Here is a 57,080-nt window from a genome sequence, read left to right as displayed (position 1 = left end):
CCCGCGTTGTTCACTGCTACGTCGAGGGCGCCGAAGTGATCCACCGCGGCGGCCACCAGGGCGTCCACGTCGGCGGGCCGGGCGACGTCGGCGGTGACGGCCAGCGCCTTGCCGCCCGCCTCCTCGACCAGGGCCGCCGTCTCGTCGAGCGGCCCGCGCGCCCGCCCGGCGACGACGACGTGCGCGCCCTCGGCGGCCAGGGTCAGGGCGACGGCCCGTCCGATGCCGGAGCCCGCGCCGGTGACGAGGGCGGTCTTGCCGGTGAAGCGCTGGGTGGTCATGAATCTCCCCTTTTCTCGACCGAGCTTCTTGGTCGAGCTTCTCTATCGATTTTCTTGACCGATCGGTTCAGTATGTGGCCGTGAAAACACCCCTCCGCAGAGGGGTGCGTCCGGGTCTCAGTCGAGCAGCGCGAGCGCCTGTTCCGCCGCGTCCCGCATCCTGGCCGGGTCCGGCGAGGCCTTGCCGACCACCCGCATGCCCTGGAGCAGTACCAGCAGCATCCGGGCGAGGGCCAGCGGATCGCGCCCGGCGGGCAGTTCGCCCTCGGCGCGGGCCCGGGCCAGCGTGGTGTGCAGCACGGTCTCCAGCTGGTCCCAGTTCCGCTCGACCCGCCGGGCGGCGTCCGTGTCGTGCGGGGCCAGCTCGGCGGCGGTGTTGGTGACGAAACAGCCGTGCAGGCGCGAGTCGTCGGCGCTCGCCTCGGCGGCGTAGCGCCGCACCAGGGCCCGTACGCCCGGCAGGGCCGGGCCCGGCCGGGACAGGTCCGCCAGCAGGTCCGGCAGCAGCCCCTGCTCGTAGTGGGCCAGCGCCTTCAGGTACAGCTCGCGCTTGTTGCCGAAGGTCGCGTAGATGCTGGCGCGCCCGACGCCGAGGTGCTCGACGAGGTCGGACATCGACGTCGCCTCGTAGCCGCGCCGCCAGAACAGCTCCAGGGCTGCCCGCAGCGCGGCGTCCGGATCGAACTCCTTGGTCCTGGCCACGGTCCGCAGCCTAGGCTTATCTGAAACGATCAGTCAAGAAGGGTGGATCAGGCGGCCTTCACCTCGTACGTCTCCACCCGCACCGCCGCGTCGTCCAGGCACTCGCCGGTCGTGAGGTCGAAGCGCTGCTTGAGCAGCGGGGAGGCGACGAACGGGCGGCCCCGGTGGGTGCCGGTCAGACCGCGGGAGAGAACCGCCGCGCCGGTGAACGGGTCCCGGTTGTCGATGGCGTACAGCCCGCCGTCCCGGTCGCGGAACAGGGCGACCTGGCCGCCGTCCGGGAGCAGGGCCGCCACGCCCCGGCCCGGGAGCAGGGCGCCGAGGTCGCAGGCCGTGAACCAGTCGTCGGTCAGCCGGAGCCGCACCTTCAGGTCGGTCGTCTCGGGTGCCAGGGTCTCGGGTGCCAGGGTCATCGCCGGGTGCTTCCTTCCAGGAGGTCGTCTTGCGAGGGGCGCCGCAGGCCGATGTCCAGCAGCGGCAGGTCGGGCTTCATCTGGTCGCGCTCGGGCACGAAGCCCACGACCGGGTCCGGGGTGCCGGGCGCGTTCACGAACGAGACGAACCGGGCCAGCTTCTCCGGGTCGTTGACGGTCTCGGCCCACTCGTCGCGGTAGTGCGCGACGTGGGCCCGCATCAGGGACTCCAGCTCGTCGCAGATGCCGAGCGAGTCGTGCACCACCACGTCCCGTACGTGGTCCAGGCCGCCGGGGATGCGCTCCAGCCAGGTGGAGGTGCGCTCCAGCTTGTCGGCGGTGCGGATGTAGAACATCAGGAACCGGTCGATCAGGCGGACCAGTTCGGCGTCGGAGAGGTCCTGCGCGAGCAGGTCCGCGTGGCGCGGGGTGGCGCCGCCGTTGCCGCCGACGTACAGGTTCCAGCCGTTGGAGGTGGCGATCACGCCGAAGTCCTTCGACTGGGCCTCGGCGCACTCGCGGGCGCACCCGGAGACCGCCGACTTCAGCTTGTGCGGGGAGCGCAGGCCCCGGTAGCGCAGCTCCAGGTCGATCGCCATCCGCACCGAGTCCTGGACGCCGTAGCGGCACCAGGTCTGCCCCACGCAGGACTTCACCGTGCGCAGCGACTTGCCGTAGGCGTGCCCGGACTCGAAGCCGGCGTCCACCAGCCGGGCCCAGATCAGCGGCAGCTGCTCGACGCGGGCGCCGAACATGTCGATGCGCTGGCCGCCGGTGATCTTCGTGTAGAGCCCGAAGTCCCGGGCGATCTCGCCGATGACGATGAGCTTCTCCGGCGCGATCTCGCCGCCCGGGATGCGCGGGACGACGGAGTAGGAGCCGTTGCGCTGGAGGTTGGCGAGGAAGTGGTCGTTGGTGTCCTGGAGCGCGGCCTGCTCGCCGTCGAGGACGTAGCCGCTGGCGCCGATCGCCGGGGCGAGGGAGGCGATGATCGAGCCGACCGCCGGCTTGCAGACCTCGCAGCCCTCACCGCCCCGGGCGCCCTCGCGGCCGTGCCGGTCGAGCAGCTCGCGGAAGGAGGTGATCCGCAGGGCGCGGACGATCTCGTACAGCTCCTCGCGGGTCTGCGCGAAGCAGCCGCACAGGCCCTTGTCGACCTCGACGCCGCTCGCCTCCAGCTCGGCGGTGACCAGCTGGCCGAGCACCTTGACGCAGGAACCGCAGCCGGTGCCCGCCTTGGTGCACTTCTTCACCTCGGGCACGGTGGTGCAGGAGTGCTCCGTCACAGCGCCGCGGATGGTGCCCTTGGTGACGTTGTGGCAGGAGCAGATCACCGCCTCGTCGGGCAGCGCGGACGGGCCCAGCTGGGCCGGGGCACCGGCACCGGCGGGCAGCACCAGGGACTCGGGGGAGACCGGCGGGACCGAGCCGGTGAAGGCGCGCAGGGTGCCGTACGCCTCCGCGTCGCCGACCAGGATGCCGCCGAGCAGCGTGCCGTCGCGGCCGACGACCAGCTTCTTGTACAGGCCCGCGCGGGAGTCGGAGTAGACGACGTCCAGGCAGTCGGCGGTGGTGCCGTGCGCGTCGCCGAAGGAGGCCACGTCCACGCCGAGCAGCTTCAGCTTGGTGGACAGGTCGGCGCCGGTGAACGCCGCCTCGTCCCGGGCGATGGTCGCGGCGGCCGTCTCGGCCTGCTCGTACCCGGGAGCCACCAGCCCGTACACCCGCCCGTCGGCCGCCAGCGCGCACTCGCCGATCGCGAACACGTGCGGGTCGGTGACGGTGCGGCACTGCTCGTCGACGCTGATGCCGCCGCGCTCGCCGACCGCGAGTCCGCAGTCCCGGGCCAGCTGGTCGCGGGGGCGGACACCGGCGCTGAACACCACCAGGTCGGTGGCGAGTTCGGAGCCGTCGGACAGCTTCATGCCGGTGACGGCGCCGTCGTCGCCGACCACCACCTCCTGCGTGCCCACGCCCGTGTGGACCGACAGGCCCATCTCCTCGATGGTGCGCAGCAGCGCCGCGCCGCCGCCCTCGTCGACCTGCACCGGCATCAGGCGGGGCGCGAACTCCACGATGTGCGAGGTGAGTCCGAGGCCCTTGAGCGCGCCCGCGGCCTCCAGGCCGAGCAGCCCGCCGCCGACCACCGCGCCGGTCGTCATGTTCTTCGCGTACTCCTCGATGGCGAGGAGGTCCTCGATCGTCCGGTAGACGAAGCAGCCCTCGGCGTCCTTGCCGGGCACCGGCGGCACGAAGGGGTACGAACCGGTCGCCAGCACCAGCACGTCGTACTCGACGACCAGCCCGGAGCGGGCGGTCACCGTGCGGGCCTGCCGGTCGATCGTCTCCGCCGGGTCCCCGACGCGCAGCTCGATGCCGTGCTCGGCGAGGAAGGCCGGGTCGGTCATCGACAGGTCCTCGGGGGACTTCCCCGCGAAGTACGAGGTGAGGTGGACGCGGTCGTAGGCGGGGCGCGGCTCCTCGCACAGGACGACCACGCGGTGCGTGCCGGTCAGGCCGCGCTCGGCGAGGGCCTCCAGGAAGCGCTGGCCGACCATGCCGTGGCCGACCAGCACGATCGTCGGGGTGTGCCCCGGGGTGGCGGTCATCAGGAGCCTCCGTCTTGGGTGAGCAGGTGGAGCAGGGGGCCGCCGTCGGAGGGGAGCGGCTCTGCTCCCTCCCAGGCGCGCGCCAGCGCGCCGACGGTGCCGAGTTCGCCGACCAGGACCCCGCCGACCAGCCGGTCGTCACGGACGACGACCTTGCGGTAGGTGCCCCGGGTGGCGTCGGCGAGCTGCACGACGTCGTCGCCGGGGCGGGGGTCGGTCTCGCCGAACGCGGCGAGGTCGAAGGGACTGTCCGGCCCGTCGAAGGGACCGGCGGGTCCGGTGAGGGTGAGCCGGGTCAGCGAGCGGGTGCCCAAGTAGCGGGCGGCGCCGTCGCGGGCGAGCAGTTCCGCCAGCACCTCCGCCTGTTCGAGGGCGGGCGCGGCCAGTCCGTACACGCGTCCCGCGTGCTCGGCGCAGTCGCCGACGGCGCGGATGTGCGGGTCCGAGGTGCGCAGCTCGTCGTCGACGAGGACGCCCTTGCCGACGTCGAGGCCCGCCTCCCGCGCGAGGGCGACCCGGGGCCGGACCCCGCACGCGAGCACGACCAGGTCGGCGCCCAGGGCGTACCCGTCGCCCAGCTCCACGGACCGCACCGCCCCGCCGACGACGCGCACGTCCCGTACCCGGCACTCCGTGTGCACCTCGACGCCGAGGCCCTCCAGGTGCCGCCGTACCAGCGCGGAGGCCGCGGGGTCGAGCTGGCGCTCCATCAGCCGCTCGGACTGCTGGGCGAGGACGACCTGGGCGCCGCGCACGGCCAGCGCACGGGCGGCGGACACCCCGAGCAGCCCGCCGCCGACGACGACCGCCCGAGCCCCCGCCCGCACCGCCTTCGACAGTCCGAGGCAGTCGTCCATCGTCCGAAACGCGTGCACGCCCTCGGGCAGCTCGTGGTCCGGGGTGAACAGGCCGCGCAGGGGCGGCAGCACGGCGTTGGAGCCGGTGGCCAGGACCAGCGTGTCGTAGGCGATCACCGACCCGTCGGCGCAGCGCACGGTCCGCCCGGCCCGGTCGACGCCGGTGACCCGGCCGCGCAGCAGCCCGGCGGGCGCCGGCAGGGCGATCACCTCCGGGCCGTACCGTCCGGCCAGCACCTCGGCGAGCAGCACCCGGTTGTACGGGCGGTGCTCCTCGTCGCCGACCAGCAGCGCGGGCGTGCCCAGCTCACCGAGCCGCCGGGCGAGCGTCACGCCCGCGAGTCCGGCGCCGATCACCACCACACGCGTTTTCGAGGTCATGGCACCGAGCGTGCGGTGCGGGTGTTACCCGGTGGCATCCCTTCTGTTTCCCACGGGGAACGCTGCCCTCAGCGGGGGCGGGCGGTCCGTGTGAGGGGCGCGCGGTCCGGGTGAGGGGCGGCCGGTCCGGCTGAGCGGCGGGCGGGAACCTCAGAAGTCCCTCATCTCGATGGACGGCACATCCATCCCGTCCATAAGGTCATGATCATGCCCGACATATCGCTGACCACGGTCGTCCTGCTCTGCCTCGCCGCGCTCGCGGCCGGCTGGATCGACGCCGTGGTCGGCGGCGGCGGCCTCCTGCTGCTGCCCGCGCTGCTGCTCGGCCTGCCCGCCGGCACCCCCGCCGCACACGCGCTGGGCACCAACAAGGCGGTCGCCATCGTCGGCACCACGGGCGCGGCGGTGACGTACGCCCGCAAGGCGCCGGTGGACGTGCGCACCGCCGTCCGCATCGGCCTGGCGGCGCTGGCCGGATCGTCCGGCGGGGCGTTCTTCGCGGCCGGGATGAGCACCGAGGTGCTCAAGCCGGTGATCATGGTGGTGCTGCTCGCGGTCGCGGCCTTCGTGATCCTGCGCCCCGCCTTCGGCACCGCGCCCGCCACCGGCCCGGCCACCCGCCGCCAGATCCTCGCCGCGATCGGCCTCGCCGGTCTCGGCATCGGCTTCTACGACGGCCTGATCGGCCCCGGCACGGGAACCTTCCTGGTCCTGGCCCTCACCGCCCTGCTCCACCTGGACCTGGTGACGGCGTCCGCCACCGCCAAGATCGTCAACTGCTGCACCAACGCGGGCGCCCTCGCCACGTTCGCCTGGCAGGGCGCGGTCCTGTGGCAGCTGGCCGTCCTGATGGCCGCCTTCAACCTGGCCGGCGGCATGTTCGGCGCCCACACCGCCCTCAAGAAGGGCAGCGGCTTCGTCCGCGTCGTCCTGCTGACGGTGGTCTTCGCCCTGGTGGCGAACCTGGCGTACGAGCAGTGGGTGGCGTAGCCGTTGCGGGCGGGGACGGCGCCTCGGTGTCACCGGCTTCCGGTCAGGTGGGCGAAGACGACCACGTTGCCCTGGTAGCCGGTGCTGCGTGAGTAGGGGCCGCCGCAGGTGATGACCCGCAGTTCGGGGCGGTCGGCGGCGCCGTAGACCTTCGCGTCGGGGAAGGCGTCGGCGGCGTAGACCTCCACCGCGTCCACCGTGAACACCGCGACGCCGCCGTCGCGCCGGTCGACCTCGATCGTCGCGCCCTTGGCCAGGGCGCCGAGCCGGTAGAAGACGGCGGGGCCCTCGGCGTTGTCCACGTGACCGGCGACGATCGCGGTGCCCGTCTCGCCGGGGGTGGTGCCGGCCTCGTACCAGCCGGCGAGGTTCTTCTTCTCGGCGGGCGGCACGTCCAGGCTGCCCGTCCCGGTCAGGCCCAGGCCCGTCAGCGGGGCGTCCACGCCGATCGCCGGGATGCGGACGCGGTCGGGCGGGGAGGGCGGCAGCGCCGGTGCGGCGGCGCCCCGGTCGGCCCGGTCGGCGGTGCCGGACTGCGCGGCCGACGGTTGCGGCGGAGCGTCGGTACCGGCACCGCCGAGCAGCAGCCACCCGCCCGAGCAGAGGGCGACCGCGGTGACGGCCGCTATCGCGGTGTCCTTGACCCTGCGCATGACGTCCCCTTTCCCTCGCGTCCCTGGGAAACCCCGGCCCCCTCCGGGCCGCGAGGGGCGTCGGACCCGGAGGGGGTGGGGAAGTGCGGTACCGGCGGACGGGCAGCGGAGGGTGCCCGTCAGATCCCGTCGCCTCTCGCCCGGCGATGCAGGAGCCAGGTACCGCCCGCGGCGGCGACGGCGAGAGCCGCCACACCGGCCGCGGTCTGCACGGGATCGGGGCCAAGAGCGCCGCCGACCCCCGTCTTCACGCTTCCTCTGGGGTACACCTGCTCGGCGGCCGAGGTCAGCGTGACCACCAGGTCGCCCGTCACCCGCCGCTCGTCGTCCCCACAGGTCGCGACGATCTCGTACGTCCCCGGCTGCGCGCTCGGCGGCACCTCGAAGTGCCCCGTCGCCCCGCCCCCGCCCTCGCCCGTGTCCGGCGCCAGCGGGAACGCGCCCGCGCCGACCGCGCTGGCGTCGCCCGCCGCCGCGCCGCCCTCCCCGCACACCGCGGTCGTCACCACGGCCCGGTCGCCCGGCACGACCGAGGACGGATACACCGTCAGGCCGCCGGTGACGACGGTCTCCCCGGCGTACCCCGGGGCCGCGGTGGTCAGACCGACGGCCGCGGCGGCGAGCGCGGTACCGGTCAGCAGACGGGCGGGACGTCGCATCGGTGCTCCTTGAGCTGTTCGGTGGCCCCTGCCCTACCGAGGAAAGTGGCACCGGGCCCGGCCCGCTCCCCGAGCGGGTGTGAACGGGTGACCGGTGCCTCCGAACGAGCCCGGGAGCGAGGCGGCTTGACCTCGAGCAAACTTGAGGTACCAGGCTCTCCCGCATGAACACCACGACCACCGTGAACGCGACGACCACGGTGAACACCACGACCGCACCGCTCCGCGTCACCCTGCTCGTCGGCAGCAACCGCCACGGCCGCTTCGGCCCCGTCGTCGCCGACTGGCTCCTGGACCGCCTCCGGGCCCACGACGACCTGGTCCCCGAGGTGGTGGACGTCGCCGGGGCCGAGCTGCCCACGACCCTCGCCCCGACCCCGGAAGCGACCGCCGCGCTGGCGGGGATCACCCCGAAACTGGCGGACGCCGACGCGTTCGTCGTGCTGACCCCCGAGTACAACCACTCGTTCCCGGCGGGCCTGAAGAACGTCATCGACTGGCACTTCACCGAGTGGCGGGCCAAGCCCGTCGGCCTGGTCTCCTACGGCGGCCTGGCCGGTGGCCTGCGGGCCGCGGAGCACCTGCGCCAGGTCTTCGCCGAACTGCACGCCGTCACCGTCCGCGACACCGTCTCCTTCCACAACGCGGGCGCGTCCTTCGACGGCGCGGGCCGGCTCAGGGACCCGTCCGGTCCGGACGCGGCGGCCAAGACGATGCTCGACCATCTGGTGTGGTGGGGGCGGGCGCTGCGGGAGGCGAAGGAGAAGCGGCCCTACGACGGCTTCTGAGGCGCCGCGGGAACGGCATAGGAACTTCCTATGGCACCCGCTGCAATTTCGTCTTTGCCCGCCTTCGATTTCCGGATCTACCGTGTGGAGGTCATCATGCGGAGCTGAAAAGGAACAAGGCCATGACTGTTGAGGAAAACGTGTCGGAGAACAGGGAATTCGCGGGAAAGCGCGCCCTGGTCACCGGCGGAACGCGCGGAATCGGCGCGGCGATCGTCCGCCGGCTCCTGGACGCCGGTGCCGAGGTGGTCACGACCGCGAGGTCGGCGACGGGCCGGGCGCCGGAGGGGGCGGGCTTCGTGCAGGCGGACGTGCGGACCCTCGCCGGGGCGAAGGCCCTCGCCGCGGCCGCGCAGGAGCGGCTCGGCGGGGTGGACGTCCTGGTCCACAACGCGGGCGGGGCGCGGCCCCACAAGGACGGCCTGGTCATCCCCGACGAGGAGTGGCTGGACACGCTGAACCTGAACCTCCTCGCGTCGGTCCGGCTTAACTCCCTCCTGGTGCCGGGCATGCGGGAACGGCGCTCCGGAGCGATCGTGCACATCTCCACGGCCGCGGTCGCGCCCCCGGCGCCCCCGTTCCTGCACTACCAGGCGGCGAAGGCGGCGCTGGACAACTACAGCGCCGGACTGGCCGCGACGCTGGCCCCTTCCGGCATCCGGGTCAACACCGTCAGCCCCGGCCGGACCGCCACCCCCGGCGGCGAGGAGACCCGGGAGCACTGGGCGAGCCTCGACGCCGGACCGGCCGCGACGGGCACCGCCCCGCTCGGGCGCGACGGCCTGCCCGACGACATCGCCCACGCGGTGCTGTTCCTCGCGTCCGACCGGGCCGGCTGGGTGACCGGGACCAGCCTCGCCGTGGACGGCGGCGAATATCCCAGGGGTTGAAATCAGAAAGACGTGGAGCCGGGAAATCGCGCGAAAAAAGGGATTCGGGAAATGGGTAGGTACAGCAACAAGAATGCCGTGATCACGGGTGGCGGCAGTGGAATGGGTCTCGCGATGGCGGAACTCCTGGTGGCCGACGGAGCCCGCGTCGTGATCACCGGCCGTTCGCAGGCCACGCTCGACGCCGCGCTGGAGCGGCTGGGCGAGAACGCGGTGGCCGTCCGGGGCGACGTGGCCTCACTGCCGGACCTGGACGCTCTCGCCGACCGGGTGAAGACCGAACTCGGCACGGTCGACGCCCTGTTCGTCAACGCCGGGGTCGCGACCCTCACGCCGCTCGAATCGACGACCGAGGAGGCGTACGACGAGCTGTTCGCGATCAACGTCAAGGGCGCCTGGTTCACCGTGCAGAAGCTCGCCCCGCTGCTGAGCACGGGCGCCGGCGTGGTCCTCACCACCTCGGTCGCCAACGTCATCGGGTTGGCGGACACCAGCGTCTACGCGGCCGGGAAGGCGGCGCTGCGCTCGATGGCCCGCAGCTTCTCCCGTGAGCTGCTGCCCCGCGGCATCCGGGTCAACGCGGTCAGCCCGGGACCCGTCGACACGGGAGCCCTGGACGCGGTGATGACCGCCGAGGAGGCCGAGCGGTTCAAGGCGGAACGGGTCGCGGACAACCCCATGCGGCGCTTCGGCACCCCCGAGGAGATCGCCCGGGCCGCCGCCTTCCTCGCCTTCGACGCCACCTACACGACCGGCGCCGAGCTGGCCGTGGACGGCGGCGCCACCCAGCTCTGAGCGAACCGGTACCAGGTCTCCTGGCGCAGGAACTCCAGCAGCGCCGTCTCCGCGGGGCCCGCGCCGGGCCGGACCGCGGCGACGACGGGCTGGGACACGGCCGGGGACACCGGGCGCACCAGGTGCTCGTGACCGGGGGGCACCGCGGAGGCCGGGACGAACGTCACCCCGAGGCCGTGGGCGGCCCAGCGCACGGCCGTCGCGGTCTGGGAGACGCGGGCGACGGTGGTCGGGGCCAGCCCGTTCTCCCGCAGCACCTCCACCAGTACGCCGTCGAGCGCGCTGGCGGGGTCGAACCGCACCCAGGGTTCCCGCTCCAGGTCCCGCAGCGCGACCCGGTCCGCGGCGAGCTGCGGATGCCCGGCCGCCAGCACCACGACGAACTCCTCGTCGCCGAGGTGGTGGCCGTCGTACAGGCCCTCCTCGCACGGTCCGGCCATGAGGGCGAGGTCGATCACGCCCCCGCGGGCCAGCCGCTCCAGCTCGGTCGGGTTCGGCTCCTCGAAGACGGTGACCTCCAGGCGGGAGAAGCGGCGGCGCAGCGCGCTCAGGGCGCCCGGCAGCTGCCGCGTGCCCAGGCCCATCTGCACCGCGACCACCAGCTCGCCCGCCAGCTCCTCGGCACCGGCCCGTGCCGTCGCCCGCGCCCGGCGCGCCGCGTTCACCGCGATCTCCGCGTCCCGCAGGAAGGCGCGGCCGGCCACGGTGGGCACCAGACCGGTCGGGGTGCGGGAGAACAGCTCCACGCCGAGGTCCCGCTCCAGACCGCGGATCTGCTGGGACACCGAGGGCTGGGCGACGCGCAGCGTCTCGGCCGCGGCCGTCACCGAGCCCTCCTCGGCGACGGCCAGGGCGTACTCGAACTGCCTCAGGCTCATCGGCTCCCGTCCCGCCTCGCTCGTGCTCTCGCCGCAAGCGTAAGCGAGCGCGGGAAGAGCGCAGGCCGTAGGCCCTTGTCAGCCCTGTCGGCCCACGTTCACCGCGCTCCACGCCGCGCCGACCGCGGCGTACTCGGCGCTGTCGGTGCCGTACAGGTCACCGGCCGCGCTCAGGGTGGCGGCGCGGGCGCCCGCGTAGTCCGTGGACGAGGTCATGTACACCGTCAGCGCCCGGTACCAGATGTCGCCCAGCTTGTCCCGGCCGATCCCGGAGACCGTGGAGCCGTCGCAGGTCGGGGAGTCGTACGCCACGCCGCCCACGGTCCGCGCGCCGCTGCCCTCGGCCAGCAGGTAGGCGAAGTGGTTGGCGACGCCGGAGGAGTAGTGGACGTCCAGGTCGCCCAGCGAGGTGGTCCAGCAGTCGGCGGAGCTGCCGTCCCTGCTCGGCCGGTCCATGTACCGCAGGGCGTCCCGGCCGAAGCCGTCCCGGACGACCTTCTCGCCGATTCGGTAGTCCCCGGGGTCGGCGGAGTTGTCCGCGTGCCACTCGACCAGGGCGCCGAAGATGTCGGAGGTCGCCTCGTTCAGGCCGCCCGACTCGCCCGAGTACGTCAGCGCCGCCGTCTTCGACGTCACCCCGTGCGACATCTCGTGCGCGGCGACGTCCAGCGAGACCAGCGGCCCGAACGTCGTCCCGTCACCGTCGCCGTACGTCATGCAGAAGCAGCCGTCGTCCCAGAAGGCGTTGTTGTACCGGGTGCCGTAGTGCACGCGGTTGTACGAGCCCTTGCCGTCGCCCGCGATGCCGCGGCGCCCGTGGACGTCCTCGTAGTAGTCCCAGGTGGCGTCGGTGCCGTACTGCGCGTCCACCGCCGCCGAGGCGCGGTCGTCCGCCTTCCCCGTGCCCCAGTGGTTGTCGGCGTCGGTGAACGGCGTCGCGGGCGCCCGCACCAGGCAGAGGGTGAGGAGGCACAGGTCGGTCCGGTTCGCCGCGTCCCCCGTGTACGTGCCGCCGCGCGTCGCGTCCTCGAGCCGGTACGACGACCCGGACCGCGTCGTCTCCAGCGGCACCGTGCCCCCGTACAGCGACCGGCCCTCGCCGGACGCCGACTCGACGGTGTCCCAGGCGTCGATGCGGGCGCCCGTGCCCGCGTCGGTCAGCACGGTGCGCGCGACCGGGTTGCCGAGGGAGTCCAGCGCCGCCGCGTCGGTCCGCCAGGCCAGCTTCGGGGCGCCGTGCAGGGCGTCGACGACCAGCTCGGGCCTGGCGGTGAGCCTCTTCAGCAGTTCGCCCGGGTTGGCGGCGCGCAGCGCGTTCGCGGCCAGGTCGGCGGCCCTGGGCGCCGACAGCTTCGGGGTGAGGGTGGGCAGGGAGAGCGGGGTGTCCGTCGCGCGGTCGGCGCCGCGGAAGCCGCCGTCGGGGGCGAGGTGGACGACGAAGTCCCCGCCGAGGACGGGGAGGTGGCGGTAGGTGCGGTCGTAGCGGACGTGCTGGGTGCCGTCCTCGTCGACGACGACGTCGCGGACCTCGGTGTCCTGGGCGTCCGTCAGGTCCAGGGCGGCGGCGTGGTCCGACAGGGCCGCCGCCGCGTGGTCGAGGGCTGCGGCCCGGGTGGGGCGGTCGGCGGCCGCGGCACCGGGGGCGAGCGCGGCGATCAGCAGGGTCGCGGTGGTGGTGGCGGTACCGGCCAGGACGAGACGGGCACCTCTGACGTGCCGTATTCGGCTCATCGATCTCCTCGGTACGGGCGCGCCTTTCGGCGCTCGGGGGCGCTGTTGCCTGACTCGGATTCAAGATCTCGAGACATGACATGTCCATAGCGCTCCCGTGGAGATCATGGGAGGAGAGGATGACGCCGTCAGGACGTCACCGTTTCCACCCGCACCGCGCACACCTTGAACTCCGGCATCCGCGAGGTCGGGTCCAGGGCCGGGTTGGTCAGCGTGTTGGCGCGGCCCTCGCCGGGCCAGTGGAAGGGCATGAACACGGTGTCGGGGCGGATGCCGGTGGTGATGCGGGCCGGTGCCACCGCCCGCCCCCGCCGGGACACGACCGCCAGCGGGTCGCCCTCGGCCGCCCCCAGCCGCGCCGCCAGCCGCGGGTGCAGTTCGACGAACGGGCCCGGCGCGGCGGCGTTCAGCTCGGCCACCCGCCGGGTCTGCGCCCCGGACTGGTACTGCGCCACGACCCGGCCCGTGGTCAGCAGCACCGGGTACTCGTCGTCCGGTTCCTCGGCGCTCGGCCGGTGCGTCACGGGCACGAAGCGGGCCCGGCCGTCCTCGGTGGCGAAGCGGTCGAGGAACAGGCGCGGGGTGCCCGGGTGGGGCACGGCGTCGTCGCCCGCGGGCGGTGCCGGACACGGCCAGAACACGCCGTTCTCCTCCGCCAGCCGCCGGTAGCCGATCCCGGAGTAGTCCGCCGGGCCGCCCGCGCTCGCCCGCCGCAGCTCCTCGAAGACCTCCTCGGGCTCGGTCGGGAAGCCCTTCTCCACGCCGAGCCGCCCGGCCAGCCCGTGCAGCACCTCCAGGTCGCCGCGGACCCCGTCCGGCGGCGTGATCGCCCGCCGCCGCAGCAGGACCCGGCCCTCCAGGTTCGTCGTGGTCCCCGTCTCCTCGGCCCACTGCGTCACCGGCAGCACCACGTCCGCCAGTTCGGCCGTCTCGGAGAGCACCACGTCGCACACCGCGAGGAAGTCCAGCGACCGCAGCCGCCCCTCGATGTGCGCCGCGCGGGGCGCCGACACGACCGGGTTGGACCCCATCACCAGCAGCGACCTGACGTCCGTGCCCAGCGCGTCCAGCAGCTCGTAGGCGCTGCGCCCCGGCCCCGGCAGCGCGTCGGGGTCCACGCCCCACACCTCGGCGACGTGCCGCCGCGCCGCCGGGTCGGTCAGCTTGCGGTAGCCCGGCAACTGGTCGGCCTTCTGCCCGTGTTCGCGCCCGCCCTGCCCGTTGCCCTGCCCGGTCAGACAGCCGTACCCCGACAGGGGCCGCCCGGCCCGCCCGGTCGCCAGGCACAGGTTGATCCACGCGCCCACCGTGTCCGTGCCCTTGGCCTGCTGCTCGGGCCCGCGCGCGGTGAGCACCATCGCTGCCTGCGGCGCGCAGAACAGCCGCACCGCCTCCCGCAGTTCGGGGACGGACACCCCCGTGATCCGCTCCACGTGCTCCGGCCAGTGCGCCATCGCCGCCGCCCGCGCCTCCTCCCAGCCGGACGTGCGCTCCTCGACGTAGGCCTCGTCGACCCGGCCCTCGGCGACCACCAGGTGCAGCATGCCCAGCGCGAGGGCGAGGTCGGTCCCGGGCCGGGGCGCGAGGTGCAGGTCGGCCTGTTCGGCGGTCTTCGTCCGGCGCGGGTCGACGACGATCAGCGTGCCGCCGTTCTCCCGCAGTTCGGTGAAGTACCGCAGGGACGGCGGCATCGTCTCCGCCGGGTTCGACCCGACGAGGATCACGCACCCGGTCCTCGGGACGTCCTCCAGCGGGAACGGCAGCCCCCGGTCGAGCCCGAAGGCCCGCGTCCCGGCCGCCGCGGCCGACGACATGCAGAACCGCCCGTTGTAGTCGATCTGCGAGGTGCCGAGCACCACCCGGGCGAACTTGCCCAGCGCGTACGCCTTCTCGTTGGTCAGCCCGCCGCCGCCGAACACCCCGAGCGCGTCCGCGCCGTACCGCGCCCGCGTGCGCTCCAGGTTCCCGGCGATCCGGTCCAGCGCCTCGTCCCACCCGGCCGGCACCAGCGCGCCGTCCTCCGACCGCACCAGCGGCGAGGTCAGCCGCGCGCCCGGCGCGAGCACCGCCGCCGCCGTACGACCCTTGCCGCACAGCGCGCCCCGGTTCACCGGGAAGTCCGCCCGCTCGGACACCTCGACGGTCCCGCCCTCGACCGGTGTCAGATTCATCCCGCACTGAAGCGCGCAGTACGGGCAGTGTGTGGGCGTGGCGGCGCCCGGAGCGGCGGTGGTGTGCGTGCCGGTGTTCTGCATGCGGCCCAGCCTGCGGCTTGCGTGTTACGCGACCGGGCGGCGCCCTGTTACACGGCGGGGACGGCGACCTCCCCGCCGCCGCGGGGGCACGGTGAGGGACGCGTCACCCGGCGTCGGCCAGGGCCCGCGCCACCCCCGGCTCCCTGGGACCGAGGAAGTGCGGATCCGGCTCGAACACCGCGTCCAGCGCCGCCTTTCCCGCCGCGAGGACCTCCCGCGCGCCCCCGTAGTACCAGGTCACGTCGTGCTCGTCGTCGACCCCGACGCCGTACGACGCCACCCCCGCCTCCTGGCACAGGGCGACCGCCCGTCGGATGTGGAAGCCCTGGCTGATCAGCACGGCCCGGTCGACGCCGAAGATCCGCTTCGCCCGGACGCAGGAGTCCCAGGTGTCGAAGCCCGCGTAGTCGCTGACGATCCGCCCGTCGGGCACACCGTGCCGGACCAGGTAGGCGCGCATGGCGTCCGGCTCGTCGTACTCCTCGCGGCTGTTGTCCCCGGTCACCAGCACCACCTCGATCCGCCCCGCCCGGTACAGCTCCGCCGCCGCGTCCAGCCGGTGCGCGAGGTACGGCGAGGGCTCCCCGTCCCACAGCCCGGCCCCGAAGACGACCGCGACCCCGGTACGGGGCACGTCGGCGACGGTGCGCAGCCGGTCGTCCGTGACCAGGCGCAGCCATGCGGCGGGCAGCAGCGCCAGCACGCACCCGGCCACCACCGCCCGGACCAGCCGCCGCTGCCCCTTCCGGGTGCGCGGCAGGCGCGGTCTGCGAAGTCTCGGGCGGCGCATCGGACGCTCCCCTCCCCGGTCGGTCCCTGTCATCAGGGACGCCCCGCCGGGCCGTCCGGTTCACCCGGCGCCGCTCACACGAGGGGGACGGTGCGGTGTGAACCGACGGAAAATCCCCGTGACACCCACGCAACGGGAAGGCAACGTCCGGCGGCCACCCTCGGTGCATGACGGCGACGACAGTGATGAACAAGAGGAGCACAGCGGCCACCGGCGGCGCACCCGCCCTGGTCGTCGTCGCCCACGGCAGCCGCGACCCGCGCGCCCTGAGCACCGTACGGGCCCTCCTCGACCGGGTCCGCGTCCTGCGCCCCGCCCTGCCGGTGCACCTCGGACACGTCGAGCTGAACGAGCCCCTGCTGCCGGACACGCTCGCCGCCCTCGGCGACGGGGCGGCGGTCCTCGTCCCCCTCCTGCTCAGCCGCGGCCACCACGTCAAACGGGACATCCCGGAGATGGCCGCGGCATCCCCGGCCCGCACCCGCGTGGCCGCCCCGCTCGGCCCGCACCCGCTCCTGGTGGACGCCCTCCGGGCCCGCCTCACCGAGGCCGGCTGGCCCGCCCACGCGGGCCCCGACCACGCCGTCGTCCTCGCCTCGGCGGGCTCCCGGGACCCGGAGTCCCGCGCCGACACCGCCCGCACCGCGGCCGCCCTCTCCGCCCGCCTCGGCGTCCCGGTCGTCCCCGCGTACGCCTCGGCGGCGACCCCGACGGTCCCGGAGGCCGTGCGCGAGCTGACCGCCCGTGGCTACCGCAGGGTGGCCGTCGCCTCCTGCTTCACCGCCCCGGGCCGCTTCGCGACCGAGTGCACGGCAGCGGCCCCGTGGATCGCCTCCGAGCCCCTGGGCACCCACCCGGCGATGGCCCACTTGCTGCTGCACCGCTATGACCGGGCACTTGACGGAGGCGGCGAGACCAACGCGGTCAAAGGGGCGCGGGGAACTGCGCGACCAGCCACAACCGAACCCGCACTCGCCCGATAACCGCACCGGGCAGACGAGTAGGCCCCCACCTGTCACACCTTCCCCTTACTGTTCATGACATGGAAGGCACCGCACCCCCCACCCCGTACGACCCGGCGTCAGCCGCCCGTTACGCCCCCGAACCAGACAAACGCCCCGGCCGCACCGCCTTCCAGCGCGACCGCGCCCGCATCCTGCACTCCGCCGCGCTGCGCCGCCTCGCCGGGAAGACGCAGGTCGTCGCGCCGGGGGAGGGCAGCCCCGGCTGGGACGCCAGCCCCCGCACCCGCCTCACGCACTCCCTGGAGTGCGCCCAGGTCGGCCGGGAGCTGGGCGCCGCCCTCGGCTGCGACCCGGACCTCGTCGAGGCGGCCTGCCTCGCGCACGACCTGGGCCACCCGCCCTTCGGGCACAACGGCGAACAGGCCCTCAACGCCTTCGCCGAGGACTGCGGCGGCTTCGAGGGCAACGCCCAGTCGCTCAGGCTCCTCACCCGCACCGAGCCCAAGCGGTTCACCGAGGACGGCTCGGTCGGGCTCAACCTCACCCGCGCCACGCTCGACGCCGCCACCAAGTACCCCTGGCCGCGCGGCGCCCACCCCCGCGACCCCCTCTCGCCGAAGTTCGGGGTGTACGACGACGACCGGCCCGTCTTCGAGTGGCTCCGCAAGGACGCCCCGGGAGCCCGCACCTGCTTCGAGGCGCAGGTCATGGACTGGGCCGACGACGTGGCGTACTCCGTGCACGACGTCGAGGACGGCCTGCACGCCGGGCACATCGACCCCAACTGCCTGCTCGCCGACCCCGAGCGCGAGGCCGTCTTCGACGCGGCCGTCGGACGGTACGTCCCCGCCGGCACCGAGCACGCCGAACTCGCCGCCGCCCTCGACCGGCTCCTCGCCCAGGACTGGTGGCCGCACGGCTACGACGGCTCGGCGGGCGCCCAGGCGCGGCTGAAGGACGCCACCAGCCAGCTCATCGGCCGCTTCTGCCTGTCCGCCGAGGCCGCCACCCGCGCCGCGTACGGCGGCGGCCGGCTCACCCGGTACGGCGCCGAGCTGGTCGTGCCCCGCGCGACCCGCATGGAGTGCGCCGTCCTGAAGGCGGTCGCCGTCCGCTACGTCATGCAGCGCACCGAGCAGGAGCGGCTCCGCGCCGACCAGCGGATCGTCGTCGCGGAGCTGGCCGAGGCGCTGACCGCCCGGGCCCCCGACGGGCTCGACCCCCAGTTCCGCGCCCTGTTCGACGGGGCCGCCGACGACCGGGCCCGCAAACGGGTGATCGTCGACCAGATCGCCTCCCTCACCGACGCCTCGGCCCGCTCGCTTCACGCCCGCCTGACGGGGCATCCGTGAGACTGGCGGCGGGACGGGTGGGACCCGGCGGCGCCCCGATCGCCCGAAAAGCGGTACTCGAGCGGTCGGAACGCGGCAGGTCGTGGCCTGATCGGGTCGTTCCCCCTTCCCGCACCACGCCGCGTGCGGGACGCTCGCATGTGGCGGCACCCTGACGAGGAGGCAAACAAGTGGTCGACGCGGATCAGACATTCGTCATCGTCGGAGGCGGCCTGGCGGGCGCGAAGGCGGCCGAGACACTCCGCACGGAGGGCTTCACCGGCCGGGTGATCCTCGTCTGCGACGAACGCGACCACCCCTACGAGCGTCCGCCGCTGTCCAAGGGCTACCTCCTCGGCAAGGAGGAGCGCGACAGCGTCTTCGTGCACGAGCCCGCCTGGTACGCGCGGCACGACATCGAGCTGCACCTCGGCCAGACCGTCGTCGCGATCGACCGCGCCGCCAAGACCGTCCACTACGGCGACGACGGCACCCACGTCAGGTACGACAAGCTGCTCATCGCGACCGGCGCCGAGCCCCGCCGCCTGGACGTCCCCGGCACCGACCTCGCGGGCGTCCACCACCTGCGCCGCCTGGCGCACGCCGAGCGCCTCAAGGGCGTCCTCGCCTCTCTCGGCCGGGACAACGGGCACCTGGTGATCGCCGGGGCGGGCTGGATCGGCCTGGAGGTCGCGGCGGCGGCCCGCGAGTACGGGGCGGAGGTCACCGTCATCGAGCCCTCCCCGACCCCGCTGCACGGCGTCCTCGGTCCCGAGCTGGGCTCCGTCTTCGCCGAGCTGCACGAGGCGCACGGCGTCCGCTTCCGCTTCGGCGTGCGGCTGACCGAGATCGTCGGCCAGGACGGCATGGTGCTGGCCGCCCGCACCGACGACGGCGAGGAGCACCCCGCGCACGACGTGCTCGCCGCGATCGGCGCCGCCCCGCGCACCGCGCTCGCCCAGGCCGCCGGGCTTCAGATCGCCGACCCCGCCCACGGCGGCGGCATCGTCGTCGACGACCACCTGCGCACCTCCGACCCCGACGTCCACGCGGCGGGCGACGTGGCCTCCTTCCACCACGCCCTCTTCGACACCAGCCTGCGCGTGGAGCACTGGGCCAACGCCCTGAACGGCGGTCCGGCCGCCGCCCGCGCGATGCTCGGCAAGGGCCTCGCCCACGACCGCGTGCCGTACTTCTTCACCGACCAGTACGACCTGGGCATGGAGTACTCCGGCTGGGCGCCGGCCGGGTCGTACGACCAGGTGGTGATCCGCGGGGACGCGGCGAAGCGCGAGTTCATCGCCTTCTGGGTGAAGGAGGGCCGGGTGCTGGCCGGGATGAACGTCAACGTGTGGGACGTCACGGAGCCGATCCAGCAGCTGATCCGCGCGAAGACCCGGGTGGACACGGAGGCGCTGGCGAACCCGCACGTATCCCTGGAAAGCCTCGTCGCGTAGCCGTCGGCCCGGACCTGTCGGTGCCGCCCCGTAGACTTCACGCGTGGCAGGACGGATCAACGACGAGGACGTGAAGGCGGTACGGGACGCGGTCCCGATCGACGCCGTCGTCTCGGAGTACCTCCAGCTGCGCAACGCCGGCGGCGGCAATCTGAAGGGGCTGTGCCCCTTCCACGACGAGAAGTCGCCGTCCTTCCAGGTCAGTCCGAGCAAGGGGTTCTTCCACTGCTTCGGCTGCCAGGAGGGCGGCGACACCATCACGTTCGTGATGAAGATCGACCACCTCACCTTCTCGGAGGCGGTCGAGCGCCTGGCCGGCCAGGCAGGCATCACCCTGCGCTACGAGGAGGGCGGGTACAACCCCTCCCACCAGCGCGGTGAGCGCATCCGCCTGGTCGAGGCCCACAAGATCGCCGCGCAGTGGTACGCGGAGCAGCTGGCGACCGGCCCCGAGGCGGACACCGGCCGCGCCTTCCTCGCCGACCGCGGTTTCGACCAGGCCGCCGCCGAGCACTTCGGCGTCGGCTACAGCCCCCAGGGCTGGGACCACCTCACCCGCTACCTGCGCGGCAAGGGCTTCAGCGACAAGGAGCTGCTGCTCTCCGGCCTCTCCCAGGAGGGCCGCCGCGGCCCCATCGACCGCTTCCGCGGCCGCCTGATGTGGCCGATCCGCGACATCGGCGGCGACGTCGTCGGCTTCGGCGCCCGCAAGCTCTACGAGTCGGACAACGGCCCGAAGTACCTGAACACCCCCGACACCGCGATCTACCGGAAGTCCCAGGTCCTCTACGGCATCGACCTCGCCAAGAAGGACATCGCGAAGGCGTCCCGCGCGGTCGTCGTCGAGGGCTACACCGACGTCATGGCCTGCCACCTCGCCGGTGTGACGACGGCCATCGCGACCTGCGGCACGGCCTTCGGCGGCGACCACATCAAGATCCTGCGCCGCCTCCTGATGGACAACGGCTCGGCCCGCGTCATCTTCACCTTCGACGGCGACGCGGCCGGTCAGAAGGCGGCCCTGCGCGCCTTCGAGGACGACCAGAAGTTCGCCGCCGAGACCTACATCGCCATCGCCCCCGACGGCATGGACCCCTGCGACCTGCGCCTGGCCAAGGGCGACGACGCCGTCGCCGACCTGGTCGAGCCGCGCACCCCGCTCTTCGAGTTCGCCCTGCGCCAGATCGTCTCCCGCTACGACCTGGACACCCCGGCAGGCCGCGCCTCCGCCCTGGACGAGGCCGCCCCCGTCGTCGCCCGGATCAAGAACAGCGGCGCCCAGCACGAGGTCGCCGTGCAGCTCGCCGGGATGCTCGGCATCCTCGACACCCAGTTCGTCGTCAAGCGGATCGCCCAGCTGGCCCGCTGGGCCCGCGACCGCGGCGGCAAGGGCCCGGCCCCCGACCAGCGGCAGCGCGGCGGCGCCCCGCAGCAGGCGGGACCCATGACGGCGACGCCCCGGGGCCCCGCCCTCAACCTCCGCAACCCGGTCTTCGCCACTGAGCGCGAGCTGCTCAAGCTCGCCCTCCAGCGCCCCGAGTTGGTCTCCCCGGCCTTCGACGCGTACGGCGTCGACGAGTTCACCGCCCCGCCCTACGCCGCCGTACGCGAGGCGATCATGGAGGCGGGCGGCGCCGAGTTCGGCGTCCAGGACCCGCAGGACTACCTGGTCCGGGTCCGTGAGGCCGCCCCCGACGACGCGGTCCGCGCCATGGTCACCGAACTCGCGGTCGAGGCGATCATGCTGCACCGCGGCGTGAAGGGCGTCGACGAGATCTACGCGGGCGCCCAGCTCGTCACGGTCCGCCGCCGAGCCGTCGAGCGCCGCATCCGCGACATCACCGGCCGCCTCACCCGCCTCTCCGGCCACGGAGACCCCGCCGAACTGGCCGCCGTGCAGAACGAGCTGTGGATCCTCCAGCAGTACGACCAAAACCTCCGCGAACACGGCGCCGCCGCGCTCTAGGCCCGGCCCCGGAACACCCGCGGGTAACCCTTCAGTCACGGCCCGGACGCAAAAAGTCACCGCACGCCCCTCGTGGCGGCGATGTGTCGTACCCCACACTGGGGGCGGTGCCCGAGGGCACGCGTGCGAGGCGGACGGCGGTGAGCGGGCCGGCTCCGCCCCCGTCGTACCGCCGCCGGCCCCCGCCGGCCGCGTCCATCCTGGAGGTCGCCCCCGTGCAGACCCGGACCCTCACCCAGACCGACACCGGTACCGGCGGCGCGCGGCCGGACGCGGAGCGCGATGTGCTCGTCGCGCTGCCCGCGCAGCCCGGTGCCGGGGCGGCGGGGCACCATCCCGACGCCCCCGCGGACGTGCCCGAGCTGCCGGAACCGCCGCCGCCCACCCGTACGGAGTCCGGCGGCCCCTCCTCCGACCTGTTCCGGCAGTACCTGCGCGAGATCGGACGGATTCCGCTGCTCAGCGCGGCCGAGGAGGTCGACCTCGCCCGGCGCGTGGAGGCCGGGCTGTTCGCCGAGGAGAAGCTGCGGCGCACCCCCGACCTGGACAGCAGCCTCGCCCACGACCTCGACCGGCTCGTCGTCCTGGGCCGCCTCGCCAAGCGCCGCCTGATCGAGGCCAACCTGCGGCTCGTGGTGTCGGTGGCCAAGCGGTACGTCGGCCGCGGGCTGACCATGCTGGACCTGGTCCAGGAGGGGAACCTGGGGCTGATCCGGGCGGTCGAGAAGTTCGACTACGCCCGGGGCTACAAGTTCTCCACCTACGCCACCTGGTGGATCCGCCAGGCCATGTCCCGCGCCCTGGCCGACCAGGCCCGCACCATCCGCGTCCCCGTGCACGTCGTGGAGCTGATCAACCGGGTCGTCCGCGTCCAGCGCCGGATGCTCCAGGAACGCGGCTACGAACCCACCCCGCAGGAGGTCGCCGCCCACCTGGACCTGGCCCCCGAGCGCGTCGGGGAGGTGCTGCGCCTGGCCCAGGAGCCGGTGTCCCTGCACGCCCCGGTCGGCGAGGAGGACGACGTCGCCCTCGGTGACCTCATCGAGGACGGCGACGCCGCCAGCCCCGTCGAGTCGGCCGCGTTCCTGCTGCTGCGCCAGCACCTGGACGCGGTGCTCTCCACCCTCGGCGAACGCGAACGCAAGGTCGTCCAGCTCCGCTACGGCCTGGTCGACGGCCGCCCCCGCACCCTGGAGGAGATAGGCCGCCTCTTCGGCGTCACCCGCGAACGCATCCGCCAGATCGAGTCCAAGACCCTCAACAAACTCCGCGACCACGCCTACGCGGACCAGTTGAGGGGCTACCTGGACTGACCTGCCTCCTCACCCCACCTCCGCCACCGCCTCCGCGAACTGCGCCTTGTACAACCGCGCGTACGCGCCGTTCGCGGCCAGCAGCTCCGCATGCGCCCCTTGCTCCACGATCGCCCCGTCCTCCATCACCAGGATCGTGTCCGCGTCCCGGATCGTCGACAGCCGGTGCGCGATCACGAACGACGTCCGCCCGTGCGCGAGCTTCGCCATCGCCTTCTGGATCAGCACCTCCGTCCGGGTGTCCACGGACGACGTCGCCTCGTCGAGGACCAGGATCACCGGGTCGGACAGGAACGCCCGCGCGATGGTGATCAGCTGCTTCTCACCCGCGCTCACCCCCGTGCCCTCGTCGTCGATCACCGTGTCGTAGCCGTCGGGCAGCGTCCGTACGAACCGGTCGGCGTGCGCGGCCCGCGCGGCCTCCTCGATCTCCCCTCGGGTGACCTCCCGCGACGCCCCGTACGCGATGTTCTCCGCGATGGTGCCGCCGAACAGCCAGGTGTCCTGGAGCACCATGCCGATACCGGCCCGCAGCTCGTCCCGGGACATCTTCGCTATGTCGACGCCGTCCAGGGTGATCCGGCCGCCGGAGACCTCGTAGAAGCGCATCAGCAGATTGACCAGGGTCGTCTTGCCCGCGCCCGTCGGACCGACGATGGCGACCGTGTGGCCCGGCTCCACCTTCAGCGACAGGTCCTCGATCAGCGGCTTCTCCGGGTCGTACCGGAAGGACACGTGCTCCAGCTCCACCCGGCCGCGCAGGTCCTCGGGCCGCACGCCCGGGATCGGGTCCGCCGACTGCTCCTCGGCGTCCAGCAGCTCGAAGATCCGCTCCGCCGACGCCACGCCCGACTGCACCAGGTTCGCCATGGAGGCGACCTGCGTCAGCGGCATCGAGAACTGCCGGGAGTACTGGATGAAGGCCTGCACGTCGCCGATGGACAGCTGACCCGAGGCCACCCGCAGGCCGCCGACCACCGCGACCAGCACGTAGTTCAGGTTGGACACGCACATCATCAGCGGCTGCATGATCCCGCTGTTGAACTGCGCCTTGAACCCGGCCTCGTACAGCGCGTCGTTCTGCTCGGCGAACTGCTTCGCCGACTCCTCCTGCCGCCCGAACACCTTCACCAGCGCGTGCCCGGTGTACATCTCCTCGATGTGCGCGTTCAGCTGCCCCGTCGAGCGCCACTGCTGCACGAACTGCGGCTGCGACCGCTTGCCCACCCGCGTGGCCACCACGAACGACAGCGGCACGGTCACCAGCGCGACCAGCGCCAGGATCCAGGAGACGTAGAACATCATCGCCAGCACGCCGATGATGGTGAGCAGCGAGTTGATCAGCTGGCCCATCGACTGCTGGAGCGTCTGCCCGATGTTGTCGATGTCGTTGGTGGCGCGGCTGAGCACCTCGCCGCGCTGGCGCTTGTCGAAGTAAGACAGCGGCAGCCGCGACAGCTTCGTCTGCACGTCCTCGCGCAGCCGGAACATCGTCCGGTTCACCGCCCGGTTCACCAGCCGGGTGGCCACCGCCATCAGCAGCCCGGCCACCGCGAACGTCGCCAGCGCGAGCAGCAGCACCTCGCCGACCGCGCCGAAGTCGATGCCCTGGCCCGGGGTGAAGTCCGTGCTGCGGAGCATGTCGGCGACCTTGCCGTCACCGCTCTCGCGCATGGAGTCCAGGACCTGCTCCTTCGTGGCACCCGACGGCATGTCCCGCCCGACGATGCCCGCGAAGACCAGGTCGGTGGCCCGGCCGAGGATCTTCGGCCCCACCACGTTGAGGCCGACGCTGACGACCACGCACGCCAGCAGCGTGAACAGTGTCGCCCGCTCCGGCCGGAACTGGGCGACGAGCCGTTTGCTCGACCCCTTGAAGTCCATCGAACGCTGGTCGGGGCCGCCCCCGGCCATCATGCGACCCGCAGGCCCGGCCATCAGGCAGCCTCCGCTTCCGTCAGCTGGGAGAGCACGATCTCCCGATAGGTCTCGTTGTCCGCCATCAGTTCGTGGTGCCGTCCCACGCCGACCACCCGCCCCTCGTCCAGCACGACGATCCGGTCCGCGTCCCGGATGGTCGCCACCCGCTGCGCCACGATCACCACCGTCGCCTCGGCGGTCTCCTGGGCCAGCTCGGCCCGCAGCGCCGCGTCGGTGGCGTAGTCGAGGGCGGAGAAGGAGTCGTCGAAGAGGTAGATCTCCGGGCGCTGGACCAGCGTCCGGGCGATGGCGAGCCGCTGGCGCTGACCGCCCGACACGTTGGTGCCGCCCTGCGCGATCGGCGCGTCCAGCCCGCCCTCCAGCTCGGAGACGAAGTCCTTGGCCTGCGCCACCTTCAGCGCGTGCCACAGCTCCTCGTCCGTGGCGTCCGGATTGCCGTAGCGCAGATTGCTCGCGACGGTACCGGCGAAGAGGTACGGCTTCTGCGGCACCAGGCTCACCACCTTGGCCAGCGTCTTCGGGTCGACGGTCCGCACGTCCACCCCGTCGACCAGCACCTCGCCCTCGGTGGCGTCGAAGAGGCGGGGGACCAGGCCCAGCAGCGTCGACTTGCCGCTGCCGGTCGAGCCGATCACGGCGGTCGTCTCGCCCGGCTTGGCCACCAGGCCGATGTTCCTGAGCACCGGCTCCTCGGCCCCGGGGTAGCGGAAGCCCGCCTCCCGGATCTCCAGGTGGCCGTGCCGGCGCAGCTCGGTGACCGGCGCCACCGGCGGCACCACGCTGCTCCCGGTCTCCAGGACCTCCTGGATGCGCTCGGCGCACACCTCCGCGCGCGGCACCATCATGAACATGAAGGTGGCCATCATCACGGACATGACGATCTGCATGAGGTAGGCGAGGAACGCGGTCAGGTCGCCGATCTGCATCCCGCCGCTGTCGATCCGGTGGGCGCCGAACCAGACCACCGCGATCGACGACAGGTTCACCACCGTCATGACCACCGGGAACATCAGCGCGAGCAGGTTGCCGGTGCCGAGGGCCACCTCGGTCAGCTCGGTGTTGGCCTTGCGGAAGCGCTGCTGCTCGTACTCGTCGCGCACGAAGGCGCGGATGACGCGGTTGCCGGTGATCTGCTCGCGCAGCACCCGGTTCACCGTGTCGAGGCGCACCTGCATGGCCCGGAACAGCGGGCGCAACTTCCGCACGATGAGCGTGACGCAGATCGCCAGCACCGGCACGACCCCGAGCAGCACCCCGGACAGCGGCACGTCCAGGCCGAGCGCCATCACGATGCCGCCCACGCACATGATGGGCGCCGACACCATCAGCGTGAACGTCATCAGGGCCAGCATCTGGACCTGCTGCACGTCGTTGGTGGTCCGGGTGATCAGCGAGGGCGCGCCGAAGTGGCCCACCTCGCGCGCCGAGAAGGACTGCACCCGGTCGAAGACGGCACCCCGCAGGTCCCGGCCGAGGGCGGCGGCGGTGCGCGCGCCGTAGAAGACGGCACCGATGTTGCAGACCACCTGGGCCAGCGAGATGCCGATCATCAGGGCGCCGTAGCTCAGGATGTAGCCCGAGTCCCCCTTCACGACGCCTTCGTCGATGATGTGCGCGTTCAGGGTCGGCAGGTACAGGGAGGCGCAGGTCTGCAGGAACTGCAGCGCCACCAGCAGGGCGATGGGTTTCTTGTAGGGCCTGAGATAGGCCCGGAGCAGTCGTATGAGCACGCTGGGTCTCTCGGAGTCGGCGACAGGGGCCGCGGTTGGTTGCCCCTGGCCCCTATCGTCGAACACTCCACCCGCGTTACCTCAACCGATTAACCCAAGAGCGCGGCAAATTCCGGCCTACGGGCGGCAAGCCCCCGCTTCACAGCGCGCCCGGGTGCGTCTGCTCGCGCACCGACACGAACTGCTGGCGCACGGCCTGCCCCACCGCCAGCTCCTCGCCCGGCTCCAGGACCTGCGCGACCGCGCCCTGCCAGACCGGGGGAGTGCGCGGGTCCAGCGTGCCCCGGGAGACGCCCAGCGCCCAGGCCGCCTGGCGGGCCGAGCCGATCGCCGCGTAGTCCGCGGGCTGCGGCACGACGACCTGCGTCCCGAACAGCATGGGTGCCGCCGCCTGCACGGCCGGCAGCTCGGCCGCCGCGCCGAGCAGGAACACCCGCCGCACCTCCACGCCCCGGCCGCGCAGCACGTCCAGGGCGTCGGCGAGACCGCACAGCATCCCCTCGAACGCGGCCCGCGCCAGGTGCTCCGGCCGCATCGACTCGCGCCGCAGACCGGCCAGGGTCCCGGCGGTGTGCGGCAGGTTCGGCGTCCGCTCGCCCTCCAGATAGGGGAGCAGCACCAGCCCGTGCGATCCCGGCGTGGACTTCATCGCCAGCTCGGACAGGCTCTCCAGGTCCGGCACCCCGAGCAGTTCGGCCGTGCCGCGCAGGGCCCGTACGGCGTTCAGGGTGGTGACGACCGGCAGGTGCATGCCGGTGGCGTCCGCCAGGGCGGTGATCATCCCGGACTGGTCGACGAGCGGTTCGGTGTGCACGGCCATCACGGACCCGGACGCGCCCAGCGACACCACCGCGTCGCCGAGCCCGATCCCGAGCCCGAAGGCGGCGGCCTGGGTCTCGCCGGTCCCGGCGGAGATCAGCAGCCCCTCCGGCGTCGTGCCGGCCGCGTCGGCCGGGCCGATCACCTCCGGCAGCACCGCGTGATGCCCGAGTGCCAGCTCGACCAGGTCCGGCCGGTAACCGCCGGTCGCCGCCGACCAGTATCCGGTGCCCGACGCCCCGCCCCGGTCGGTGGTCCGCCGGACCGGCCGCCCGAGCAGCTGCCAGACCAGCCAGTCGTGCGCCTGGAGCAGTACGGCGGTCCGCGCGGCGGCCTCCGGCTCGTTCCGCGCCAGCCAGCGCAGCTTCGTCACGGGCTGCCCGGCCTGCGGTACCGAGCCCACGGCCTGCGCCCACACCTCGCGCCCGCCGAGCGCGTCGATCAGGTCGGCCGCCGCGACCTGGGAGCGCTTGTCACCGCCGACCATGGCCGGGCGCACGGTGTTGCCCTGTCCGTCCAGCGGCACGACCGAGTTGGCCTGCGCCGAGACGCCGATGGCCTGCACGCCCTCCAGGAGCCCGCCGCCGGCCGCCTCCCCGAGGGACAGCAGCCAGGCCTGCGGATCGACGTCCGAGGGCCGGCCCCCGCCCTCGGGGCTCTCCAGCGGGTGCGGCGCGTAGCCCTGGCGCAGCACGGCACCCGTGTCCGCATCGCAGACGACGATACGCGTGAAATCGGGCGAACTGTCCAACCCGGCGACTATCCCCATGGTCGAAATTCTGCCGCACCGGCCGGGGTCCCCGTACCGGGACCTCAGGTGTTGCTGGTGCCCCAGTCGTCGGGACCGCTGCCGTTGCTGCCGCGATCCCGCAGCGAGCGGACCCGGTGGGCCACCGAGTCGGGCATCCGGTCACCGACCTTGTCGCTCACCACGTGGTACGCCTTGTCGGCGAAGTGCCTGCCCTGCTGGGCCGCGGACTCCGCGGTGTTGCGCACGGCCGGGTTCTGCGCGACCTGCTGCGCGGACTTCCGCAACTGCTCGTAACGCTCCCGCCCGGCCTTCGTGCCGAGCACGTAACCCACCGCTAGTCCGACGACGAACGTGAGCCGGTAACGCATGGCGGCCACCCTTCTCTTGCCCTAGCTCTCCGGTGCCGGGGAGTACCGATTGGCGGAGCACCCCCCTGCTTGCGCTAATGTATGTGTCGCAGCGAGCGCGCGCCCCCTGGCGAATACCCAGGCAGACGCGTTCGATGCGATACGAGACCTTCCTCGGTAGCTCAATTGGCAGAGCAGCCGGCTGTTAACCGGCAGGTTACTGGTTCGAGTCCAGTCCGGGGAGCTCGGTCCTCCGTAGCTCAATTGGCAGAGCAGCCGGCTGTTAACCGGCAGGTTACTGGTTCGAGTCCAGTCGGGGGAGCACCGTGAACGAGGACCCTTCGGGGTCCTTTTTCATGTGCCCCTCAGGTCTTCTCAAGTCCCGGGAACCATGCGGCACGCTGCGGAGTCTTCAAGGTCATGAAGGCAGCCGTGCAAGCCGACCATCCGAGGCAGGAGATCGTATGAGCGGCTATGCTGCGGCAGACGGCGCGCACACGTGTACGCGACACGCCGCTATGGGGCGGTAGCTCAGCCGGTTAGAGCAGCGGACTCATAATCCGTCGGCCGTGGGTTCGAGTCCCACCCGCCCCACTCATGTGCCTGGCCGCAGGAACGTTCTCGCCTGCGGAGGTGCCTGCCACCTCGGGAGGCGGACGACGTCAGTCGGTGGTCGCCTCGGGGACGAGCTTCCCCTCCCAGATCTCCTTGCCGTCCTCGTCGTAGGCCGTGACTCCCCCGTCGCGGAAGTGGTAACTGGTCCCCTGCGGCATGAAGTCCACCACGTACCCGCCCTCGGACTCCCTCGCCTCCGTGGGGTCGCCGTACGGTTCCCCGTCCTTCGCCCTGGCGAAGTAGAAGACCTTTCCCGCGGTGGTCCGGCAGAAGGCGTACCGCTCCTCCAGATCGTCCCTGCTGTAGGCGGCGACGAGGCGCGCCCCGGTTCCCTCCGGCAGCATCTCGGCCATCGGCTTCGGACAGGGGCCGCTCGCCGAACCGCCGCCCGTCGCCCGTCGCCCGTCGTCCCGGCGCCCCGCACCCTGCTCACGCGACGCTCCGGCGCGGACACCGCGGACACCGCGGACACCGGGGGCGGCGGGGGCGGTGCCGGTGGCGCGTCGGGCCGGGACGGCCCGGGCGGCGGCGGCACGGTCGGTGGCCGGGACGGCCCGGGCGGGGGCAGCGGCTCCTCCTTGCGGGCCACCACCTCACCCGGAAGGACGTCGGGTCCGTCGAACCCCGGCGCCGCCGCGGGCGGCCGGTGCGGTAGGCCGCGCACGCGGCTCCCGCCGGGACCGGCGGGCGGCTCTCGACGGGGGAGCAGCTCGGCCCGGGCTCCGTACAGCCGGACGTCCGCGTCCCCGGTGAAGTCCCGCAGGGCGGTGTTCAACGCGTCCTGAACCGCTGCCCGGGACCGGTCGGCGCCGGGTCCGCACGGCACGTTCCGCAGCCGTTCGCGCAGGGGGCCGTGCCACGCGGCGCTCATGTCACGGATGCCCCGAGCCACCACGGCGCCGGGGTCGGCCACCCGGCACATCAGCTCCACCCGGCAGTGGAGCGGGGCGGACGCCCCCCGTCCTCCGCTCAGGCGCAGATCGAGAACCAGCCGGTGCTCCGTCGTGTCGACCAGGAACAGCCGCCGGTACCCACCGGCCCGGAGATCGGGCACCGGCTCTCCCGGGCGGACCGTGCGCGTCGGCCCGGCGTCCGGCACCAGCACCCACGCCCTGCCCGGCGGGGGCGTCGGCAAGGGGCCCGGCGGGCGGGCCCGCGACAGCGTCCGGCCCTCGACCACCGGGTCGTACGTCGGCGGATGCCTCACCATCCCCCGTGGCCGCCTTCCGCCATACGTCTTCCTCCCCCGGGACAAGCGGCGCGGGCTGCCGCCCTCGCGGGGCCGGTACACGACCCCTGCCCACGGAAGCGCCCGCCCTGATCATTGAGCCGCTGAGTGATCTGAAGGGCCTGCGCTGTCGATTTGCGCGTGTCCCGAGTTGTTCAGCAGCCCGCTCCGGGCGTCTGAACAACTGGCGCGGCGGTGTCGGGTCGGCCGCTTTCGCAGGTGAGACGTGTCACCGGCCTTCCGGCTCCTCCTCAAGGTTCTCGACGTTCTCGACGTTCTCGACGTCGTCCTCGCGTTCGCCCTCCGCCTGGGAGGGAGTGGTGTGCGGCACGTCGGGCGTGTCCGGTTCGTCGTCGCGCTCGCCCTCGGCCTGGGACGGGGTCGGCTCGCTCATCGTGGTACCTCCTCCTGCGGGGGTCGGGCCGGTCGCGCGCCGAGTACCCCCTCCGGGAGGGCGGCACCAGCCCTCACAGCGGCGACCACCACATGACCGTCGTCCCGCGCCCCTCGTCCGGGCCGCCCGCGCCGTCGTCGACCACCCTCAGGCGGACCCCGTCCCGGCCCTCGGGCGACCTGGCGGGCACCTCCACGGTGACCTCGACGCGGGAGACACCCGGGCGCGCGGACGCGTCGGCCAGGGCGTCGCGGAGGGCGGTGAGCAGGCGGTCGGCGACCCGGTCGGGCACCCGGGCGTCGACGGCGCCGCTGAACTGCGTGGACGGCGCGACACCGAGCCGGGCGGCGGCGGAGGCGGTCTCGCGCAGGACCCGGCCGCGCAGGCCCGTCGGAGGACCGGCCGGGGGCTGCTGGAGAGTGAGGATCGCGGTGCGGACCTCACGGACCGTGGAGCGCAGCTCGTCCACCGCACGGCCGAGGATGTCGCGGACGTCGTCGGCACCCGGCCGGCGCTGGGTGGACTCCAGCATCATGCCGGTGGCGAACAGCCGCTGCACCACCAGATCGTGCAGGTCGCGGGCGATGCGGTCGCGGTCCTCGTAGACCGCCAGCCGCTCCCTGCCGCGCCGGGCGTCGGCCAGGTCGAGGGCGAGCGCCGCCTGCGAGGCGAACTGCGTCGCGAGCAGCCGCTCCAGGTCCGTGTACGGGCGCCCGCCGCGGCGGCGGGGCAGGGCGAGGGTGCCGATGAGCCGGCCGCCCGCGCGCAGGGGCAGCATCATGCTCGGCCCGAACCGGTTCCGCACGTGGGTCGTCATGCGGGGGTCGGTCGCCGAGTCGTCGATGAACACCGGCTCGCCGCCCAGCAGTTGTTCCAGCACGGGGCTGCCCGGCGCGATGGTCGCGCCGACGATGCCGTCCGGATCGTCGGGCGTCGAGGCGGTCACGATCTCCATGCCGCCCTCGGCAGTCGGGTGCAGGATGACGCCCGCGGAGGCACCGGCGAGCAGCCGGGCCCGCTCGGCCACCGTGGTCAGCGCGTCACCGGCGCCCTCCTCGGTGAGCAGCGCGGTGGTCACGGCCGCCGCGCCCTCGATCCAGCGCTCGCGCTGCCGGGCCGTCTCGTACAGCCGGGCGTTACCGATCGAGACACCGGCCTGCGTGGCCAGGACCCGCAGCAGCTGCTCGTCCTCGACGGTGAACGGGGCGGCGCCGGGCCGCCCGGTCAGCCGCAGCTCGCCGAACTCCTCGTCCCGCACGTGGATCGGCACCCGCAGCAGGGGCGCCGTCTCCGGTACGGGATCGGGGCCCGGGGTGCGGATCTCGGCGAGGCCGTCGCCCTCGCCGGGGTCCGCGAGGACCAGGGCCGCGCGGTCGGCGCCGGTCAGTTCGGCGGCGCCGTCCACGATGTGCCGCAGGACGCTGCGCAGGTCGAGGGCGGTGCCGACGTCCAGGAGGGCTTCGAGGAGACGGGCCAGCCGGGGCGCGGGCCGCGCGGTCATGCGTCCGGCTTCCTCGGCATGCTCCGCCGCCCCGGTCCCGCGGCCGTCAGCCGGCGTCGGCGTCGGCGGTCGTCGGGTGCAGGACGAGCGGCTCGACCCGGCCCTCCAGCATGCTGCCGAGCCCCTGGACGGCGCACACGTCGGGCCGCTCCGCGATGTGCACCGGCATACCGGTGGCCTGGCGCAGCATCTGGTCGAAGCCCGGCAGCAGCGCGCTCCCGCCGACCATCATGATCCCGCGGTCGGCGAGGTCCGCGACCAGGTCCGGCGGGCAGTCCCGCAGCACCTTCCCGATGCCGTCGAGCACGGCCGTCAGCGGCGTCTGGATGGCGTTGCGCACCGTGGCGGTGTCGACCCGCACACTGCGGGCCAGCCCGGTCGCCACGTCCCGCCCGTGGATCTCGGTGGTCGCCGGACCCTGCGGGGTCAGCCCGTTGCCGGACAGGGCGAGCTGCAACGGGCGCACGGACTGGCTGGGCAGCACCAGCTCGTGCTGATGGCGCAGCAGCTGCACGATCGCGTGGTCCACGGCCTCGCCGCCCACCGGGATGCGCTCGGCGGTCACGATCGAGCCGAGGGAGAGCACCGCGACCTGCGTGGCGTGCGCGCCGCACACCATGATCATGGTCGCTTCGGGCTGCTCCACCGGCAGTCCGCAGCCGACCGCCGCCGCGATGAGCGTGTCGACCAGCTCCACGCGACGCGCGCCGAGCCCGACCAGCGTCTCGATCGCCGCGCGCTGGGACAGCGGGTCCGCGTCGTGCGGGGTGCAGACGGCGGCCCGCAGCCGGGGCTTGCGGCGCAGGTTGCGGCGGATGCGGTCGCCGAGCAGGTGGCGCAGCATCCGCTGGGCCATCTCGATGTCGACCACCGTGCCGCCGGAGACCGGTCGCACGACGCGGATGTAGCCGGGGGTGCGGCCGGTCATCTTCTCCGCGAACTCGCCGACCGCGATGAGCGCGCCCGTGCGGGTGTTGACCGCCGCGGCGGACGGCTGGTCGACGACGAGCCCGGCCCCCTTCACGTAGACGCGGGTCCGCGCCGCGCCCAGGTCGACGGCGAAGTGGCAGCGGCGCAACGCCTCCAGGCTGGCGGTACTGGCGGTCATGGCGAATCCTCCCGAGAGCGCGGACCGTGCGGGGCCGCCCGGTGGACGGCCTCTGGCACCGATCGTGCGCGGCGGCGCGGGCGGGCGCCCGCTGGAGGGGGCCGGGCGGGGGGCCGCTGAACGGGGGGCGCGCGAAGCGTTCAGCGGTTCTCGGCGGCCGTGAGCAGCGGACGCAGGTCCGGTACGAGGAGCACCCGGCCGTCCGCCTCGGTCAGCTCCCGCCGGACCCCTGCGTCCCGCCCGTGGCCGATGAACGGCAGACCGATCACGCGGGCGGCGGACTGCTCGGCCACGGAGGAGCCGACCAGCACGCAGTCGCCGGGCGGGGGGCCGCTGAACGGGGGGCGCGCGAAGCGTTCAGCGGTTCTCGGCGGCCGTGAGCAGCGGACGCAGGTCCCCTACGAGGAGCACCCGGCCGTCCGCCTCGGTCAGCTCCCGACGGGCCCCTGCGTCCCGCCCGTGGCCGATGAACGGCAGACCGATCACGCGGGCGGCGGACTGCTCGGCCACGGAGGAGCCGACCAGCACGCAGTCGCCGGCCGGGGCGCCGAGCCGGTCCAGCGCCCGGTGCAGGACGTCCGGGTCGGGCATCAGGCGGGTGAGGTCGGCGCCCCTGCCGTGCACGTCACCCGGCAGGGCGTCCAGCAGGCCGCGCCGTCTCAGGTACCCGGTGACCGGTTCGGGGGCCCGGTCGGTCACCACCGCGGTGGGCACGCCGCAGGTGCGCAGCGCCCGGACCAGCCGGTCGGCGAGGGGCGTCGGCTGCGCGGTGCGGGCCGCCCGCGCCTCGTGCCGGTCGAGGCGGACCCGTACGGCGGGGGCGAGCCGGTGGCCGGCGAGCGCCCGGACGAAGTCGAGCGTGCCGGCGTACCCGTCGGTCGTGACCCGGGGCAGCGGGACCCCGGCCAGCGCCTCCTCGGGATCGCGCTCCTCGACGAAGAGCCGCGCGATGTCCAGGAGCACCTCCCGCTCCGCCGCGGGCCGGTACAGCCGGGCCAGCACGTCGTCGAAGCCGAGCAGCACGCAGCGGGCACCGGTGATCAGGTCCGCGGGCGAGTGCGCGGCGCGGCGGGTCCGGGCGCCGTCGACCAGGCGGTACCAGCCGGTGTCGTCGGGCAGCGGACGGAAGAGGTCCGGGGGGAAGGCGGGCCCGTCCTGGCCCTCCTCGCGCACCTCGTCGTAGTAGAGGGAGTCGGAGAGGACGACGACCGCCCGGGCGGCGGAGGCGTCCAGGAGCGCGCCGACCGATCCGGCGTCGGCGCGGCCCAGCGACTGCTCTCCGGTGCCGTCCAGCCGGAACTCGACCTGCCAGAACTCCGCCCGCAGGCGTCGGCCGCCCAGGCGGGCCGGCAGCCCGGGGAGCCCCGCCACGGTCGCCCTCAGCAGTGGCGCGGCCTCCGCACCCGGGGCCAGCAGCACCAGCAGGCCGTCGTGGTCGTCCAGGAGTTCGTAGGAGGCGCCGTCCATGCCGCTGTCCGCGAGCAGGTCCGTGACCAGGGCGTGCAGGGCCGCGCGGGCTTCGCGGCCCACGGGGTGTCCCGGGGCGTCGGCGCCCTCGGCGAAGGCGTAGTGGGCGCAGCAGCGGAAGTCGGTGTCGAGGTCGTCGTCCTCGGCCGCCCCCTGCTCCGTCTCGTCGGCCTGAGGCTGCCGGGTTCTCTCCTCCGCGGCGGCCCCCGCTTCCGCCCCTTCCTCCTCGTCCGCCGCCTCCGCCACGACCGTCGCCTCGTCCCCGGCCCGGGCCTCCGCGTCGTCGAAGAGCGGCGTCCACAGGTCGTCCTCGGTGGGGAAGGGGCCCTCCGGCAGCTCGTCCGGGGCGGACACGACGGAGGCGGGGTCGTCCGGGCGCTGCCCGTACTCCGACCACGGCGCGTCGTCCGCCGGTGCGGCGTGCTCCTCGCGCAGTTCCCGGCCCAGTGCCGTCAGGGCCGGGCTGCGTCCGCCGGACAGCTCGTACTCCTCGTACACCTCCAGGGCCTCCTCGCCCCGGCCCTGGCGGCGCAGCGCGATCAGGTACAGGCGGCGGAAGTCCTCCCGGTGCGGGTGGGCCCGCAGCAGATCGGCCAGTTCCGTGGCGGCCCGGTCGTACTCGCCGAGGGCCAGATCGAGTTCGGCGCGCTTGGTGTGCAGGGCGAGCCGCAGCCGCCCCAGGCGGGTGCGGGCGGTGCGGGCGGCGGGGCCGGGCACGCCCGCCAGCGGCTCGGCGTCGCGCCACAGCGCCAGGGCCTCGGTGACCAGGCCGTGGGCCTCGGTGAGCGCGTCCCGCAGACCGGCCGCGTCGGCGCGCCGCACCAGCTCGTCGCAGCGCACCAGGTCCAGGTCGTCGGCACTGGTGTGCAGGGCGTAGCCGTGGGCGGACTTCGCGAGGACGCCCGGGCCCAGGACCTCCGCCAGACGCGTCGCCAGCCGGGTCACCTCGGCCCGCGGGTTGCGCGGCTCGTCGCCCGGATCCCACAGCCCCCACCGCAGCTCCTCGTGCGTCACCGTGCGGCCGTGCTTGAGCAGCAGCATCGCGAGGAGCGCGCGTACGTCGGGCGGCAGGCGCGGGGAGCCGTCCGGCAGGGTGACCCGCAGCGGGCCGAGCGCCTCGTAGCGGCGCGGCGGGTGGGCCGCGGCGGCCTGGGAGGGCAACTGCGGGTCGGTGAGCAGCCGCAGGCCCTGGGCCTGTGCCGCGGGGGAGGCGGACATCATCAGGTCGAAGGCGTGCGCGTAGTGGATGCGCATGGCGCCGAGCGACCGGTCGAGGCGGCGGGAGTCGATCGGCACGCTCAGGCGCGAGGTCCCCGAGGTCAGCAGCAGAAGGACCTCGCACAGGGCCCGGAGGTCCTCGGACCGCCCCGGCGGACCCGAGGCGCGCCCCGGTTCGAAGAGGCTGAGCCGCACCGTGCCGTCCGGCAGGAGGACCACGCGGGAGGTCTCCAGACCGCCGTGCGTGACACCCGCCTCGTGCAGGGCGGTGAGCGCCCGGGCGAGCTGCGCCCCCACCGACACCGTGAGCGGCACGGGCAGCCGCTGGTCGCCCGTCCGCACGAGGGCGCCCAGCGCTATGCCGTCGAGGTGCTCCATGACGACGTACGGGACGTCGTCCTCGATCCCGGCGTCGAGGACGGTCACCAGGTTCGGGTGGGAGATCCGGGTCAGTCGGCGCGCGTCCCGCAGGAACGCCTGGCGCGAGGCCGGGTCGGTGTCGGGGTCGTGCAGCCGGATCGCCACCGTCCGGTTCGTCGGCGACGGGTCGGGCGCGGTCCGGTCCGACGCCGTCCGGTCCGGTCCGGTGTCCTCCGCCAGCCACATCCTCCCGGCCGGGGTGAGCCGGCGCGTGGGCCGGTAGCGGGCGCTCAGGGCGGGCGGGAAGGGCGACGGGGCGGCGGGCCGCTCCCGCACCGTCAGCTGCCGGGCGCTCTCCTGGCTGATCGCCGCGAACGACTCGCTCCCGTCGGCCCGCTCGGTGCCCTCGCGGGAGGGGATCAGCGCCCGGAACTCGCCGGGCGAGCGGCCCGCCCGCTCGTCGATCAGGCCGCCGGTGCGCAGCAGCAGTTCGTGGGTGCGGTTGCGGGCCGTGCGGGGCAGCCCGCGCAGGAGCAGCTCGCGCACGCCGGGGCGGAAGGCGTAGGAGCCGGGCGGCCCGGGGACCGTGGTGAGCAGTCCGCCGAGGATGACCTCGGCCAGGTGCTGGGGCCGCGGGTCCGGCTCCACCGCGGCCTGCACCAGCCGCATCACCGGCAGGTCGGGGCGGCCGAGCGCGAGGTGGCCGGCCAGCCGGTAGGCCTGCGGGGAGGCGCTGGCGCGAAAGCGCAGGACGAGTTCCTCGGGGGACAGCCGCGCGAGGTCGGCGCGGTCGTCGGCGTCGGCGGGCAGTGGGCGGTGCAGTGCGGCGGCGGCGCCCGGATACGGGGTGCCGCCCGGACTCGCCACCAGCGCGGCCCAGTTGGCCAGCCACTCGGGCCCCGGCTCCAGCACGGGGACGTACGCCGTGCCCGCCGGGGCCCGGGGCGCGGCGCCGTCGTACGGGGTGAAGGTGAGCGAGGCGCTGGGCGCGGCCCGGTGCGGGGCGGACAGCCGGCCCGGGACCGGCGGCAGGGCGGTGTCCCGCCACAACTGCTCGGGCAGCGGCTGGAGCACGGCCAGCGGTGTGCGGCGCGCCCAGCGGCGCAGCGTGCCGAACCAGCGGGTGCCGGCCGGGCCCTCGCGCCACTGCGGTCCCGTGCAGTCGCTGATCAGCAGCATGACCGTACGGCCGTCGGCGGGGATCTGGGCCCCGTCCCCGCGGACCGTGCCGTCGGGTTCCGCGCGGTGCAGGGTGACGGTGCGGAAGACGCCCGACTGGGCGAGCGCGGCGTGCAGTTCGCGGACGAGGGGCTGCCAGACGGGCATCGTGGGGCCCGCGTCGTGCACCAGGTGCAGGCGCAGCCACCGCTCCCGTACGGGGCGCAGCACGGGCAGCCACCACTCGGGCCCGGCGCCGAGGCGCGCGATGCGGTCGGCGGTCGCGGACTCGTCCACCTCGTGACCGGCGGGCGCGTCGCTGCGGCGCTTCAGCGGACGCAGGGAACGCTGCAACGCCAGCGTGTGGCGCAGCATCGGCGGTGCGGGCGCGAGCAGGGCGCTGTGCGGCTGGGCCGACGAGGTGCCCGGGGCCGGGGCCGGGGACGGCAGGCGCAGGGGGGTGCGGCGGTCGTCGTCGGGCGGGGGAGGGGACGCGGTCGGCCGGTCGGCCCGGGAGCGCCGCCCGTGCCCGTCCCGTCCCCGGTCCGCCGGGCGGTCCCGGTGCTGTTCCGGGGCGTCCGGACGGGCCGGGGGCTGCTCCTGGGTCCGTGTCCCGGACGCCGGGTCGTTCGGTGGGTCCGCCGGGTCCGCCGGGTCCGGCGCCGGGGGCTCCATCTGCCCGGCCAGCCACAGGAGTTCGGCCAGCTCCAGCGGGGTCGGGCGGGCGCCCGTGGCCGCCGCCCGGCCGAGGACGTCGGCGAGGCGGGGCAGGGGCGGAGGGTCCGGTGCGCCGGGGCGGTCGGCGGGCATCAGAAGGCTTCGGGCCGCGCGGACCGGCCGAGGTACGGCATCAGCTGCTCGGCCAGCTCGTCCAGGGAGTGGGCGCCGAGACCGGAGGAACGGGCCAGGTAGATGGCGTTGAGCAGCTGGTCCGTGGCCAGTTCGCCGCTGCCCACCCGGGACAGGAACCGGTGGATGAGCTGCTGCGCGTACCCGTCGGGCTCGCCCAGGTGGGCGCGGACGATCTCGGCGAGGTGGTCGTCGTCGGGCTGCCGCAGCCGCAGCGAGACGCAGCGGCGCAGGAAGGCGGGCGGGAACTCGCGCTCGCCGTTGCTGGTGAGGACGACGAAGGGGAAGGCGTGGCAGCGGACCCGGCCGCGCTCCACCGGCACTCGCTGGTCGGCGCCGTCGATGAGGACCTCGGCGTGCGGGCCGGTGGTCTCCCGGGAGGCCCGGACGAGTTCGGGGATCTCGTACTGGCCCTCCTCCAGGACGTGCAGCAGGTCGTTCGGCAGGTCGAGGTCGCTCTTGTCGATCTCGTCGATCAGCAGGGCGCGCGGCCGGGCGTAGGGGAGCAGGGCGGTGCCGAGCGGGCCCAGACGCAGATGGTCCTCGACGCCCGTGGCGGCGGCGGGGGCGTCGGACGGCTGCGCGGTGTGGCGCGCCGCGTACAGGCGGGAGAGCGGGTCGTAGGTGTAGAGGCCGTCGCCCAGGGTGCTGCGGCTGGTGATGTTCCACCTGAGGACCGGGCCGAGCCGCAGCTCGCGGGCGACCGCGTAGGCCAGGGACGACTTGCCGGTGCCGGGGGGTCCGGTGACCAGCAGCGGACGCCGCAGGTACAGGGCCGCGTTGACCAGTTGCACCGTGTCCTCGGTGGCCTGGTAGGTCGCGGCCCGGTGGGCGCGGTCGGGCGAGGCGGTCGCGGCGTCGCCCGCCGCGTCCGGCGGATCGAGCACGGGACCGCCGTCGAAGGCCCGCCAGGGCGGGGGCGGAGGCAGCCGGGTGATGCCGTCGTGGGGGTCAGGCGCGCCGGTGTAGACGGGCCACAGGGGCATGGGTTCTTCTCTCCGGGCGGTTGATACGGCGGTTGATACGGCGGTCGGTACGGCGGTTGGTACGGCGGTCGGTTCGTCACGGTCGGCGTCGGCGTGGTGGGTCGGTGCACGGTCGGTGCGGGGGCGCGGCCGGCGGTTCAGCCGACCGGGGAGTGGAGCGGGGCGGGCGGCTCGGCGAAGCAGCGGGGGTCGTCCCACAGGAGCTGGACGTCCCGTGCCCAGTGCTCGTCCGGGTCGTCCGCCGCGTCCGCCGTCTCGCGCAGCTCCATGACCAGACGGGGGAGTTCGGCCGGAGGCACGCCCGCCACGGACGCCGCCAGCTCGTCCAGGAACGCCGTACCGGCGCAGCGGCCGTCGGGTCCCTCGTCGCCGGGGCAGTCCCGGCGCGGCCACAGCAGCACCGGGACCGGGAGGTTGAGGCCGACCTCGAAGTACTCCGGCGCGGCCGAGGGCGGGGTGGCGAAACCGGCCAGCTCCGCGTCGTCCCGCAGCCGTTTGCGCAGCCCGGCCGGCCGCTCCCGGGTGTCGCAGTCCACGCGGTGCAGCCGGGCCTCCGGTCCGGAGCCGAGCCTGCGCCACTTCTTGCGCAGCTGGTGGCGGAGGCGTCCGCTGCGGTGGCGGTACCGGTCGGTCACCACGAGCGGGTAGGCGCAGCCCAGCGGCGTGGAGTCGTCCTCCCCGCACTCCCAGTGCGCCACCGGCTCGTTCAGCCACTCGCGCGGGAGCACGAAGGTGAGCAGTTCGTCGGCGCCGGGGTCGAGCTGGGTGAATGCCTCGTCGATGCGTTCCTGGACGAAGGAGCGCACCGCGCCGCGGGCCAGTCGGCGCGAGCCCACCGGCCGGCGCTGCCCGTCCCGGTAGGCGGACACCTCGACGGTGACCTGGTCGGCTCCGGCACCGCTGTGGTCGATCTCCACGACGATGGGCGACCAGGCCGCGGGGCGCGGCGGCGGGGCGTGCAGCCGCTCCGCCAGCCGGTCGGCGAACCGGGCCACGGCCGCCGGGTCCGGCACCTCCCACTGCACGTACGCGGCGGCCTCCCGCAGGGAGGCGAAACCGCCCTCGGGCAGCGGCGGGTCGAAGGCGTCCATCGCGGAGACGTACAGCCGGTTCGGGTCGCAGTCCAGGCCGCCCTCCTCGGCCCGGCGCACCAGCGCGTACAACCGCCTGCGGGCGTCCGCGCGGTGGCCGGGGGTGGGCACCAGCTCGCCCAGCTCCGGCCAGTAGCGCGCCATGACCTCGACGGGCAGCATCCTGCCGACCCGTACGTCCCGGGCGCCCGCGACGGCGGAGACCATGCCGACGACCGTGCCGTCGGCCAGCGTCAGCGCCGCGCCGCTGAACCCGGCGGCCAGCGGCCGCCCGTGCGCCGTGAGCGCCTCCAACTGGACCCACTCGTCGGAGATGAGCGGTCCCGGCAGGGCGCGGTAGGAGGCGAGCATGCCCTCGTCGTACCCCTTGGGGAAGCCGTAGGCGATCAGCTCGGGGGCGGGTGCGGTCCGCTCCGTGCCGGGCCGGGCGAAGACGGCGGGGGTGAGCGGCACCTCCCGGTCCAGTTCCAGTACGGCCAGGTCGCCGAGGTCGGCGGCGCCGTCCCGCCAGCCGCCGTGCACGGCGACCGTGCCGGACAGCTCGCCCAGCTCGCGGCGCCCCGGGAAGGTCACCGTCACCGGCGCGCGGTCGGCCCACCTGACGACATGGGCGCAGGTGACCAACCGGCGGGCGGAGACGAGGAATCCGGCGCCGACCTCCCTGCCGCACTCGACGCGGGCGTGCCACGCGGCACCGCTCATGACAGCGCGGCTGCGTCCGGGGACTCGGGACGCGTCGGGGACGGCTCCGGCGACCAGCTCAGCCGCACGACCAGATGGCCCTCCGCGGAGCCCTTCGCGATGACCGCGCCGGCCTCCGCGCTCAGCTTGACCCCGAACTCCAGCTCCACCGCGTCGGGTCTGAGCGTGCCGTCCCGGAAGACCCGCAGCGCGGACGCGGCCGCCGCCCGCACACCGTCCAGGGAGTCCTCGAAGGTGCGGGCCGCGCGGGCCGGGCCGTCGCCGCGCGAGACCAGGCGGGCGCCGTCCTCGTCCTCGACGCCCTCGACGACCACCCGTACGCCGTCCTCGGTCTTGAACTCGACCAACCCGTCCATGACGCCGCTCGCTCCCCGTGTGCCGTACGTGTCCGTGCGCAGCACCATTGTGACGGACGGTACTCGGCCGTGTCCCGCCCCGCGCCGCCGGTCCGTCGGGCCGCTGGCGGAAACCCGCCAGGGCGACTAACCGCCGCCGCTGGTCAACTCCCGTACCCCACGGGCCCCCTGAGACTGCTCACAGCACTCTTCACCGCACTCTACGACGACACGAAGAGAGACGTGGATGAGCACAGGACCAGTCAGACGTGGGGCGACCCTCCTGTCGGCGGGGCTCGTGATCGCGCTGCTGCCGGCCGGGACGGCGGCGGCGCAGGATCCGCCCCCGGACCCGGCGCACCCCCCGGCCGCGGCCGCCCGTACGGCCTCCGCGGCGGGTGCGGCCCGCACCGTCACCCTCGTCACCGGCGACCGGGTGACCGTCACCGATCTCGGCGGCGGCCGGAAGACCGTCGCCGTCGAGCGGCCCGAGGGTGCCACCGGGGCCGTGCGCACCAGCAGTTCGGGCGGCCGGACCACCGTCGTACCGGACGAGGCCCTGCCCTACCTGCGCGACGGCAGCCTCGACCAACGGCTCTTCGACGTCGGTGAGCTGCTGGAGCAGGGGCTGGCCGACGGCGAGACCGGCGAGCTGCCGCTGATCGTGACCTACGACAAGGGGGCGCGGGCCGCCACCCCGCGGGGCGCCGAGCGGACGCGGTCGCTGCCCAGCGTGCGCGGGGCCGCCGTGGCGGCCGACAAGGGGCGTGAATTCTGGCGGGAATTCACCCGTGGCGGCGCCGGTGTCGACGGTGTGTGGCTCGACGGGCGGGTCACTGCGGCCATGGCCGAGTCCAACGAGCAGATCGGCACGCCCGCGGCCTGGGAGGCCGGACTGACCGGCAAGGGCGTCACCGTGGCCGTGCTGGACAGCGGCGTGGACGCCGGGCACCCCGACCTCGCGGGGCGGATCGCGCAGAGCAGGAGCTTCATCCCCGGTGAGGAGGTCGCCGACCGGCACGGCCACGGCACCCACGTCACCTCCACCGTGGGCGGCAGCGGCGCGGCCTCCGACGGCAAGGAGAAGGGCGTCGCGCCGGGCGCCACGCTCGCCGTCGGCAAGGTCCTCGACGACGGGGGCTCCGGCAGCGAGTCGGAGATCATCGCGGGCATGGAGTGGGCCGCCCGGGACGTGGACGCCGACATCGTCTCCATGAGCCTCGGCTCCACCGAACCCAGCGACGGCACCGACCCGATGGCCGAGGCCGTCGACACCCTCTCCCGCGAGACCGGCGCCCTGTTCGTGATCGCGGCCGGGAACACCGGCGCCCCGTCCTCCATAGGCTCGCCCGGCGCGGCCGACACCGCCCTCACCGTGGGCGCCGTCGACTCCGCCGACCAGGCCGCCTGGTTCACCAGCGCCGGGCCCCGGTACGGGGACAACGCGCTCAAGCCCGACCTGTCGGCCCCGGGTGTCGGCATCCTCGCCGCCCGCTCCCGGCTCGCCGAGGGCAACGGCGACTACACGTCCATGGACGGCACGTCGATGGCGACGCCGCACATCGCCGGGGTGGCCGCGCTGCTCGCCGAGGAGCACCCCGACTGGAGCGGCGCGCGGCTCAAGGACGCGCTGATGTCCACCTCGAAGGAAGTGGACGCCTCCGTCTACCAGTTGGGCACCGGACGGGTCAGCGTGCCCGACGCCGTGAACGCCGATGTCACCGCCACCGGCAGCGCCGACCTGGGGTTCTACTCCTGGCCGTACGAGGCCAACGAGCCCGTCACCAGGACCGTCACGTACACCAACTCAGGCGACACACCGGTCGAGTTGAAGCTGTCCGTGCGGGGCGCCCCCGAGGGCGTCGCCACCCTCGCCGACACCTCCCTCACCGTGCCCGCGCACGGCACCGCCGCCACCACCGTCACCGGTGACGGGGCCAAGGCGCCGGTCGGCACCACCGGCGGGCAGGTCGTCGCGGCCGACGCGAGCGGGAAGGTCCTCGCGCACACCGCGTTCGGGCTGGTCAAGGAGGGCGAGCGGTACACCCTCACCGTGCACGTCAAGGACCGCTCCGGCGCCGCGACCCCGGCCGACCTGACCGTCCAGCAGCTCACCGAGGGCGTCGACCCCGTGCCCGCGCACGTCCCGGACTCCGGCACCCTGGAGCTGCGGCTCCCGCGAGGGACGTACAGCCTCGCGTCCTTCCTCGACGTGCGCGGCAGCCACGGCGCCGACTCCCTCGGCCTCGGCTTCCTCGCCGCCCCGGAGGTCGTCGTCGACCGGGACCGCGAGATCACCCTGGACGGCCGCGAGCTGCGCGAGATCAGCGCCGACGTCGGCCGGCGCACCGAGACCCGGCAGCTGATCATGGAGTACGACCGCAGCGCGAACGGCTCCGACCTGTTCGGCGCCGTCCAGGTGCCGCTGACGTACGACAGCGTCTTCGCCGCGCCCACGAAGAAGGTCACCCAGGGCGGCTTCGAGTACCGCACCGTGTGGCGGCTCGGCAAGCCACTGCTGGAGGTCAAGGGGATCGGCGAGGCCACCGTCCAGTCCGGCGGCACCCTGATCGAGGGCCGCACCCGGCTGCCCCTGGTCGACGTCGGGGACGTCGGGGCCGGGCCCTTCCCGGGCGGCGTGCGCGGCAAGGCGGTCCTCGCCCGGCTCACCGAGGGGACCGAACCGACCGCGCTCGCCCGGGCCGCGCAGGAGGCGGGCGTCAGGGCGCTGTTCGTCACGGACGACGCCGCCGGACGGCTGATGTCCTGGTGGGGCACCGACGACAACGCCGACCGGCCGCTCCAGATCGCCACGGTCTCGGCGGCCGACGCCCGAAAGCTGCAGAAGGCCGGACGGGTCGACATGACCGGCACCCGCGACACGCCCTACGTGTACGACCTGTCCCAGGGGCACCGGGGCGCCGTGCCCGACCGGGACCTCGCCTACGAGCCGGGGCACCGCGACCTCGCCGTGCTGCACACCAGGTACCACGGCGACGAACCGTCGAGCGGCGGCGAGTTCCGGTACTCGATCACCGACACCTTCCCGGTCGGCCTCGGCTTCCGCGAGCGGATCGCCTACCCCGCCGAACGCACCGAGTACGTGTCCACCGGGCCCGGCCAGCTGTGGCACGAGACCGTGACGAGCGCCGGTGAGGCACTGGAGGAGCGCGGCGGACTGGTCGCGTACCGGGGCGGCTCGCGCGCCGAGCTGAACTGGTTCAAGCCGGTGTGGCACCCCTACCTCGGCACCGGGCTCGGCTGGGGACAGCAGCGCGCCGGGGACCGGATGCAGTTCAACGCGCCCGGCTGGGGCGACTCGGGACCCGACCACACCGGCTTCGGCGACGTGTGGAGCGAGGACAGCGGCATGGCGCAGACCACGTCGGTGTACCTGGACGGCGAACTGGTCGACCAGGGGCCGAGTTCCGCCGCGTACGTCTCCGACGCCCCCGCGGACGCGCACACGTACAAGCTCGTCACCGACACCGCGCTGGACGCGGCACGCTGGCCGCTCGCGACCAAGGGCCACGCGGAGTGGACCTTCCGGTCGGCGGCCACGCCGGACGACCGGTGGACCTACCTGCCGCTGATCAACCTCTCCTTCGACGTGGACACCGACCTCGCGGGGAAGGTGCGCGGCGGGAAGAAGCTGCGGGTCGGGCTCGGCGCCGACCACGTGGCGGGCGCCCCGGACACCGGGACGATCGGCGGCGGGAGGCTGGAGGTGTCCTACGACGACGGGAAGACCTGGCGGCAGGTCGGACTGCGCGGCGGTGACGGCGGTGCGGAGGCGTCCTGGCACGGGACGCTGAGCGTGCCGCGCGACGCCGAGCACGTCTCGCTGCGGGCCTTCGCGCGCGACGACCGGGGCGGCTCGGTCACCCAGGAGATCCTGCGGGCGGTGGCCGTGCGGTAGACCCGCGGGCGCTTCCGGGGTGCCGACACGCGGACGGCGCCGCCTCCCTGGGACGGGGAGGCGGCGCCGCCTGGTTTCTCGGACCGTCAGACCAGCCAGCCGACGAAGTGGACGAGGCCGGCGAGGATGTCGGTGAGAAGGTTCATGATCGTGCAGCTCCTTGCGCTGTTCATGTGCGAAGCCGTCGGGCTCCGCCGGGACTTGGGACATCTGCGCGACTACGGTCTGCAGCCCGTCGCTCGCACACCGTAAGTATCGTTGGTCCCTGCAGTCACATGCGCTCTTCAGAGCGACGATCACCTGTTCCAGGGAACACCTGCTCGCTTGTTCGGATCACGCCAAGCTCGGCCAAGTCCTGCGGGCGCAGCCGCAGTTGATCGGCCGTCGCCTCCACTTCCTCCGGCGGGCGCTTGAGGATCGCCGCCGCGTGCTCCGGCGCGATGACGGAGAAGTAGCTGTCCGGGGTGGCCCAGGTGCGGCCCGGCGCGGCCAGGGCCAGGGCGCCGCCCGAGCCGCCCTCGCCGATCACCAGCGTGGTGACCGGCGTGCGCACCGAGGCCACGGCGCCGAACAGGTCCGCGATCGCCGGACCCACCCCCTGCCGCTCCGCCTCCGCGTCGTTGGCCGCGCCCGGCGTGTCCACCAGGGTCAGTACCGGGATGCCGAGCCGGTCCGCGAGGTGGAGCAGCCGGGTCGCGGTGCGGTACCCGGCGGGCCGGGTCGCCGTGCCCGTCTGGGCGGCGTACGCCACCGTCCGCCCCGCGTGCGTCCCGAAGCCGCACAGCATGCCCTCCGGGTCCCGGCCGCCGCAGCGGTCGCCGGACAGGGCGACGCGCTCGGTGAAGTAGGCGTCCAGGTACGCCTGCGCGCGCGGCCGTCCGGCGGCGCGGGCCCGGCGCACCGCGTCCCCGCCGCCGACCGGCAGGTCCCGCGCGCCCAGCGGCTGAGGCACCGGCGCCGGATCGCCGGACGGCGCCGTCAGCAGCCGCAGCCAGCGGCCCAGCGTCGCGCGCAGCTCCCCGGGCGGTACGACGGCGTCCGCGCTGCCCGCCGCCACCTGCGCCTCGGCCGTGTACGCGGCGGGGTCGGCGTCCGGCGGCCGGACCCGCGAGCCCGCGAAACCGACCTGGGCGCCGGGCAGGGCGAGGACCACGTCGGCGCCCGCGCCCAGCGTCGCCCAGCCGCCCCCGGTCGCCGGGTCGCGCACCACCGCGATCTGCGCCGGCCCGGCCGCCCGGGTGAGCGCCGACTGCCGGGCCACCCGCTGCAGTTGGGTCAGCGCAAGCATCCCCTCCTGCATCCGGCTGCCGCCGGTCGCGACCAACGGCACCACCGGCAGCCGGTGTTCACGGGCGTACGCGTACGCCGCCGCTATCCGGTCGCCCGCGCGGTGGCCCAGCGAGCCGCCCAGGAAGCCGAACTCGAAGGAGACGAACACGGCCCGGGTGCCCTCGACGCGTCCGGTGCCGCAGACGACGGACTCCGCCTCGCCGGTGTGCTCGGCGGCGCGGGCCCGCGAGGCGTCGTAGCCGGGCCAGCCGAGGGGGCCGTCGGGCCGCCACGCGCCGTCCGGGTGCGGGAGTTCGGTGAAGGTGAGGTCGTCGGTGACCAGGGCGAGGAACTCTCGCGCGGTCGGGCGCTCAGTCACGGTCCAGCGCCCGCTTCATGATCTTCCCCATGTCGTTGCGGGGCAGCGCGTCGAGGTACCGGACGACGCGGGGCCGCTTGTGCGGGGCGAGCCGCCCGGCGACGTGGTCGGCCAGCGTGTCGAGGGCGGGCGGGGCGGCGGGGTCGGCCGGCACGATCCAGGCCACGATCCGCTCCCCGAGGTCGGGGTCCGGCTCCCCGGTGACCGCGGCCTCCCGCACCCCGGGGTGTTCCAGTAGCGCGTTCTCGATCTCGCCCGCCCCGATCTTGTACCCGCCGCTCTTGATCAGGTCGGTGGCCTTGCGGCCGACGATGCGGACGTAGCCGTCGGGGTCGCGGACCGCCATGTCGCCGGTGCGGAAGAAGCCGTCCCCGGTGAAGGCGGCGGCGGTGGCGTCGGGGCGGTTCAGGTACTCGGTGAACAGGTTCGGTCCGCGCACCTGGATCTCGCCGACGCTCTCCCCGTCGAGCGCCGCGATCGGCGTGCCGTCCTCCTCCACCAGCCGCAGCTCCACGCCGGGCAGCGGCACGCCCACCGTCCCGGCACGCGGCTCGCCGTCGGCGCGCACGCTGGTGTTCATCAGCGTCTCGGTCATGCCGTACCGCTCGATCACCCGGCGCCCGGTGGCGGCGGCGATCCGCTCGTGGTCGTGCACCGGCAGCGCGGCCGACCCCGACACCAGCAGCCTCGCCCCGGACAGCGCCTTCGCCAGCTCCGGGTCGCCGGGGAGCGTCTCGGCGATCCGGTGGTACATCGTCGGCACGCCGAACAGCATGGTCGCGCCGTCGTTCAGCTCCCGGGCCGCGGCCTCGGTGGAGAACCGGCCCAGGTGCCGCACGGACCCGCCCCGGCGCAGCGGGCCGAGGATGCCGAGGACCAGCCCGTGCACGTGGAACAGCGGCAGCCCCTGTACGAGGACGTCGTCCCCGGTCCACCGCCAGGCGTCCGCCAGCGCGTCCAGGGTCGTCGCGAGCGCCCGCCGGGGGATGACGGCGCCCTTGGGCGGCCCGGTGGTGCCGGAGGTGTAGACGACGAGCGCGGGATCGCCGTCGTCGGCGCGGTCCTCGGGGACCGTCCCGCGGGCGCGCACGTCCACGTCGACCCGCTCCAGGGCGCCGAGGGCGGGCGGGAGTTCGCCGTCCGGGGGCGCCAGGACGAGGGAGGGCGCGCTGTCGGAGAGGATGTGCGCGAGTTCCTTGTCGCCGGACTTCGGGTTGAGCGGCACGGCGGGGACCCCGGCCAGCAGCGCCGCGACCACGGCGACGGCGGTCTCCATCGCCGGGGTGGCCCAGACCGCGACCCGTCCGGCGCCGCCGATCCTCCCGGCCGTGGCGCCCGCCGCGGCGGCGAGTTCCGCATACGTCAGGGAGCGCCCGCCGAACCGCAGCGCGGGCCGGTCGCCCGGAGCGCCGGTCGGGGCCGGGGAGAGGGCCGGGAAGAGAGAGGACACGCGAGGTACTCCTTAGCTGTTGCCCGAGAGGTGCTGCCCGATGCTGTCGTTCAAGGCTGCCGGATCGCGCCTGGTCCGCGAGGTGTGCCTACCCGAATCCGGGCACGACCAGCACCAGCCAGGCCAGCGCCGGCACGGCCGCCACCACGATCCCGCCGTAGACCATCAGCTGGCGGAAGAAGCGGTCCCGGTCCACGTCCGGGGCCGCGGCCAGCACCAGCGCGCCGTTCGTCGAGAACGGGCTGACGTCCACCACCGTCGCCGACACCGCCAGCGCCGCCACCATGCCGACCGCCCCGATCTCGCCCTGCGCGAGGAAGGGCACCGCGAGCGGGATCAGCGCGCCCATGATGCCCACGGAGGAGGCGAAGGCCGACACGACGGCGCCGATGTAGCAGAGCAGCACGGCGGCCAGCAGCGGGACGCCGATGCCGCCGACGCCCTCACCGGCCCAGGTGATGGTGCCCATCTCCTCCAGCACGCCGACGTAGGTGAGGACACCGCAGATCAGCAGCACCGTGGACCAGGCGATCTCGCCGACGGCGCGACGGCTGTCGTCCGGCCAGGCGGTGCTCAGCACGACGGCGAGGGTGACCGCGGTCAGACCGGCGTCCAGGTCGAAGCCGAGGACGGCCACGACCAGGGCGACCAGGGCGACCAGGGTGGCGACGCGGGCGGGGTTGAGGCGGAGGCCGGTGCCTTCGGTGCCGCCGGTGTCCTGGTCGGGGCGGACGGCCACGGCGGCGGGAGCGGTGCCGTCGCCCGCGCTGCTGCCGGGGCCGGTGCCGGTACCGGTGTCCGTGGTCTCCATGCCGCCGCCCTTGCCGGGAGCGCCGCCGTCCTCCGGTGCCACCGCCCCGCGCGCCCACAGCTTCCGCCCGCCGAGCACCGCGAACAGCACGGCCGCGATGAGGAGGTTGGCGACCAGTGAGGCGAGGAAGAGGCCGATCTCGCTGCCGGGGAGCTTCTCCCGCTCCACGATGCCGTTGACGATCGAGCCGTAGATGCTGATCGGTGAGAATCCGCCGGCCTGCGCGCCGTGCACCACCATCGTGCCCATGAGCAGCGGGCTGATCGAGTACCGGGTGGCGAAGCTCAGGGCGACCGGCGCGACGATCGCGACCGCGGCCGGGCTGACCGCGCCGATCGCCGTGAGAGCGCCGGTGAGCGCGAACATCACCCACGGGATCAGCGCCACCCGGCCCCGCACCAGCCGGACGGCCGCGTGCACCAGCCAGTCGGTGGTGCCGTTGGCCCGGGCGATGGCGAACAGATAGGTGACGCCGACGAGGACGACGAACAGGTCACCGGGGAAACCGGCGAAGATGCCGTCCGCGTCGAGGTCAGCTACGAGCGAGCCCACCCCGAACGCGGCGGCGAAGGCGAGCGCGCCCATGTTGACGGAGCGGGTGGTGGCGATGACGAACACCACGACGAGGACGAGGATCGAGATGAGTTCGGGGGACATGCGGGGGCTCCCGAGTGCTGACCTGAGTAGCTGTGTGAGTGGCCGAGTGGCTGAGCCACTTGGAGTGGTGCGGTTGGCTGGTCAGCGTGGGCCCGGCCGGGGGTCACGTCAAGGGGTCGCGCAATAATTGGCTCAGCCACTCGGCCGCCGGGCCACCGTCGGCCCCGGTGCTACGCTCCCGGCGAGAGGGGGGATCTCATGACCGACGCCCTGCGGCCCATGACCAGGCAGCGCCTGTACGAACAGGTACTGGAGCGGCTGCGCCAGTACGTCACCGAGGGCGGCCTGCGGGCCGGCGACCGGCTCCCGCCCGAACGGGACCTCGCCCAGCGCCTCGGCGTCAGCCGCGCCTCGGTGAAGCAGGCGATCGTGGTCCTGGAGGTCCAGGGCCTGGTGGAGGCGCGGCACGGCGGTGGGACCTATCTGGTCCGGGACAGCCTCGACGTCGAACCCGTGGAGAAGATGGTCGAACGCCGTCGGCGCCTCCCGGACGTGCTGGAGGCCCGCGAGGCCCTGGAGACCAAGCTCGCCGAACTGGCCGCCGAGCGCCGCACGGAGGACGACCTCGCCGCCATGCGGGCCGCGCTGGACGTGATGGCCGAGGAGATCGACGGTGGCGGGCACGGCGTCGAGGGGGACCGCCTGTTCCACGCGGCGGTGACGGCGGCGGCGCACAGCAGCCTGCTCGCCGAGTTCATGCGCTCCATCGCCCACCAGATCGCCGAGAGCCGCACCGAGTCCCTGCGCCAGCCCGGCCGCCCGGGCCGCTCCCTGGCCCAGCACCGGGCGATCCTGGACGCGGTGGCCGCCCGGCAGCCCCGGCAGGCCGCCACCGCGATGCGCCGCCACGTCCGTACGGTCGCCAAGGTCCGCCTGCTGGACTGGGACCCGGAGGGCGAACGCTGACCGTCCCTCGCGGGACCCGGGTCACCCGCCGACCGCGATGCGCTGCAACAGCCCCCAGGTGAACTCCGCGACCACCTCGTGCCGTTCGCCGTCCCGGTCCGGGGCGGTGAAGGCCAGCCCCCACCGGGTCGGGGCCGAGCCCTGGAGCGGCCGGGCGGGGGCGAAGGCGCGGGCCGCCTCGTCGACCGTGCACGACCAGGGCGTGAGGTCGTCCAGCGTGCGCAGCTCGGGCCCCCGCGCGCCGGGGGCGCGCACCAGCCACTCGTTCCAGACGACGCCCTTGTCCGCGACGAGCACCTCGAAGCGCAGGTCCGGCCACAGGGGCAGCGCCCACTGCCGGGCCTCGCACTCCAGGTCGCCGATCCGGCGCGGCGCCACCGACTCCGGTTCGCCGAGGACGGAGCGGTACCGCGAGGCGGCCGAGCGGGACCGGGGGGAGCGGAGCATCGCCTGCCAGCGCCTGTTGGCCTCGCGCAGGTCCGCGACCGACGCGCCCAGCTCACGGCGGGCGTCCTCCACCGGGCCGGGGTTGTGGTCGGCCATGCGGCGCAGCAGGACGAGCTGGAAGTCGCGCGGGGTGAACGGTTTCGCGGGCTGCTTTCCGGTCGGCATGGCCACCATCATCACCCGACCATTGCCCAGGCAAACGCGATATGAGTAGCCTGTGTTCGTCATTCCGATCGCCTGTTGAAATCTCGAACACACCTAGGGAGGGGGCTGGACATGGGACGCCTCGTGCCGGCCGTGACCCGGGCTCTCGACATACTGGAGCTCTTCCTCGACGGGGACGGGACGCTCTCCGCCCCCGACATCGTGCGCAGGCTCCAGCTGCCGCGCACCACCGTGCACGAGCTGGTCACCACGCTCGCCGCCCGCAAGTACATCGTCCCGGTCCCCGGGCAGTCCGGACGGTACCGGCTCGGCGTGCGTCCGTACCAGCTCGGTGCCCGCTACGCCGAGCACCTCGACCTCGCCGCGGAGGGCCAGCAGGTCGCCCGCACCGTCGCCGAGACCTGTGACGAGACGGTGCACGTGGCGATCCTGGAGGACACCGACGTCATCTACATCGCCAAGGTCGACTCCACGCACGCGGTGCGCATGGTCTCCGCGGCCGGGCGGCGGCTGCCCGCGCACTGCACGTCCGTCGGCAAGATGCTGCTGGCCTCCCTGCCCGAGCCGGAGGTCGCCGCGCGCTTCCCGGACGGCGCCGAGCTGACCGCGATGACCCCGAACAGCATCACCGACCCGGCCGCCCTGCGCGAGGCCCTGGCCGCGATCCGCGAGCGCGGCACCGCCGTGGAGAGCCGCGAGTCCAACCCGGACGTCTCCTGCGTCGCCGCGCCGGTCCGCGACCGCACCGGCCGCGTCGTCGCCGCGCTGTCGATCTCCGTGCCCATGATCCGCTGGAGCGAGGAGCGCCGCGCCGAACTGGAGCAGCTCGCCGTCAAGGGCGCCGCCGACCTCTCCGAGCGGCTCGGCCACCGGAGCGCGGCATGACGGCGACCGGCACGGCCTTCGAGGTCGCCGTCCACGCGGAGGCGTCCCTCGGCGAGGGCCCCACCTGGGACCCGGCGACGGGCCGCCTCCTGTGGCTCGACATCCTGAACTCCCGCGTGCACACCTACGACCCGGCCACCGGCCGCCGCACGCTGCGCCGCACCGACCAGCACGTGGGCGCCGTCAAGCCCCGCGCGGGCGGCGGCCTGGTCCTCAACCTGCGGGACGGCATCGGCCTGCTCGACCCCGACGACACCTTCCGCTGGCTGCACCGGGAGCCCGTCCCCGGCCGCCGCGGCAACGACGCCGCCGTCGCCCCCGACGGCAGCCTGTGGGCGGGCACCATGCGCTACGACGAGGCACCGGGCGGCGGCACGCTGACCCGGTTCACCGGCGACGGCACCGCCGAGACCGTCCTCGACGACGTGACGGTGAGCAACGGCACCGGCTGGAGCCCCGACGGCACGCTGATGTACTACGCCGACACCCCGACCCGCCGTATCGACGTCTTCGACGTCACCGCGGACGGCCGGGTCGCGGGCCGCCGCCCCCTGGCCGTGATCGAGGACGGCGCGGGCTTCCCCGACGGCCTGTGCGTAGACGCCGACGGCTGTGTGTGGACCGCCCTGTGGGACGGCGGCGCGGTCCGCCGCTACACCCCGTCCGGCGATCTGGACCGGGTCGTCGCCCTCCCCGTCCCGCGCGTCACGGCCTGCGCCTTCGGCGGCCCGGACCTCACCGACCTGTACCTCACCACCGCCCGCGTCGGCCTGTCGGCCCCGCACCCCCTGGCGGGCGCGCTGCTGGTGGTGCCGGGGGCGGGGCAGGGGGTGGCGCAGCCCGCGTTCGAGGGGTGAGCCGAACCGCCGCTCACACCCCCGTGCGGTCGAGCCCGGCGAGCACCTCGCGCTCGCCGGGCGTCAGCGGCGGCCCGGTCAGCAGCGGGAGCGGCGGTCCGGCGAGGGCGGCCAAGACCGCCGCCGGGCGGAACATGCGGGTCGGCGGGGTGCGCATGCTGGTGACGTCCCAGATCGCCGAGGCCGCCGCGAAGTGGGAGGTCGCCGCCTTCGTCATGCGCCGCGTGTACGCCGTCACCGCCCGGTCCACGATCCCCGGCCGTCCGCCGCCGCGCGTCCCCGGGTACAGGACGTCCTGCCCGACGGCCATGGCCCAGGCCGCGTCCACCGGGCGCGCCGCGCCCCGCAGCACCCGCCGGGCCAGGCCGGGCGTGTCGAGCCCGTCGGCCCGGTCCAGCTCCTGGGCCAGGACGCGGGCGCCGAACGCGGCCACCGACATGCCCTGCCCGTAGGCGGGGTTGAAGGTGCCGAGCGCGTCGCCGAGCACCACCAGGCCCTCCGGCCAGTGCGGGGCCTTGTCCAGGTAGTGCCGTACGTTGCTGGTGGACCGGCTCAGGTGCACGTCGGTGAGCGGTTCGGCGCCGGAGATCAGGCGGCCGACGATCGGGTCCGGCAGGTCGAGCGTGTACCGCAGGAAGCCCTCGGGATCGGCCGGCGGCTCACCGCCGCGGGTGCCGCCGCAGCTGACCAGCCAGCGGTCCCCCTCGACCGGCATGACCATGGCGCTCCGGCCCGGCCGGGACACGTACGGATCGGCCTGCACGATCGTCAGCGGGAACCGCTCCGCCCCGGCCGGAACCCGGTACTCGCGCGAGGCGTTGACCAGCCCCGAGTCCACCGTCCGCGTCCGGACGCCGGACATCCCGAGCCCGTCCAGCCAGGGGACGATCCGCGTCCCGCGTCCGCTCGCGTCGACGACCAGGTCGGCGTCCAGGTCCGTCTCCCCGTCGGGCCCCGAGACCCGTACGCCCCGCACCCGCCCCGCGGACCCGGTCAGCCCGACCGCGGCCGCCCGGCGGACCTCGACCCCCGGGTGCTCGAGCACCGCGGCCCGTACCGTCCAGTCCACCAGCGCCCGGGTGCAGGTGAGCATGACGGGCCCCTCGCGCCGCCACCGGCGCAGCCAGCCCTCGGAGGTGTGGGCCAGCATGTCCGAGCTGAGGGATATCTCGTGGGCCCCGGCGGCGAGCAGCCGCTTGCGCAGGCCGACGCCCGGCACGATCTCCTCCATCGCGGTCAGCCCGCCGGTCATGAGCAGGTGCGCGTGCCGTCCCTGGGGCAGCCCGCGGCGCTGACGGGGACCGTCGGGCAGCTCGTCGCGGTCCAGCACGACGACCTCCTCCACGCCCGCGTCGGCCAGGACGGCGGCGGCCAGCATCCCGGCCAGTCCGGCACCGACGACGACAGCTCTACGCGACATGGGGCTCCTCGGGTTCGGTCAGGGTTCCGGTCAGGGACGACGGGTGGGTGCCGCCGGGCGCGGTGGCCCGGCCGGGCGGGTGGTGCAGTGCCTGGGACAGTTCCACCAGCCCGCTCGGGCCGGGCACCTCGGTGGCGTGCAGCCGGTAGGACCCGGCGGCGTCGGACGGTTCCTCGTGGGCGGCGGCCCGGCGCGCCGCGTCGGCGAGCATCGCCGCCTCCGCGGCCAGCCGCGCCTCGTGGGGGGAGTGGCCCGCGCGCAGGGCGGCGTCCCGGGCCCGTTCCCGGACCCGGTGGTCGAAGTACGGCGCCAGGGTGAGCAGGGCGTCGTGGATGGAGACCTCACGCCACTGGAGCCGGGCCCGGGGGAGCTGCCACCGGGCGGACGGCTGCCGGGGAGCCGTGGACACCGACTTCACCAGCGACCACAGCGGACCCAGCCGCCGGTAGTCGTCCAGCCCCCGCCAGTGGGCGAGCACGGACGGCAGCAGCCTGGGCAGGGCGAAGCCCACCGAGCACACCAGTGCCGCCAGCGACGCCATCGGCGGGGCCACCGTGGTGGACAGGAAGTCGAGGTCGTGGCCCGTCCACCGCGCCGCCACGGCCGTGTACTTGGTGAGCTGGAACCCCACCAGGTCCAGCAGCGCGCCGAGCAGGATGAGCCGCAGCCCGGCCCGCAGCAGACCGTCCACCTCGCGGCTCCACTTGACGCAGACGGCGCACATCACCAGCATCGCCGCGCTGTGCCCGAGCAGGTACAGGAGGATCATCTCCCGCATGAACGGGGTGCCCGCGTAGTACGTGTCGAGGTCGGTCAGCCGCTCGGTGTCCGCGTCGGCGAGCAGGAACAGCACGACGATGGCGGCCACCAGCAGCCCGTAGGCGGCCATGCTGCGGACCACCGCGCGCCGCACCACCGGCCGGGGACCGCCCCGCCAGTTGATCAGCAGGACCAGCACCGCGCAGCTGTACGCGGAGAGCATGCCGTAGGTCAGCGGGGCCCCGAAGTTGGCGACGCCGGTGAGGTCGTTGACGGTGCGCAGGGTGGCCGGGGCGGCGCACACGAAGACCAGGGCGCCGAGGACGATCGCCACGCAGGTGGACAGGGTCAGCGGATTGCTCATGGCGGTGCGCGGACGGCGGAACAGCAGGACGGAGGTCATGCCGAACACCAGGGCCGCCAGGTAGACGACGAGACTCACGTCCGACCACTCCTCTCGTGCGGGACCCGTGCGCCCCGGCCGTGCCGGGCGCCCGCGCGGCCGGCCGTGTCCCCGTCGTCCCCGCCGCCGGGCCCGCCGGCTCTCACGCGGTGCCCGCCGTCGTCCGGCCGCTCGGCACGGCGGGCGCGGCCGGGACCCGTACGGCGCCGGCGAGCACGTCGGCGATCCTCGCGAGGGTCGCCGGGTCCGGAGACGGGGCCAGGGGGCGAGAGGTGCCGATGCCGGGCGGTGACAGGGGGCCGGCCTCGTGCCGCAGCGCGTCGACGATCACGGCGGCCCAGGCGCTCGCCCCGGCCAGCTCGGGATCGCCCGTCGCCGCCAGCGCGTCGGCGCGGGTCCGGTCGTACAGGTCCCGGTCGCAGTACGCGTCCAGGTGACCGAGTGCGTTGTGGATGCTGGTCCGGCGCCACATCAGGAGGGTGGCGGGCGAGGCGAACCGCGGGCGCGGCAGCCGCAGCGCCCGGCGGACCAGCAGGTCGTCCAGGGCCCGCTCCAACGGCCCGAGCCGGGCGTACGCGCGCCCCGCCCGCCGCCACTCGGCCACCCGCGGCGTCACCAGCGGCACCAGCACCCCGACGACCACCAGCAGGGCGCCGAGTCCGGCGGCGGCCGGGGAGACCGTGGTGCCGAGCGCCGACCAGTCGTGCCCGGACCAGCGGGCGCCCACCGCGACGAGCTTGACGACGCTGTAACCGGCGCCGCACAGCGAACCGGCCCCGATCAGCGTCAGGCCCGCCCGCAGCCCGCCGCGCACCTGCCGCGCCCAGCGCAGCGCGGACACCGTCGTGACGGTCACCGCGGTCAGGTGGGCGACCAGGTACAGCACGATCATCTGGGCGATGAACGGGGTCGTCGCGTAGTAGGTGTCCAGATCGGTGCGGCGCTCCACGGGCGCGTCGCCGAGGGCGAAGGCCACCGCGATGCCGAGGACCACGGCGGTGTAGGCGAGCGTCCACCGGCGGGCGGTGCGGCGCACCCGGGGGCCGCCGCGCCAGTGGACGACGAGGACCTGGGAGGCGGCGCAGTACCCGGTGATCGCCGCGTAGGTGAGCGGCGCCGCCAGGTTGGGCACGCCGCTCAGCCGGTTGACGGCTCCGACCGTGGGCGGCGCCCCGAGCAGGAAGCAGAGCCCGGCCAGGCCCAGCACCGCGCAGATGGCCCGCAGATACGGATCGTGCCGGTGCCGCAGCAGGTCGGGGGCCCGCACCGCGAGGCCGAGCCAGAGCGCCCCGCAGCTCAGGTAGTTGATCAGGCTGTTCATCTGGTGGTCCCGCGGTAGTTGAGCGCGGCCCCGATGCGGCCGGCGAGGCTCTGCGGGCTGGCCGGGCCGCCGCCCTCCGCGGCGAACACCGAGTCGGTGGAGGCGTCCAGCCAGGTGCGCAGCCGACT

Annotated in this window: 45 protein-coding genes and 3 tRNA genes (2 of these 48 only partly in view); 16 read left to right on the top strand and 32 right to left on the bottom strand. The window is 74.3% G+C overall.

Going from position 1 to position 57,080, the window contains the following annotated elements; genetic code table 11:
* The 5 genes from ACGH52_RS12960 to ACGH52_RS12940 all read right to left on the bottom strand — a co-directional run.
* On the bottom strand, window positions 1-281 hold the 5' portion of the coding sequence (locus ACGH52_RS12960) for an SDR family NAD(P)-dependent oxidoreductase (protein WP_399939200.1). The gene continues 487 nt to the left of window position 1, outside the view; 281 of the gene's 768 nt are visible here — the first part of the coding sequence; it begins with the start codon at window positions 279-281; the stop codon falls past the left edge of the window.
* 117 nt (window positions 282-398) lie between these two features.
* Entirely contained in the window at window positions 399-983 is a 585-nt protein-coding gene (locus ACGH52_RS12955; RefSeq protein WP_121704678.1) for a TetR/AcrR family transcriptional regulator, read from the bottom strand.
* A 47-nt stretch (window positions 984-1,030) separates the two neighbouring features.
* Window positions 1,031-1,396, bottom strand: a complete 366-nt coding sequence (gene nirD, locus ACGH52_RS12950) for a nitrite reductase small subunit NirD (protein WP_059299180.1) — start codon at window positions 1,394-1,396, stop codon at window positions 1,031-1,033.
* Window positions 1,393-4,005 carry a nitrite reductase large subunit NirB gene (gene nirB, locus ACGH52_RS12945; protein WP_399939196.1) on the bottom strand — a complete coding sequence of 871 codons (2,613 nt, stop codon included), beginning with the start codon at window positions 4,003-4,005 and terminating at the stop codon, window positions 1,393-1,395. Before nirB ends, nirD begins: the two co-directional genes overlap by 4 nt.
* A complete protein-coding gene (locus ACGH52_RS12940; protein WP_121704676.1) occupies window positions 4,005-5,243 on the bottom strand; it encodes an NAD(P)/FAD-dependent oxidoreductase in 1,239 nt (412 codons plus the stop codon). The genes nirB and ACGH52_RS12940 overlap by 1 nt, the downstream gene beginning before the upstream one ends.
* 207 nt (window positions 5,244-5,450) lie before the next feature.
* Here ACGH52_RS12940 and ACGH52_RS12935 point away from each other — a divergent pair, with 207 nt between their 5' ends.
* Window positions 5,451-6,233, top strand: coding sequence for a TSUP family transporter (locus ACGH52_RS12935; protein ID WP_121704708.1), 783 nt, complete (start codon window positions 5,451-5,453; stop codon window positions 6,231-6,233).
* Between the two features lie 29 nt (window positions 6,234-6,262).
* Here the strand turns inward: ACGH52_RS12935 and ACGH52_RS12930 are convergent, their stop codons facing one another.
* Both ACGH52_RS12930 and ACGH52_RS12925 read right to left on the bottom strand, forming a co-directional pair.
* Window positions 6,263-6,886 (bottom strand): class F sortase, encoded by a 624-nt coding sequence (locus ACGH52_RS12930; RefSeq protein ID WP_210975614.1) that lies wholly within the window; start codon window positions 6,884-6,886, stop codon window positions 6,263-6,265.
* 119 nt (window positions 6,887-7,005) lie between these two features.
* Window positions 7,006-7,545 carry a hypothetical protein gene (locus ACGH52_RS12925; protein ID WP_121704675.1) on the bottom strand — a complete coding sequence of 180 codons (540 nt, stop codon included), beginning with the start codon at window positions 7,543-7,545 and terminating at the stop codon, window positions 7,006-7,008.
* A gap of 164 nt (window positions 7,546-7,709) precedes the next feature.
* On the opposite strand from ACGH52_RS12925, the gene ACGH52_RS12920 reads away from it, so the two are divergent.
* The 3 genes from ACGH52_RS12920 (at window position 7,710) to ACGH52_RS12910 (ending at window position 10,018) form a co-directional block, all read left to right on the top strand.
* Complete coding sequence (locus ACGH52_RS12920) at window positions 7,710-8,333, top strand: NADPH-dependent FMN reductase (RefSeq protein ID WP_399939192.1); 624 nt, start codon at window positions 7,710-7,712, stop codon at window positions 8,331-8,333.
* 122 nt (window positions 8,334-8,455) lie between these two features.
* On the top strand, window positions 8,456-9,223 hold the full coding sequence (locus ACGH52_RS12915) for an SDR family oxidoreductase (RefSeq protein ID WP_399939189.1): 768 nt from the start codon (window positions 8,456-8,458) through the stop codon (window positions 9,221-9,223).
* A gap of 51 nt (window positions 9,224-9,274) precedes the next feature.
* Entirely contained in the window at window positions 9,275-10,018 is a 744-nt protein-coding gene (locus tag ACGH52_RS12910) for an SDR family oxidoreductase (RefSeq protein WP_076974216.1), read from the top strand.
* On the opposite strand, the gene ACGH52_RS12905 is transcribed toward ACGH52_RS12910, so the two are convergent.
* From ACGH52_RS12905 to ACGH52_RS12890, 4 genes are all read right to left on the bottom strand, one after another.
* Entirely contained in the window at window positions 9,967-10,896 is a 930-nt protein-coding gene (locus ACGH52_RS12905) for a LysR family transcriptional regulator (RefSeq protein ID WP_399939186.1), read from the bottom strand. The two genes, ACGH52_RS12910 and ACGH52_RS12905, sit on opposite strands and share 52 nt — an antisense overlap.
* A gap of 78 nt (window positions 10,897-10,974) precedes the next feature.
* Entirely contained in the window at window positions 10,975-12,627 is a 1,653-nt protein-coding gene (locus tag ACGH52_RS12900; RefSeq protein ID WP_399939183.1) for a M4 family metallopeptidase, read from the bottom strand.
* A 128-nt stretch (window positions 12,628-12,755) separates the two neighbouring features.
* Window positions 12,756-14,882: a molybdopterin oxidoreductase family protein gene (locus ACGH52_RS12895; RefSeq protein WP_076974213.1), complete on the bottom strand. Its 2,127-nt coding sequence runs from the start codon at window positions 14,880-14,882 to the stop codon at window positions 12,756-12,758.
* A gap of 103 nt (window positions 14,883-14,985) precedes the next feature.
* On the bottom strand, window positions 14,986-15,672 hold the full coding sequence (locus tag ACGH52_RS12890) for a vancomycin high temperature exclusion protein (protein ID WP_210975619.1): 687 nt from the start codon (window positions 15,670-15,672) through the stop codon (window positions 14,986-14,988).
* Between the two features lie 167 nt (window positions 15,673-15,839).
* Here ACGH52_RS12890 and ACGH52_RS12885 point away from each other — a divergent pair, with 167 nt between their 5' ends.
* The 5 genes from ACGH52_RS12885 (at window position 15,840) to ACGH52_RS12865 (ending at window position 22,704) form a co-directional block, all read left to right on the top strand.
* Window positions 15,840-16,655, top strand: a complete 816-nt coding sequence (locus ACGH52_RS12885) for a sirohydrochlorin chelatase (RefSeq protein WP_193777921.1) — start codon at window positions 15,840-15,842, stop codon at window positions 16,653-16,655.
* A 59-nt stretch (window positions 16,656-16,714) separates the two neighbouring features.
* Window positions 16,715-17,989: a deoxyguanosinetriphosphate triphosphohydrolase gene (locus ACGH52_RS12880; protein ID WP_399939178.1), complete on the top strand. Its 1,275-nt coding sequence runs from the start codon at window positions 16,715-16,717 to the stop codon at window positions 17,987-17,989.
* Between the two features lie 170 nt (window positions 17,990-18,159).
* A complete protein-coding gene (locus ACGH52_RS12875) occupies window positions 18,160-19,425 on the top strand; it encodes an NAD(P)/FAD-dependent oxidoreductase (protein ID WP_121704668.1) in 1,266 nt (421 codons plus the stop codon).
* A 43-nt stretch (window positions 19,426-19,468) separates the two neighbouring features.
* Window positions 19,469-21,391 carry a DNA primase gene (gene dnaG, locus ACGH52_RS12870; protein WP_076974209.1) on the top strand — a complete coding sequence of 641 codons (1,923 nt, stop codon included), beginning with the start codon at window positions 19,469-19,471 and terminating at the stop codon, window positions 21,389-21,391.
* A 140-nt stretch (window positions 21,392-21,531) separates the two neighbouring features.
* Window positions 21,532-22,704: an RNA polymerase sigma factor gene (locus ACGH52_RS12865; RefSeq protein WP_374103193.1), complete on the top strand. Its 1,173-nt coding sequence runs from the start codon at window positions 21,532-21,534 to the stop codon at window positions 22,702-22,704.
* Window positions 22,705-22,713: 9 nt separating this feature from the next.
* Here the strand turns inward: ACGH52_RS12865 and ACGH52_RS12860 are convergent, their stop codons facing one another.
* The 4 genes from ACGH52_RS12860 to ACGH52_RS12845 form a co-directional block, all read right to left on the bottom strand.
* Window positions 22,714-24,642 (bottom strand): ABC transporter ATP-binding protein, encoded by a 1,929-nt coding sequence (locus tag ACGH52_RS12860; RefSeq protein ID WP_076974207.1) that lies wholly within the window; start codon window positions 24,640-24,642, stop codon window positions 22,714-22,716.
* A complete protein-coding gene (locus ACGH52_RS12855; protein ID WP_121704666.1) occupies window positions 24,642-26,375 on the bottom strand; it encodes an ABC transporter ATP-binding protein in 1,734 nt (577 codons plus the stop codon). The genes ACGH52_RS12860 and ACGH52_RS12855 overlap by 1 nt, the downstream gene beginning before the upstream one ends.
* A gap of 139 nt (window positions 26,376-26,514) precedes the next feature.
* Window positions 26,515-27,963, bottom strand: coding sequence for an FGGY-family carbohydrate kinase (locus tag ACGH52_RS12850; RefSeq protein WP_399939172.1), 1,449 nt, complete (start codon window positions 27,961-27,963; stop codon window positions 26,515-26,517).
* A gap of 44 nt (window positions 27,964-28,007) precedes the next feature.
* Window positions 28,008-28,313, bottom strand: a complete 306-nt coding sequence (locus tag ACGH52_RS12845; RefSeq protein WP_059299462.1) for a YtxH domain-containing protein — start codon at window positions 28,311-28,313, stop codon at window positions 28,008-28,010.
* 150 nt (window positions 28,314-28,463) lie between these two features.
* On the opposite strand from ACGH52_RS12845, the gene ACGH52_RS12840 reads away from it, so the two are divergent.
* From ACGH52_RS12840 to ACGH52_RS12830, 3 genes are all read left to right on the top strand, one after another.
* Window positions 28,464-28,536, top strand: a tRNA-Asn gene (locus ACGH52_RS12840).
* A gap of 5 nt (window positions 28,537-28,541) precedes the next feature.
* Window positions 28,542-28,614 (top strand) — tRNA-Asn (locus tag ACGH52_RS12835).
* Window positions 28,615-28,812: 198 nt separating this feature from the next.
* A tRNA-Ile gene (locus ACGH52_RS12830) sits at window positions 28,813-28,886 on the top strand.
* A gap of 68 nt (window positions 28,887-28,954) precedes the next feature.
* Here ACGH52_RS12830 and ACGH52_RS12825 read toward each other — a convergent pair.
* The 9 genes from ACGH52_RS12825 to ACGH52_RS12785 form a co-directional block, all read right to left on the bottom strand.
* The gene (locus ACGH52_RS12825; protein ID WP_399939169.1) at window positions 28,955-29,260 is read right to left on the bottom strand and encodes a hypothetical protein; all 306 of its coding nucleotides are present in this window, start codon (window positions 29,258-29,260) and stop codon (window positions 28,955-28,957) included.
* A gap of 1,104 nt (window positions 29,261-30,364) precedes the next feature.
* Complete coding sequence (locus ACGH52_RS12820) at window positions 30,365-30,529, bottom strand: hypothetical protein (protein WP_210975624.1); 165 nt, start codon at window positions 30,527-30,529, stop codon at window positions 30,365-30,367.
* A gap of 73 nt (window positions 30,530-30,602) precedes the next feature.
* Window positions 30,603-32,030 (bottom strand): GAF domain-containing sensor histidine kinase, encoded by a 1,428-nt coding sequence (locus tag ACGH52_RS12815; protein ID WP_399939166.1) that lies wholly within the window; start codon window positions 32,028-32,030, stop codon window positions 30,603-30,605.
* A gap of 46 nt (window positions 32,031-32,076) precedes the next feature.
* Entirely contained in the window at window positions 32,077-33,138 is a 1,062-nt protein-coding gene (locus tag ACGH52_RS12810) for a rod shape-determining protein (protein ID WP_059299210.1), read from the bottom strand.
* 140 nt (window positions 33,139-33,278) lie between these two features.
* Window positions 33,279-33,431, bottom strand: a complete 153-nt coding sequence (locus ACGH52_RS12805) for a hypothetical protein (protein WP_399939163.1) — start codon at window positions 33,429-33,431, stop codon at window positions 33,279-33,281.
* Window positions 33,432-33,495: 64 nt separating this feature from the next.
* Window positions 33,496-38,151, bottom strand: a complete 4,656-nt coding sequence (locus ACGH52_RS12800; RefSeq protein ID WP_399939161.1) for an SAV_2336 N-terminal domain-related protein — start codon at window positions 38,149-38,151, stop codon at window positions 33,496-33,498.
* Complete coding sequence (locus ACGH52_RS12795) at window positions 38,151-39,176, bottom strand: AAA family ATPase (protein WP_399939158.1); 1,026 nt, start codon at window positions 39,174-39,176, stop codon at window positions 38,151-38,153. Before ACGH52_RS12795 ends, ACGH52_RS12800 begins: the two co-directional genes overlap by 1 nt.
* Before the next feature lie 137 nt (window positions 39,177-39,313).
* Complete coding sequence (locus tag ACGH52_RS12790; RefSeq protein WP_399939155.1) at window positions 39,314-40,969, bottom strand: trypsin-like peptidase domain-containing protein; 1,656 nt, start codon at window positions 40,967-40,969, stop codon at window positions 39,314-39,316.
* Window positions 40,966-41,325 (bottom strand): CU044_2847 family protein, encoded by a 360-nt coding sequence (locus ACGH52_RS12785; protein WP_059299464.1) that lies wholly within the window; start codon window positions 41,323-41,325, stop codon window positions 40,966-40,968. Before ACGH52_RS12785 ends, ACGH52_RS12790 begins: the two co-directional genes overlap by 4 nt.
* Window positions 41,326-41,551: 226 nt before the next feature.
* On the opposite strand from ACGH52_RS12785, the gene ACGH52_RS12780 reads away from it, so the two are divergent.
* Entirely contained in the window at window positions 41,552-45,223 is a 3,672-nt protein-coding gene (locus ACGH52_RS12780; protein ID WP_399939152.1) for a S8 family serine peptidase, read from the top strand.
* Between the two features lie 271 nt (window positions 45,224-45,494).
* Here ACGH52_RS12780 and ACGH52_RS12775 read toward each other — a convergent pair whose 3' ends face one another.
* The 3 genes from ACGH52_RS12775 to ACGH52_RS12765 form a co-directional block, all read right to left on the bottom strand.
* A complete protein-coding gene (locus ACGH52_RS12775; RefSeq protein WP_399939149.1) occupies window positions 45,495-46,871 on the bottom strand; it encodes a carboxyl transferase domain-containing protein in 1,377 nt (458 codons plus the stop codon).
* On the bottom strand, window positions 46,864-48,321 hold the full coding sequence (locus tag ACGH52_RS12770; protein ID WP_210975628.1) for an acyl-CoA synthetase: 1,458 nt from the start codon (window positions 48,319-48,321) through the stop codon (window positions 46,864-46,866). Before ACGH52_RS12770 ends, ACGH52_RS12775 begins: the two co-directional genes overlap by 8 nt.
* Before the next feature lie 88 nt (window positions 48,322-48,409).
* A complete protein-coding gene (locus ACGH52_RS12765; protein WP_399939146.1) occupies window positions 48,410-49,789 on the bottom strand; it encodes an SLC13 family permease in 1,380 nt (459 codons plus the stop codon).
* 198 nt (window positions 49,790-49,987) lie between these two features.
* On the opposite strand from ACGH52_RS12765, the gene ACGH52_RS12760 reads away from it, so the two are divergent.
* The gene (locus ACGH52_RS12760; RefSeq protein ID WP_121704014.1) at window positions 49,988-50,695 is read left to right on the top strand and encodes a FadR/GntR family transcriptional regulator; all 708 of its coding nucleotides are present in this window, start codon (window positions 49,988-49,990) and stop codon (window positions 50,693-50,695) included.
* A gap of 21 nt (window positions 50,696-50,716) precedes the next feature.
* On the opposite strand, the gene ACGH52_RS12755 is transcribed toward ACGH52_RS12760, so the two are convergent.
* On the bottom strand, window positions 50,717-51,319 hold the full coding sequence (locus ACGH52_RS12755) for a hypothetical protein (RefSeq protein ID WP_399939143.1): 603 nt from the start codon (window positions 51,317-51,319) through the stop codon (window positions 50,717-50,719).
* A 99-nt stretch (window positions 51,320-51,418) separates the two neighbouring features.
* Here ACGH52_RS12755 and ACGH52_RS12750 point away from each other — a divergent pair, with 99 nt between their 5' ends.
* The gene (locus tag ACGH52_RS12750; protein WP_052842408.1) at window positions 51,419-52,192 is read left to right on the top strand and encodes an IclR family transcriptional regulator; all 774 of its coding nucleotides are present in this window, start codon (window positions 51,419-51,421) and stop codon (window positions 52,190-52,192) included.
* A complete protein-coding gene (locus tag ACGH52_RS12745; protein ID WP_059299219.1) occupies window positions 52,189-53,049 on the top strand; it encodes an SMP-30/gluconolactonase/LRE family protein in 861 nt (286 codons plus the stop codon). Before ACGH52_RS12750 ends, ACGH52_RS12745 begins: the two co-directional genes overlap by 4 nt.
* A gap of 13 nt (window positions 53,050-53,062) precedes the next feature.
* Here the strand turns inward: ACGH52_RS12745 and ACGH52_RS12740 are convergent, their stop codons facing one another.
* The 4 genes from ACGH52_RS12740 to ACGH52_RS12725 all read right to left on the bottom strand — a co-directional run.
* Window positions 53,063-54,469 (bottom strand): FAD-dependent oxidoreductase, encoded by a 1,407-nt coding sequence (locus ACGH52_RS12740; RefSeq protein WP_399939140.1) that lies wholly within the window; start codon window positions 54,467-54,469, stop codon window positions 53,063-53,065.
* Window positions 54,459-55,670, bottom strand: a complete 1,212-nt coding sequence (locus tag ACGH52_RS12735; protein ID WP_399939137.1) for an MAB_1171c family putative transporter — start codon at window positions 55,668-55,670, stop codon at window positions 54,459-54,461. Before ACGH52_RS12735 ends, ACGH52_RS12740 begins: the two co-directional genes overlap by 11 nt.
* Window positions 55,671-55,773: 103 nt before the next feature.
* Entirely contained in the window at window positions 55,774-56,952 is a 1,179-nt protein-coding gene (locus ACGH52_RS12730) for an MAB_1171c family putative transporter (protein ID WP_076974192.1), read from the bottom strand.
* On the bottom strand, window positions 56,949-57,080 hold the end of the coding sequence (locus ACGH52_RS12725; protein WP_399939133.1) for a toxin. 408 nt of this gene lie beyond the right edge of the window; 132 of the gene's 540 nt are visible here — the last part of the coding sequence; the start codon falls outside the window, past its right edge; its stop codon occupies window positions 56,949-56,951. The genes ACGH52_RS12730 and ACGH52_RS12725 overlap by 4 nt, the downstream gene beginning before the upstream one ends.

The organism is Streptomyces sp. BBFR25 (genome assembly GCF_044590125.1).
Classification (GTDB): Bacteria; Actinomycetota; Actinomycetes; order Streptomycetales; family Streptomycetaceae; genus Streptomyces; species Streptomyces canus_D.
Note: the sequence above shows the minus strand (reverse complement) of the source record. Positions and strands in the feature narration are given on the sequence as shown.

Coding starts and splice junctions, on each gene's coding strand:
- ACGH52_RS12765 (WP_399939146.1), bottom strand. CDS start 49,789: ATGTCCCCCGAACTCATCTCGATCCTCGTCCTCGTCGTGGTGTTCGTC.
- ACGH52_RS12825 (WP_399939169.1), bottom strand. CDS start 29,260: ATGGCCGAGATGCTGCCGGAGGGAACCGGGGCGCGCCTCGTCGCCGCC.
- ACGH52_RS12885 (WP_193777921.1), top strand. CDS start 15,840: ATGACGGCGACGACAGTGATGAACAAGAGGAGCACAGCGGCCACCGGC.
- ACGH52_RS12790 (WP_399939155.1), bottom strand. CDS start 40,969: ATGAGCGGTGCCGCGTGGCACGCCCGCGTCGAGTGCGGCAGGGAGGTC.
- ACGH52_RS12745 (WP_059299219.1), top strand. CDS start 52,189: ATGACGGCGACCGGCACGGCCTTCGAGGTCGCCGTCCACGCGGAGGCG.
- ACGH52_RS12820 (WP_210975624.1), bottom strand. CDS start 30,529: ATGAGCGAGCCGACCCCGTCCCAGGCCGAGGGCGAGCGCGACGACGAA.
- ACGH52_RS12800 (WP_399939161.1), bottom strand. CDS start 38,151: ATGCCCGCCGACCGCCCCGGCGCACCGGACCCTCCGCCCCTGCCCCGC.
- ACGH52_RS12890 (WP_210975619.1), bottom strand. CDS start 15,672: ATGCGCCGCCCGAGACTTCGCAGACCGCGCCTGCCGCGCACCCGGAAG.
- nirD (WP_059299180.1), bottom strand. CDS start 1,396: ATGACCCTGGCACCCGAGACCCTGGCACCCGAGACGACCGACCTGAAG.
- ACGH52_RS12880 (WP_399939178.1), top strand. CDS start 16,715: ATGGAAGGCACCGCACCCCCCACCCCGTACGACCCGGCGTCAGCCGCC.
- ACGH52_RS12755 (WP_399939143.1), bottom strand. CDS start 51,319: ATGATGGTGGCCATGCCGACCGGAAAGCAGCCCGCGAAACCGTTCACC.
- ACGH52_RS12760 (WP_121704014.1), top strand. CDS start 49,988: ATGACCGACGCCCTGCGGCCCATGACCAGGCAGCGCCTGTACGAACAG.
- nirB (WP_399939196.1), bottom strand. CDS start 4,005: ATGACCGCCACCCCGGGGCACACCCCGACGATCGTGCTGGTCGGCCAC.
- ACGH52_RS12930 (WP_210975614.1), bottom strand. CDS start 6,886: ATGCGCAGGGTCAAGGACACCGCGATAGCGGCCGTCACCGCGGTCGCC.
- ACGH52_RS12730 (WP_076974192.1), bottom strand. CDS start 56,952: ATGAACAGCCTGATCAACTACCTGAGCTGCGGGGCGCTCTGGCTCGGC.
- ACGH52_RS12940 (WP_121704676.1), bottom strand. CDS start 5,243: ATGACCTCGAAAACGCGTGTGGTGGTGATCGGCGCCGGACTCGCGGGC.
- ACGH52_RS12850 (WP_399939172.1), bottom strand. CDS start 27,963: ATGGGGATAGTCGCCGGGTTGGACAGTTCGCCCGATTTCACGCGTATC.
- ACGH52_RS12925 (WP_121704675.1), bottom strand. CDS start 7,545: ATGCGACGTCCCGCCCGTCTGCTGACCGGTACCGCGCTCGCCGCCGCG.
- ACGH52_RS12915 (WP_399939189.1), top strand. CDS start 8,456: ATGACTGTTGAGGAAAACGTGTCGGAGAACAGGGAATTCGCGGGAAAG.
- ACGH52_RS12900 (WP_399939183.1), bottom strand. CDS start 12,627: ATGAGCCGAATACGGCACGTCAGAGGTGCCCGTCTCGTCCTGGCCGGT.
- ACGH52_RS12935 (WP_121704708.1), top strand. CDS start 5,451: ATGCCCGACATATCGCTGACCACGGTCGTCCTGCTCTGCCTCGCCGCG.
- ACGH52_RS12750 (WP_052842408.1), top strand. CDS start 51,419: ATGGGACGCCTCGTGCCGGCCGTGACCCGGGCTCTCGACATACTGGAG.
- ACGH52_RS12785 (WP_059299464.1), bottom strand. CDS start 41,325: ATGGACGGGTTGGTCGAGTTCAAGACCGAGGACGGCGTACGGGTGGTC.
- ACGH52_RS12910 (WP_076974216.1), top strand. CDS start 9,275: ATGGGTAGGTACAGCAACAAGAATGCCGTGATCACGGGTGGCGGCAGT.
- ACGH52_RS12845 (WP_059299462.1), bottom strand. CDS start 28,313: ATGCGTTACCGGCTCACGTTCGTCGTCGGACTAGCGGTGGGTTACGTG.
- ACGH52_RS12860 (WP_076974207.1), bottom strand. CDS start 24,642: ATGGCCGGGCCTGCGGGTCGCATGATGGCCGGGGGCGGCCCCGACCAG.
- ACGH52_RS12740 (WP_399939140.1), bottom strand. CDS start 54,469: ATGTCGCGTAGAGCTGTCGTCGTCGGTGCCGGACTGGCCGGGATGCTG.
- ACGH52_RS12780 (WP_399939152.1), top strand. CDS start 41,552: ATGAGCACAGGACCAGTCAGACGTGGGGCGACCCTCCTGTCGGCGGGG.
- ACGH52_RS12905 (WP_399939186.1), bottom strand. CDS start 10,896: ATGAGCCTGAGGCAGTTCGAGTACGCCCTGGCCGTCGCCGAGGAGGGC.
- ACGH52_RS12815 (WP_399939166.1), bottom strand. CDS start 32,030: ATGACCGCGCGGCCCGCGCCCCGGCTGGCCCGTCTCCTCGAAGCCCTC.
- ACGH52_RS12810 (WP_059299210.1), bottom strand. CDS start 33,138: ATGACCGCCAGTACCGCCAGCCTGGAGGCGTTGCGCCGCTGCCACTTC.
- ACGH52_RS12795 (WP_399939158.1), bottom strand. CDS start 39,176: ATGCCCCTGTGGCCCGTCTACACCGGCGCGCCTGACCCCCACGACGGC.
- ACGH52_RS12920 (WP_399939192.1), top strand. CDS start 7,710: ATGAACACCACGACCACCGTGAACGCGACGACCACGGTGAACACCACG.
- ACGH52_RS12895 (WP_076974213.1), bottom strand. CDS start 14,882: ATGCAGAACACCGGCACGCACACCACCGCCGCTCCGGGCGCCGCCACG.